Source organism: Azospirillum brasilense, assembly GCF_001315015.1.
Classification (GTDB): Bacteria; Pseudomonadota; Alphaproteobacteria; order Azospirillales; family Azospirillaceae; genus Azospirillum; species Azospirillum brasilense.
In genome coordinates this window covers 115,344-156,480 of sequence record NZ_CP012919.1, presented here as the reverse complement: position 1 = coordinate 156,480, position 41,137 = coordinate 115,344, and the positions used below count along the sequence as shown (strand labels likewise).

At 69.0% G+C, this 41,137-nt stretch carries 32 protein-coding genes, 1 tRNA gene and 1 pseudogene (1 of these 34 running past the window's edge); 21 read left to right on the top strand and 13 right to left on the bottom strand.

Features of this window, described 5'->3' with window-relative positions; genetic code table 11:
- Window positions 1-57: 57 nt before the first annotated feature.
- Both AMK58_RS29300 and AMK58_RS29295 read left to right on the top strand, forming a co-directional pair.
- The gene (locus AMK58_RS29300) at window positions 58-294 is read left to right on the top strand and encodes a hypothetical protein (protein WP_059399853.1); all 237 of its coding nucleotides are present in this window, start codon (window positions 58-60) and stop codon (window positions 292-294) included.
- Between the two features lie 66 nt (window positions 295-360).
- Window positions 361-2,112, top strand: coding sequence for a glycosyltransferase (locus tag AMK58_RS29295; protein WP_059399852.1), 1,752 nt, complete (start codon window positions 361-363; stop codon window positions 2,110-2,112).
- On the opposite strand, the gene AMK58_RS29290 is transcribed toward AMK58_RS29295, so the two are convergent.
- Window positions 2,032-2,832, bottom strand: coding sequence for a class I SAM-dependent methyltransferase (locus tag AMK58_RS29290; protein WP_059399817.1), 801 nt, complete (start codon window positions 2,830-2,832; stop codon window positions 2,032-2,034). The genes AMK58_RS29295 and AMK58_RS29290 overlap by 81 nt on opposite strands.
- Window positions 2,833-2,929: 97 nt before the next feature.
- Window positions 2,930-4,138, bottom strand: coding sequence for a glycosyltransferase family 4 protein (locus AMK58_RS29285; RefSeq protein ID WP_059399816.1), 1,209 nt, complete (start codon window positions 4,136-4,138; stop codon window positions 2,930-2,932).
- A gap of 597 nt (window positions 4,139-4,735) precedes the next feature.
- Here AMK58_RS29285 and AMK58_RS29280 point away from each other — a divergent pair.
- Window positions 4,736-5,359: an FkbM family methyltransferase gene (locus AMK58_RS29280; protein WP_051141036.1), complete on the top strand. Its 624-nt coding sequence runs from the start codon at window positions 4,736-4,738 to the stop codon at window positions 5,357-5,359.
- Between the two features lie 32 nt (window positions 5,360-5,391).
- Here the strand turns inward: AMK58_RS29280 and AMK58_RS29275 are convergent, their stop codons facing one another.
- The 4 genes from AMK58_RS29275 to asnB all read right to left on the bottom strand — a co-directional run bounded on the left by AMK58_RS29275 (window position 5,392) and on the right by asnB (window position 9,551).
- Window positions 5,392-6,513 (bottom strand): glycosyltransferase, encoded by a 1,122-nt coding sequence (locus AMK58_RS29275; RefSeq protein WP_059399815.1) that lies wholly within the window; start codon window positions 6,511-6,513, stop codon window positions 5,392-5,394.
- The gene (locus AMK58_RS29270; protein WP_035683501.1) at window positions 6,510-6,770 is read right to left on the bottom strand and encodes a hypothetical protein; all 261 of its coding nucleotides are present in this window, start codon (window positions 6,768-6,770) and stop codon (window positions 6,510-6,512) included. The genes AMK58_RS29275 and AMK58_RS29270 overlap by 4 nt, the downstream gene beginning before the upstream one ends.
- Before the next feature lie 36 nt (window positions 6,771-6,806).
- Entirely contained in the window at window positions 6,807-7,553 is a 747-nt protein-coding gene (locus AMK58_RS29265; RefSeq protein ID WP_079285519.1) for a class I SAM-dependent methyltransferase, read from the bottom strand.
- Between the two features lie 219 nt (window positions 7,554-7,772).
- The gene (gene asnB / locus AMK58_RS29260) at window positions 7,773-9,551 is read right to left on the bottom strand and encodes an asparagine synthase (glutamine-hydrolyzing) (protein WP_059399851.1); all 1,779 of its coding nucleotides are present in this window, start codon (window positions 9,549-9,551) and stop codon (window positions 7,773-7,775) included.
- A 114-nt stretch (window positions 9,552-9,665) separates the two neighbouring features.
- Here asnB and AMK58_RS29255 point away from each other — a divergent pair, with 114 nt between their 5' ends.
- The gene (locus AMK58_RS29255) at window positions 9,666-10,442 is read left to right on the top strand and encodes a class I SAM-dependent methyltransferase (protein WP_158283098.1); all 777 of its coding nucleotides are present in this window, start codon (window positions 9,666-9,668) and stop codon (window positions 10,440-10,442) included.
- 151 nt (window positions 10,443-10,593) lie between these two features.
- On the opposite strand, the pseudogene AMK58_RS29250 reads toward AMK58_RS29255, so the two are convergent.
- A pseudogene (locus tag AMK58_RS29250) lies at window positions 10,594-11,016 on the bottom strand (FkbM family methyltransferase); the annotation flags it as partial.
- 97 nt (window positions 11,017-11,113) lie between these two features.
- Between AMK58_RS29250 and AMK58_RS30800 the strand changes: the two are divergent.
- Window positions 11,114-11,278, top strand: coding sequence for a hypothetical protein (locus AMK58_RS30800; RefSeq protein ID WP_155903742.1), 165 nt, complete (start codon window positions 11,114-11,116; stop codon window positions 11,276-11,278).
- Here the strand turns inward: AMK58_RS30800 and AMK58_RS29245 are convergent.
- A complete protein-coding gene (locus AMK58_RS29245; RefSeq protein ID WP_236778394.1) occupies window positions 11,269-13,881 on the bottom strand; it encodes a hypothetical protein in 2,613 nt (870 codons plus the stop codon). The two genes, AMK58_RS30800 and AMK58_RS29245, sit on opposite strands and share 10 nt — an antisense overlap.
- Before the next feature lie 220 nt (window positions 13,882-14,101).
- On the opposite strand from AMK58_RS29245, the gene AMK58_RS29240 reads away from it, so the two are divergent.
- From AMK58_RS29240 to AMK58_RS29225, 4 genes are all read left to right on the top strand, one after another.
- On the top strand, window positions 14,102-16,498 hold the full coding sequence (locus tag AMK58_RS29240) for a glycosyltransferase family protein (RefSeq protein ID WP_236778393.1): 2,397 nt from the start codon (window positions 14,102-14,104) through the stop codon (window positions 16,496-16,498).
- A 100-nt stretch (window positions 16,499-16,598) separates the two neighbouring features.
- A complete protein-coding gene (locus AMK58_RS29235) occupies window positions 16,599-17,678 on the top strand; it encodes an NAD-dependent epimerase/dehydratase family protein (RefSeq protein ID WP_059399848.1) in 1,080 nt (359 codons plus the stop codon).
- Between the two features lie 49 nt (window positions 17,679-17,727).
- Window positions 17,728-18,798 carry an NAD-dependent epimerase/dehydratase family protein gene (locus AMK58_RS29230; RefSeq protein WP_035683210.1) on the top strand — a complete coding sequence of 357 codons (1,071 nt, stop codon included), beginning with the start codon at window positions 17,728-17,730 and terminating at the stop codon, window positions 18,796-18,798.
- Between the two features lie 63 nt (window positions 18,799-18,861).
- Entirely contained in the window at window positions 18,862-20,595 is a 1,734-nt protein-coding gene (locus AMK58_RS29225) for a B12-binding domain-containing radical SAM protein (protein WP_059399847.1), read from the top strand.
- A gap of 19 nt (window positions 20,596-20,614) precedes the next feature.
- On the opposite strand, the gene AMK58_RS29220 is transcribed toward AMK58_RS29225, so the two are convergent.
- Window positions 20,615-23,008 carry a glycosyltransferase gene (locus tag AMK58_RS29220; protein ID WP_059399846.1) on the bottom strand — a complete coding sequence of 798 codons (2,394 nt, stop codon included), beginning with the start codon at window positions 23,006-23,008 and terminating at the stop codon, window positions 20,615-20,617.
- A gap of 223 nt (window positions 23,009-23,231) precedes the next feature.
- Here AMK58_RS29220 and AMK58_RS29215 point away from each other — a divergent pair, with 223 nt between their 5' ends.
- From AMK58_RS29215 to AMK58_RS29205, 3 genes are all read left to right on the top strand, one after another.
- On the top strand, window positions 23,232-26,576 hold the full coding sequence (locus tag AMK58_RS29215; RefSeq protein ID WP_051141001.1) for a carbohydrate-binding domain-containing protein: 3,345 nt from the start codon (window positions 23,232-23,234) through the stop codon (window positions 26,574-26,576).
- A 353-nt stretch (window positions 26,577-26,929) separates the two neighbouring features.
- A complete protein-coding gene (locus AMK58_RS29210; protein WP_035683216.1) occupies window positions 26,930-27,742 on the top strand; it encodes an amino acid kinase family protein in 813 nt (270 codons plus the stop codon).
- Between the two features lie 13 nt (window positions 27,743-27,755).
- Window positions 27,756-28,604: an amino acid kinase family protein gene (locus AMK58_RS29205; protein WP_035683218.1), complete on the top strand. Its 849-nt coding sequence runs from the start codon at window positions 27,756-27,758 to the stop codon at window positions 28,602-28,604.
- A gap of 85 nt (window positions 28,605-28,689) precedes the next feature.
- Here AMK58_RS29205 and AMK58_RS29200 read toward each other — a convergent pair whose 3' ends face one another.
- The 4 genes from AMK58_RS29200 to AMK58_RS29185 all read right to left on the bottom strand — a co-directional run bounded on the left by AMK58_RS29200 (window position 28,690) and on the right by AMK58_RS29185 (window position 32,339).
- Entirely contained in the window at window positions 28,690-28,980 is a 291-nt protein-coding gene (locus AMK58_RS29200; protein WP_035683219.1) for a hypothetical protein, read from the bottom strand.
- A 290-nt stretch (window positions 28,981-29,270) separates the two neighbouring features.
- Window positions 29,271-30,479, bottom strand: a complete 1,209-nt coding sequence (locus AMK58_RS29195) for a glycosyltransferase family 4 protein (RefSeq protein WP_059399845.1) — start codon at window positions 30,477-30,479, stop codon at window positions 29,271-29,273.
- Window positions 30,480-30,544: 65 nt separating this feature from the next.
- A complete protein-coding gene (locus AMK58_RS29190; RefSeq protein WP_035683223.1) occupies window positions 30,545-31,237 on the bottom strand; it encodes a TVP38/TMEM64 family protein in 693 nt (230 codons plus the stop codon).
- 523 nt (window positions 31,238-31,760) lie between these two features.
- On the bottom strand, window positions 31,761-32,339 hold the full coding sequence (locus tag AMK58_RS29185; RefSeq protein ID WP_035683225.1) for an NUDIX hydrolase: 579 nt from the start codon (window positions 32,337-32,339) through the stop codon (window positions 31,761-31,763).
- Window positions 32,340-32,838: 499 nt separating this feature from the next.
- Here AMK58_RS29185 and AMK58_RS29180 point away from each other — a divergent pair, with 499 nt between their 5' ends.
- The 9 genes from AMK58_RS29180 to pgmG form a co-directional block, all read left to right on the top strand.
- A complete protein-coding gene (locus AMK58_RS29180; protein ID WP_035683227.1) occupies window positions 32,839-33,327 on the top strand; it encodes a tripartite tricarboxylate transporter TctB family protein in 489 nt (162 codons plus the stop codon).
- On the top strand, window positions 33,324-34,829 hold the full coding sequence (locus AMK58_RS29175; protein WP_035683241.1) for a tripartite tricarboxylate transporter permease: 1,506 nt from the start codon (window positions 33,324-33,326) through the stop codon (window positions 34,827-34,829). Before AMK58_RS29180 ends, AMK58_RS29175 begins: the two co-directional genes overlap by 4 nt.
- Before the next feature lie 82 nt (window positions 34,830-34,911).
- On the top strand, window positions 34,912-35,580 hold the full coding sequence (locus AMK58_RS29170) for a 4-carboxy-4-hydroxy-2-oxoadipate aldolase/oxaloacetate decarboxylase (RefSeq protein WP_035683229.1): 669 nt from the start codon (window positions 34,912-34,914) through the stop codon (window positions 35,578-35,580).
- Window positions 35,581-35,977: 397 nt separating this feature from the next.
- A tRNA-Gly gene (locus AMK58_RS29165) sits at window positions 35,978-36,052 on the top strand.
- 189 nt (window positions 36,053-36,241) lie between these two features.
- On the top strand, window positions 36,242-37,294 hold the full coding sequence (gene pseB / locus AMK58_RS29160; protein WP_244621375.1) for a UDP-N-acetylglucosamine 4,6-dehydratase (inverting): 1,053 nt from the start codon (window positions 36,242-36,244) through the stop codon (window positions 37,292-37,294).
- Window positions 37,294-38,541: a UDP-4-amino-4,6-dideoxy-N-acetyl-beta-L-altrosamine transaminase gene (gene pseC, locus AMK58_RS29155; RefSeq protein ID WP_035683231.1), complete on the top strand. Its 1,248-nt coding sequence runs from the start codon at window positions 37,294-37,296 to the stop codon at window positions 38,539-38,541. The genes pseB and pseC overlap by 1 nt, the downstream gene beginning before the upstream one ends.
- A gap of 85 nt (window positions 38,542-38,626) precedes the next feature.
- Entirely contained in the window at window positions 38,627-38,923 is a 297-nt protein-coding gene (locus AMK58_RS29150; protein WP_035683232.1) for a hypothetical protein, read from the top strand.
- A 267-nt stretch (window positions 38,924-39,190) separates the two neighbouring features.
- A complete protein-coding gene (locus AMK58_RS29145) occupies window positions 39,191-40,516 on the top strand; it encodes a UDP-glucose dehydrogenase family protein (RefSeq protein ID WP_035683234.1) in 1,326 nt (441 codons plus the stop codon).
- Between the two features lie 32 nt (window positions 40,517-40,548).
- Window positions 40,549-41,137, top strand: partial view of a phosphoglucomutase/phosphomannomutase PgmG gene (pgmG, locus tag AMK58_RS29140; RefSeq protein WP_035683236.1) — the 5' end (the start) only. The gene runs 815 nt beyond the window's last position; 589 of the gene's 1,404 nt are visible here — the first part of the coding sequence; it begins with the start codon at window positions 40,549-40,551; its stop codon lies off the right edge, out of view.

Below are 41,137 nucleotides of genomic sequence, written 5' to 3'. Positions count from 1 at the left end.
CGCTTCGCCCTGGACGATGCGGCCGGCTTCCTCGCCCGGGCCTGCGCCCTGGACCCGGTGGACAGCGCGGCGGCGTTCTCCCTCGTTCTGACGGACATCGTGCGCGGGCGCCCGGACGCCGTCGCCGCCACGCTGGACTCCGTCGCAGAGCGGCAACCCGACGCGCTGCCGGTGGTCTTCCACCGCTGCCTGTTCGACCTCGTGCGGGGCCGGCCGGCGGACGCCCTGGAGCGGGGCGCCGCCAGCCGCATGGCGGGCGCGGTTCGATCCTGGCACTCCAGGGGCTGGCCCTGATCGCCCTCGGCGAGGCGGAGCGGGCCGAGCCCCTGCTGCGCCAAGCCCTCGTCGTCCGATCCCCAGATGCTCCATGGCCTGCTGGACGCCGCCATCGGCCTGCACATGCTCGGCAGGATCGCCGAGGCGGAGGAGGTCCGGCGGCGCGCCACGGCTCACCACCGCGGGGCGATGGTGCCGTTCCTGGCAGCCGTGCGTCGCTGGGTGGGGGAGGAGACGATGCGCTTCCTCGGCGTTCCGGAGGGGGCGCTGCCCGGGCCCCGCCCGACCCGCCTGATGCCCGCCGCCGCACGGGCCGCCGGCCCCCCTGCACACCCTCTCGTCAGCGTTCTCATGAGCGTCCACCGGGACGTGCGGTTCCTGGACGCGGCGGTCGACAGCCTGCTGGGCCAGACTCTGGGCGACTTCGAGCTGCTCCTGGTCGATGACGGCTCGCCTCACGCGGAGCGGCTGCGCGCCCTGGCCGAGCGTGACCGCCGCGTGCGCCTGGTGGTCAACGACCGCAACCTCGGCCTGACCGTCTCGTTGAACCGGGCGGCCGGGCTGGCGCGGGCCCCGGTGATCGCGCGCATGGACGCCGACGACATCAGTCATCCCGACCGCTTGGCGGCGCAATATGAGCGGCTGTCCGCACAGCCCGGCCTGACGGTCGTCGGCAGCAACTATGTCGCGGTGGATACCGGGGGCGCCCCGCTGCGCACCATCCGGCTGCCGGAGGAGGACGCCGCGATCCGCTGGACAGCGCTCTTTGCCAACCCCTTCTGCCACCCCGCCACGCTGTTCCGCGCCGCCGATTTCCACGCCGCCGGCGGCTACGACGAGCGGCTGGCGTGCGCTCAGGACTACGACCTGTGGATGCGCCTGCTGCGGCGCGGCCAGGGGGCCAACCTTCCCGTGCCGCTGCTGCGCTACCGGATCAACGACCAGGGGATATCCGCCACCCGGAAGGTGGAGCAGGAGGCCGTGGCCGGTGCGATCCGGCGGGTGGAGTGGCTGTCCTGCGGCGTCGGCGACCTCGATCCGGAACGGGTCGCGGCGCCCGTCTGGCGCCTCCAGACGGGCGCTCCGGCCTGCGATCCCTCCGATACCCTGGCCCTGACCCTGGCCACGCTGCGCCTGCTGGACGGGCTGGCGGCGCGCGATTCCCGGAACGTCGCCGGCCTGCGGGAAACGCTGGCGGCCGTGGCGCGGCGGGTGCTGTGGACGGCCGTCGCCGCCCTGGGGTGGCGGCTGGCCGGCGGCTGGGACGGGCGCCGCCTGCTGGCGCTCGCGGCCCGTTTCGACGCGCCGGAGGTCGCGGCCTGCCTGGCGCTCGGGCGGTCCCGCGCGGCCCGGCGCTGGGCCGCCCGGCCGCCGGACTTCGACTTCGCGTGCACCGGTCACGCCGTCCCCGGCGCCGGAGTGGTTCCGTGGACGGAACTGTCGGGATTCGCCGGAGTCTGGATCTACGGGGCGGGAGAAGGCGGACGGGCGGTGCTACGCGTCTTGCGCCGGCTGCGCGGGTGCCGCGTGGCTGGCTTCGTGGACAGCGTCCGCCGGGGCGGGTTCGAGGGGCTGCCGCTGCTCAGCCGCGCCGACTTTCTGGCGCGGCCCGCTACCGGACGGGCGGTGGTTATCGCCTCCGGCGCCTGGCGGGAGATCCTGGAGGGGCTCGGCGGGCTTGCCGGCCAAGGTCTCTTCGTCGCCGATGTGGAGGGGGACCTGCGCCTCTACCGCGTGCCGCCCCCGCCGGGCGGCTCAGGGTCGGCGGACCAGGATGGCATAGCCGCTGGTCGGACCGGGAACCAGCGGGTCGAGGCGGACGGCTGCCCTGGCTAGCGCCGCGTAGATGGCCAGGAGCGGGCCGGGGCGGCGCAGCCCGGTCAGCCATGGCCGGCAGGCCAGCCCCCGCAACCGGTCGTCGGGCCCGCCGTCGCGCAGCCGGTCGTGCAGCACCCCCCGTGTCCGGCCGCTTTCCAGGATGCCGATCGCGAGCATGTGCAGCAGGAATGAGACGCCGCCGCCCTGCCGGTGCAAGGCCAGGATCTCGAAGCCGGCGTCCCGGAACAGCGCCGTGAGACCGCCGGCGCCGTAGCGCCGGTAGCCGTGATACCCGAACAGCAGGTGCGACCGCAGCCCCGGCACCAGATGCAGCCTGAGCCCTCCCGGCCGGGTGGCCGCGAAGATGCGCCGCACCGCTTGGCGGTCGTCCTCGACATGCTCCAGGGCGGAGGAGGACAGCACGAGGTCGAAGGCGCCTTCGGGCAGGGGTACGGTCTCGATCGGGCCGCAGCGGTAGGACGCCTCCAGCGGGGAGGGGGTGGCCGCGTACCGCTCCCAGTCCGCGCCGGGCACGACGTCGATCCCGAGATAGCGCCCGGACAAGCCGTGCCGGCGGAAGAACTCCACGTAATGGCCGCGCCCGCAGCCGACGTCGAGGATCGACTGGGGCATGCCGGGCAGCCCGTCCAGCAGCCTGGACAGGGACGCGTCGTTGTAGGTGCGCAGGGGCGAGGCGCCGCGCCGGAGCGGGGCCTCCTCCTCCGCCGTCAGCCGCATCGGCGGGGCGGCGGCTCGCCACGGCCCTCCGCGATCTGCGCGCGGATGAAGGCCAGGTAGGCGCGCCGGCCGGCCCGATCCAGCGGCAGGTCGCCGTTCACCGCGGACATGGCGCCTCCCCGCCGGCCCCGGCCGCCTTCGGCGGGCGCGCCAGGATGTCCCGGTACAGGGCCAGCTCGTTGTGGACCGTCCGCTCCAGCGACAGCGTCGCCAGCACTTCCTCCCGCGCCGCCCGGCCCAGCGCCGCCCGCAGGCCGCAGTCACCGGCCAGTGTCCGCACCGCGTCGCGGATGGCGTCCGCCTCCGGTTCCACCAGCAGGCCGGTCCGGCCGTGCCGGACCACCTCGCAGATGCCCGGCCGGTTGGCGCCGATCACCGGCAGGCCGCAGGCCATGGCCTCCAGCAGTGCCTTGGGATGCCCCTCGTAGCCGGAGGGCAGCAGGAAGCAATCCGCCCGCCGCAGCAGGGCGGGCAACGCCAGGTGCGGCAGGATGCCGTGGAAGGTCACGTCCATGCCCTGGGCGGCGGCGCGCATGGCAGGCAGCAGTTCCCCCTGTCCCACCACGTCGAGCGCCACGTCCAGGCCGCGCAGCCCCTCGATCAGCAGCAGCGGGTTCTTCTGCGGGACCAGCCGGCCGATGAAGGCCACCCGGAACGGCCCAGGCTCCCGCCGGGCGCCGGGATCGGGGGCGAAACGGTCGGTGTCCACGTAGTTGGGGATGACCGTGACGGCGCCCGCGTCGGCGCCGGTCGCCAGGACGCTGCCGCGCATAGCGTCGGCGGTGACGACGCAGCGGTCGGCCGCGGGGAAGACCGCGGCCTCCAGCGCCCGCGCCGACTGGGTCTGCGGGCTGTCCGGGCCGTGCAGGTGGACGCAGGCTTCCGAGAGCATGTAGCCGCAGCGCGCCATGAACCAGGCCCCGGCCGTCCGCGCGGCCGCGAACGCGGTGTCCGCGCCGGCGGTCTGGTTGGTCTTCACCAGCGTCGGACCCCGCCAGAGGCGGGGCAGCCGCCGGGCGATCCAGTCCCGGTAGCGCGCCGGCCCGAGGCCGCGGTCGCAGACGATGCGGATGCCCGGCAGGCGCGACCGGCAGGCGGCGTCCCAGCGGTCGCCGTAGGTGACGATGGTCAGGGCGCGCAGATAGGGCCGCAGCCGCCGGTACAGGGCCACTTCGCGCTCGAACATCCCCGCCTCCTCCCAGATCCGCAGCGAGATGCCGTCGGTCATGAACAGGACGAGGTGAAGATCGGCGAGGGAGGGAGGGGCCGGGACCGGCGGCTGGGGTGGAAGTCCGGAAGGCACCATACGGGAGAGTGTCCGTGTCTCGATTGCGGCCGCTGCGGCCAGGTCCATGGCACGCCCGGAGGAACGGGCGCTGCACGCTGCGGGGGGCACGCGCGGCATTGTGCCAGCCCGTCGGGCAAAGGTCCATCGCCTCCATGATGCGGGGCAGGGTCATTCAAAGAAAGCCGCTCTTGACGGTTGGATGGTTGCACACCGATCCTCGGCACCGGCCATGCGGACAGCCGGGATTGGAGCGTCGAAGGAATTGGCGATGCGCAGCATGGAAATGATCGACACGGATTTCACGGATCGAGATCGGATTTCACGGAATCAGCCAGCGAGGCCCACGTCATCGGCCGACGAACTGCCGAAGCTCTTCAAACGATTGCCCTGCGGCCAAATGCCTTGCGTCCCCGAAAACTTTCACAATAGATAGCCGGACGGTGCGCCCCGCCCGGCGATGACGAACCGACCGGACGGGCCCGCTCCGCACTGATGCAGAAGGATTCGGTGCCGTGCCCAACGCTGCTTCGATCACCGAGGCCGAACGCGTCCGCCGCCGCACCGGGGTGCTGCTGGACGCGCCGATCCCCGTGCTGGCATGAAAGGGTCCACTGCATGACCGGGGACAGGAGCATCGCCGCCGCGCAGCACGCGGTGGAGCATGCCTTCCTAGAGCGGGTGGCCGCTCTGGAGCCCGGCGACATCGCCGTGGACTGCGGGGCCAATGTCGGGCTGTTCACGCTCCCCATGGCACGCCGCGGGGCGCGCGTCTTCGCCTTCGAACCGAACCCGCACGCGTCCGGTGAGCTGGCCCGGCGGCTGACGCCATTCCCGAACGTCACGCTGCGGCAGGCCGCCGTTGCCCTCGACGACGGCCCGGCGTCCCTGCATTTCCACGTCAACGCCCGGCAGGACCCGCTGACTTGGTCGACCGGTTCCTCGCTGTTGCCGTTCAAGGGGAACGTCAGCCGGGAGGACCGAGTGACGGTGGAGGCGGTGGACTTCGCGGCCTTCGTCCGTGCGCTCGACCGCCCGGTGACGCTGCTGAAGATGGACGTGGAGGGGGCGGAGGTGGCGATCTTGCACCGGCTCCTTGATCTCGGCCTCCAGGACCGGATCCGGCACGCCTTCGTCGAGCTGCACGACGCGAAGATCCCCGAGCTCCGCCCGGAGACGGAGAGGCTGCGGAAGCGCATCCGCGACGCCGGTCTGGAGAATATCAACCTCGACTGGATGTGACGGCGGGGCCCCCGCTCGACGGACGGGGGGCGTCAGGCCGCGCAGGCATCCAAAAGCATGGCCGCCCGCCTCGTGAAGGTCCACCGCTCCGCCAGGCGGTGCGCGGCCGCTACCCGCCCGTCGCGCGCCGCGCCCGGCGCGATGGCCTCGTCGATGGCGCGGGCCAGGGCGGCGCCGTCGTCGGGTTCGCAGAACACCGCCTCCCGCCCGCTCAGCCAGTGCCTCAGCGCCGGAATGCCGGTTGCCACCACCGGCACCCGCGCCATCATGTACTCGCCGAGCTTCATCGGGCTGGTCCAGGCGGCGCTGGGGTGGGTGGCCGAGGGCGGCAGCAGCGCCACGTCGGCGCCCCACAGGAAGGGCGGGATCTCGGCGTGGGCGCGCAGCCCGTGCAGCGTTATGTTGGTCAGCCCCGCCGCCTCCACCCGCGCGCGGGTGCGCTCCACATCCTGCGGCCAGCCGCCGACCAGGTGGAAGCGGATGCCGGGGCGCAGGGCCACCGCTTCGAGAATGGCGGGGATGCCCTTGTAGTCGTAGAGATGCCCGGCGTACACCGCGTTCGGCCCCGGCCCCAGCGGGGAGGGAGGCGGTACGGCCGGACGGGCGAACAACCGTTCGTCCACCGCGTCGGGCAGCACGACGATGCGGTCGGCGGCGGCCCCGCGGGCGGCGTACCCCCGCGCCAGGACCGGCGCGATGGTGACCAGCCGGCGCAGGCCGGGCAGGTGGGTGGCGGCCAGCAGGTCGGCGAAGTCCGGCCGGGCGTTGGACGGGTCGGTGTGGGCTTCGACCAGCGTGGGAATCCCCTCCCGCGCCGTCAGCGCCGGCAGCACGTAGCTGCGGGCGTAGACGATACGGGCTTCGCGGGCCCGCGCCAGCTCCAGCGCCGGGACCGCGAAGCCCATGCCGTCGCCGCGCGGGGTGCCGTCCGCATTCGCTGGCAGCATCACCCAGTCCAGCGGCGCGTTCAGGCCGTAGAGCGCGTTCAGCCGCTCCGGCGACACCGGGCCGCCGGCCGGCTCCAGGCAGACGAAGACCACGTTCAGCCCGTTGCGGGCGAAGCCCTCGGCCATCTTGACCGTGTTGACGGCGTGGGCGAACAGCGACCCGGCCTCGATGGCGGCGGCGGCGAGCAGCGTGGGGCGGGCGCTCACAGCCACCCGCCCGCGCGCTCAGACCAGCGACTTGAACGGGTCAAGGCAGCGCTCCCCCATGATCCCGGCGGGTTGCGGCCCACATAGTGGGAGTCGCCGTTGGCCACGAGGATGATGTCGAAATCCTGGTCGTCCCGGACGACCTCCACGTCGGACCGGGTCTTCAGGTGGTCGTGCAGGAGCTGCTGCACCGCCAGCCCGAGGAACTGACCCGTTTCGCTGACGGGGTAGTCGATGAAGATCCTGAGCTTGTCCATTCCAGGGTCCATGGTGGGGGAGCGGCCCGCCCCGCCTCAACCCGCGGCCGGCGAGGTGGCGATGGCACGCAGATCGAAGCCGCGGACCAGGGAGGCGACCGTCCAGCCGCCCGCCTCCAGATGCTCGCGCAGCAGATCCAGCGTGTACTCCCGGCGGTGGTCGGGATCGTCCATCCAGAACAGGCCGATGTCCTTCCGGACCAGCTTGTACCAGGTGCTGTCCACGGCCGGGACCTTGACCACGATCTTCGGGATGTGGCGGGCGAGATTGGTGAGCAGCGGCACCGGGTCGTCGAGATGCTCCAGCACGTGCGAGCAGACGACGACATCGAACCGGCCCTCCGGCAGCTCGCGCGTCGCGTCCATGGTCAGGAAGCGCAGGTTGGGCATGGTGTTGTTGCGGATCGACTGGGCCACCCGGTCCGGGTTGATGTCGACGGCGACGACCTCCGCCGCGGTCTGCGCCATCCATTGCTGGTAGTAGCTGGCCCCGCATCCGATATCGAGGACCCGCTCGCCCGGCCGGATATTCTCCACCAGGAAGGCGGCGTGGCCGGTCCAGAGGTAATGCTTGGGATGCCGGAGGTCGTAATAGTCGTTGCAGGCGAGGTTGAGCATCCGGTCCGCATACTGGATCACCTCGAACCAGTAGGCGATGGCCTCGCGGCCTTCCGGCGAGCCCGGGGCAAATCGGTCGCCGATCGAGCACCCCTTGCGGGCCAGGCTTTCCAGGGTCTTCACATGGGGCGGCGTTTCCGGCCGTTCCCCGTCGGACGCGGACATCGGGATCTCCACGGGCTGGGTCGTGTGGTCGTGCGGGACCGTACCCCATTCGAGCGGTGCAAGCCACCATGCCGAGCACCTCGGTCCGGATACATCGGTCCATGGACCACGCTGGCCGGAGCGTCGCGGATCGCCGCCGAGCTGGGCGTCACGGAAACAGTCCGGCGCTTCTCCCCGGGGCTTCTGGACGCCGCCGGGTGACGGCGGTCCCTCCGGCCGTCATTCCATCCAGCTCCCGGCCCACAGCGACAGGGCGAGCAGAGCCCAGATCCGGGCCTGGCGGTACGGCGACCGCGCCTCCACGATCCGCCGGAAGCCGGGATCGAGCAGGCCGTGGCGGACCAGCGGGCCGGCGGCGACGCGGTCGAGGGCGGCGTTCCAGTCGAAAGGGCCGGTGTCCTTCAGGCTGAAGCCGGTCTTGGGATGGCCGAACACGCGTTCGGGCACCCGCCCGGCCAGATAGCGGCGCAGCACTGGCTTCCCATGCACCGCCTCCTCGGCCGCAGGCGGGCGGGACAGGCCCCATTCGACCAGCCGGTGGTCGAGGAACGGCACCCGCACCTCCAGGCCGTACGCCATGCTGGCGCGATCGACCTTGGCCAGGATGCTGTCGGCGCAGAAGGTGGCGAGGTCCACCCGCTGCAGGGCGCGGCGCAGGGGCAGGCCGGGTTCGAAGGCGGCCTCCAGCGGCGCCAGCATCTCCTCCTCCCCGAAGCGCAGCCCCGCGGGGGCGAACAGCGCCTCGACCTCGTCCGGCAGGAAGCGCGGGAACAGGCGCATGGCGTGGCGGTGCAGCACCGACCGCGCGGCGAAGGCGGCGTGGGCGTCCCCCGCCTCCGCCCCGGGCGGCGGGCCGTCCGGGTCGAGGCCGGCGTACCATGCGTAGCCGCCCAGCACCTCGTCGCCACCGTCCCCCGACAGCACCACCTTGTGCTCCGCTGCCGCGGCGCGGGCGATCCCGGCCATGGTGACCAGGGCGCTGTAGCCCTGGGGCTCGTCGAACAGGGCCGCCACCCCGGCCAGCCGGTCCGCCAGCCCATCCGTGGGGGCGGGAACCAACCGGTGCTCCAGGCCCAGATGCCGTGCCACCGCGGCCGCCACTTCCGCCTCGGCGTCGGGGCGGCCGGGGTAGCACAGGGTGTAGGCGGCCGGGCGCAGCCCGGCCCCGACGGCGGCCGTCGCGACCGCTGCGGAATCGAGCCCGCCAGAGAGGAACAGGCCAGCCGGGACGTCCGACAGCAGGTGGTCGGCCACCGCACGGTCGAACAGGCCGGCCCAGCCCGCATCCCCGTCCCCGGCCGCCGCCAGGCTCCGCGGCGCCTCCCAATAGCGCCGGAGGGCGGCACCCTGCCCCGGCTCCCAGACCAGCAGCCGGCCCGGCTCCAGCTTGTGGATGCCGCGCCAAGCGGACAGGGGTGCCGGCACGTAGCCGAGGGTGAGCGCATGGCCGAGCGCCCGCAGTTCCACCGCCGGCCCGATCCCGGGCAGCGTCGCGAGGGGCCGCGCCTCGGAGGCGAAGGCGATGCCGCCGTCTCCCGGCTCGGCCCAGTAGAGGGGCTTGATGCCGACCCGGTCGCGCGCCGCCAGCAGGCGGCGGCGGCGGTCGTCCCAGAGCACGAAGGCGAACATGCCCGTCAGGCGGTCGACCACCGCGTCCCCCCAGGCGCGGTAGCCGTGCAGGATCACCTCGTTGTCGCTGCGCGAGGCGAAGGCGTGGCCGAGCGCCTCCAGCTCGGTCCGCAGCGTCGGGGCGTTGTAGATCTCGCCGTTGCAGACCAGCGCCAGCACATCGCCGGTCCCGCCGCCCGCGTGCAGCAGCGGCTGGTTCCCCGCCGGCGACAGGTCGTTGATGGACAGGCGCCGGTGCCCCAGCCAAGCCAACCCGGACGGCGCCGCCCAAGCGCCGGCGCCGTCCGGGCCGCGGTGGGCCAGCCGGTCCAGGGCGGCCGTGGCGGGCGTTACGGGTCCGGGACCGGCGACAGCAAGCAGCCCACACATCGATCTGTCCTTCCCCGGCGTCCGCTCCATTCCCGCGACCTTGCCGAGGGCCGCCGGTACCGTCAAGCTCCCGGCACGGGGAAGCCGGTCGTGGCTTTCCACGGACCCTTGCCCGTGATAGAGCACACGGGCGGCGGCCTCGGCACCGCCGCGACGGAGGGAACCCACGGCATGAAGGCAAACAACTACTTCCTCAAGGCGGGCTACGTCTCGCTGACGGCGGTGGAGACCGTCGAGGCCGAGCCGGGGGACTACTGGACGCCGTGGCGCATCGAGATGGCCTCGATCTACCAGTGGCACGTCTACGAGGCGGCCCGGGATGTGGCGCGGGGGATGCCGGAACGGCCGCATGTGCTCGACGTGGGCTGCGGCTATCCCATCAAGCTGCACCGGCTCCTGGCGCCGGCGTCGGCGTCGGCGTCGGTCACCGTCGTCGACCAGCCGACGCTTGCCGGGCGCATCGCCGCCGACTTCCCGGAACTGCGCTTCGTTCCGGTCGATCTGGAACGGCCCGACGCCGACCTCGGCGCGCGCTTCGGGCTGGTGATCTGTTCGGACGTGCTGGAGCACCTGCTCGACCCGGACCCCTGCGTGGCGTTCATCAAGCGTCACCTCGCCCCCGGCGGCGTGGCGGTCTTCTCCACGCCGGAGCGCGACATCCTGCGGGGGCGGGACTGCCTGCGCTCGCCCAAGCCCGAACATGTGCGCGAGTGGAACCGGGAGGAGTTCGTCCGCTACATCGAGAGCCACGGCTTCCGCACGCTGCGCTCGCTGCTGATGCCGCAGGCCCGCTTCACGCCCGAGCAGCTCGCCGCCTGCCGGGAGGCGCCGCCCGACAGCCGCGACTGCTTCGCCTGCCACACCCTGATCGCCGAACCGACGGCGCCGTAGCGGCCATGGCCGGCGGTCGCGGCGTCCCGCACGCGGTACAGGACGCCGCTTGGTCACACGAAACTTGGAAAAACCAAACTTTCCATTCCGCTCAACACGGCTCGCTTCTGCCCAACCACCGGCGTCACGTTTCTGCGCCGTTTGCCTCCGTTCAACGGAACGAGGGGTAGAGGGCTTCCGGACGCTCCTTGCGCACGAAGAAGAAATCGACCTGCCAGAACGCTCGATCATGGTCACGGTACATCGGTTCAGCCATGTCGATGCAATGAAAGCCCAGGCTCTCCACATGCTGGCACATGGCAGGAAAGCGCCGGCTGTCCTCCCCGTAATTGTACATTTCGATCACCAGCAGGTCGCAGTTCTCCAGGACCCGGTGGGCCCCGGCCAGGATTTCGCGTTCTGTGCCATGCGTGTCGAGCTTCACCAGGAAGGGTCCTTCAAAGCTGAGCCGTTCCACCTCACGGTCCAGGGAAACCTGCCGGACGGTCCATTGGGGTGCGCCGGCGTTGGGCATGGCCGTGCCACCGAACGGATCATCGACGGAATTGGTGAACGACGTCTCGCCATCCTCCGCCCCGGCCGCGGCAAGCGTGTAGGTCCGGTACCACGACCGCCAGCTCGGTGCCGGTGACCGTTACATCAATGAGGTGGATGCCTCCTTTACAGAGGCCATGGCCGCCCGTCGGGCGGCGGTCTGGGCCGAATACCGGCTTCTGTCGTCGCCAAAGGACCTGGGCGGCCTGGCCGCCCATGGCTTCACGGGACCGGTCGTGCAATTCGTCGAGAGCCTGGGCGTCTGGAAGCGCCTGCACCGCTTTCCCTTCGCTCAACGCTGAGGATGCCCTTCCTTGCGCAGGAACCAGACCGAACAGGTGCGATGCCCGTGATCGTCGCGCGTCACCAGATGCGGCCGGCGCTCCGAATCCTCTCCCCGCACGGCGATCCGGTCCAGTGTGGCGTCGCTCAGGCTCCAGTCCACTCCCCCGCACGACACCAGCCCGCTCCTGTCCGCAAGGATGCGCATCACCGCGGCGAGCCGGCCCGGAGCGGGACGATCCCTCCGCCCCCGCCGATCGAGAGCGGTCTCGACGGAGCAGGCGATGACTCCGCCTTCGACCAATCTGCGCGCAGCATGGCGCAGAAGAGAGTCGGCCTGCCGCAATCCGGCTGCCAGGAGGGTGTTCTGCGGAATGAAGACGGCATTCCATGACCGGTCCGGCGATAGGGAGGCCGGATCGGGGTGGATGGACATCCGATCCGCCCAGCGCATCCGCCGCCGCGCCAGCCAGCCAGCCTCATGCCCCTGGAGGTCGATGACATCCACTCCGGCGGTCCGGAGGGACAGGAAATGGCCCAGCCCGTCCGGCGCCCGGCTGATGACCGCACAGCGGGCATCATGCCCGATCACACCAAGCCGCCCCATCCCGTACAGCATGTGAGTGCGTTCCCACACCCCGCGGCTGCGCTTGAAATAGGCGTAGGTGGACGCCCGGAAAGGCAGGCCGTCACGCGTGAACTCTTCGGCGACGGTCCGCCAGTGGGCATCCTCCCAATCCTCCGCCGCGCAGAGCTTGTTGAGCAGCGGCGGGCCAGGGGGCCTGGAAGAAGAGACGATGAGAGGATCGATGCGCTCCCGCAATGCACGGCTCGGCCGGTTCTGTTCGATCCAACGTCTCCGCTCCCGCCGCACCGGTTCAGGCACCGCCGCTCCAACAACGTCCAGCAACGCCAGAGCGACCGCCGTGCAGCGGTGCGGCTCGACGATGTCCGGCCCATTGGCGGCAAGGATGAGATCCAGATCGCCGCGCGCGATCTCGACCTCCTGCCGGTCGATGGGAAAGGCCCGGCCCAGGGCCGCTCCGAGCCGCCGCCCGGTCTCATCCCCCGCCCCGTCGGACCGGACGGCGAGCCCCGTGCGGCGGACCTGTCCATGGCGGACGCGCGTGCTGAACATCGTGTGCGTGAACATGACCCGCTCTCCGAAGCGCATGCCGAAGAACGTGTTGACCGCAGGCACGCCAATGAAACGCCTCGGCGTGCCCTTGCCCGCCGCGAGGCGTTGGCGCTCCCGTTCCGTCTGCTGAATGAAGAGGCCGTAGATCAGGCCGAGTTGCCTCAGCCCTTCCTCCGGAATCCCCTCAAAGCAGGGGCAGGGGTCCTGGGCAAGCCAGACGTCATCCAGGGCGAATTCGAACAGAAACAGAGAGGCCCGGCGGTCGAGTTCCAGCGCGTCGACGGCTTCCACGCCGGGGACTTCATCCAGAATCACCCCACCTTCGGGCACCAGAACCGCCTCGCCATGGCCGAGTGCCCGCCAAGCCCGCAGCGTGCGTTCGAACATCCCGCGGTGGCTGCCGACATAGGCCAGCACCGCATCCGGCGGCGCCGTCGCCAGGAGATCCGCGACATAGGGAAGCGCGTGATCCGGATCGAGCCGCAAACGGAAACGGGCACTGAAATTGGTGAAGTCGTTCCATGCCTCGCGCCCGGGATCGTCCTGCGCCGGCAGGCTCTCTTCCAGGGCGGCGGGCAGGAGGCCGGAAGGGGGGGCGTCCGCGTGGAATTCCTCCAGTTCATGGCGCGCCAGCCCCCAACGCTCCGCCTGTTCGGGCAGGTCATCCCGAACGACACGGTCGATGTAGCGCACCGGATCGTTCATGACCGTGTCGTCGCGATGGATCGCGGTGGGAAGACGGGTGTGGCCACAATGATAGGCCAGGACTTGGCCCGATAAGGAATCGACACGCCCATACCGGCGGTGCAGCCGGTGGCACAGGTTCATGTCGACGTTCCACCCCGCCAGCATGTCCTCGTTGAAGCCGTGAATCGCGAACAGATCCGACCGGAGGGCAAGTTGGAAGTCTCCGATGCCGTCAAAGCGCGTGATCGGATCGGTGTGCACCAATTCGTTCAGGTGGAAACGCGCGCCCCACCAGCGGAACCGTTCGATCGCCAAGCGGGGATCGCGGCGGTCCAGGGACTCCCACAACGATTCCGGCACTTCGAAACGCGGCACCTGATAGAAACCGTCGGGTAACCCGTCCACCAGTTCTGACAGGGAACGGCCCCCATCCCGGCGGAGGAAAACCATGTCGGTGTTTGTGGACAATATCCAGCGGTTGCGCGGATTGGAGCGGCGCAAGCCCACGTTCCGGGCGACCGATTCTACGGTCGCATAGCTGGTCCGGTCGGCGAAAAGGGCATGCAGCGTCGGACGAACGCGAACGACACGCAACATCCCCCGGCAGCGCCCGGTCAACGTATCGAGAATCGCTTCGACGAAGGTCGGCAAATCGTCAGGCGTGTTGTAATCGACAAAGATGATTTCATCGCCGGGAGCGGTCATAACCTCTGCGATGCTGTTGAGGCTAAGAGCGGCGCGTTTGTGCAGATTATAGCCGTGCGAGTCGTTCCTACCGTAGACAATGACGGAAATCATGAAATATCACCGGCTCTACAAAACAAGACGGCAGGCTTTCTGTAAGAAAGGCCACAGCCAACCCGCCACACCTACCAACTTCTGAAACAAAATCCCGAGCTACGCAACCCATCTTTGAAAAGACGCAAGAAGCGGTTGTCCTTAATATTTTTGCCTTGACCTCCAGCAAAACCAGTCGGAGGGTGGCCGAACTTTCCCCTGCGCCCTTCCCGGATTCTCGATGCCGATCCCTTCACCGCTGGGTCCGGATGACATGGCCCGCTATGCCCAGGCCGCCGTCATCTTCGTCGCGCAGGACGGGTTCAAACTGGCGCCGGCCCGCGTGCGCGCCTACAGCTTCGCAAAGCTGGTCAACCAACGCGGCATCCGCGCGGAAGTGCTGTCCTTCTTCGATCATCTGGGCGCGGCGGAACAGGGCGGACCGGTGGCCGGTCTGGCGGAGGAGGAAAAGCTCCGCCTGAATCTGGCGGCCTTCGAGGTGTTGTCCCAGAATCCGCGGGCGCTGCTCTACGTGCAGAAGGCTGGCTACCACGCCATCGCCTGCCTGATGGCGGCAGCCCGCAACGGCAACCGGATCGTGCTCGACTACGACGACTACGATCTGGGCAACCAGCCGTTCCGCCGGATCGAACCCTGGCTGCCGTCGTTGAAGCCAGAGGAGTTTCTCGGTCGCTTCGCCGCTCGGGCGCAGGCCTGCGTGGCGTCGAGCCGGCGCATCCTCGACCTTCTCGCACCATTCAACCCAAACACCCACCTCGTCCACACGGTGGCGGACCGGGACGTCTTCAATCCGAGCCGCCGCGGCGAGCCGCGCCGGCGTTTCGGCGATTCCGTGAACATCTTGTGGTGCGGGGACGTGTGGGGCGACATCCCCATGAGGGACATCGTCTTCGGCGTCGACGCCTTCGCCCTGGTACCAAGCCGCATCCGCGGCAAGGCCCGTTTCCACATCATAGGCTTCGGCCGCGCCTGGGAGGAGTTGAAGCGGCGCCTGCGGCAACGCCACCCGGAGATGGACAATTTGGTCTTCCACGAGCACATCCCCCCGGGCGAGTTTGGTGCGGTGCTCAACGAGATGGACATCGGCGTGCTGCCCTACGCCGACAACGCGTTCAACGCGTCGAAAAGCCCGACCAAGATGTTCGAGTACATGCTGGCCAAGGTGGCGATCTGCGCCACGCCGGTCGGCGAGGCCGTCCACTGCCTGGAGGACGGCACTTCGATCCTTCTCGGCAAGGAGTTGGAAGATTTCTCCGCCCGGCTGGCGACGCTGATCGGCGACGACGGCAAGCGCCGGAGCGTGGCCGAGGCCGCCTATGAACGGGCGCTCGCCGACTACACGCTGGAGGCCGTCGGCGACCGGCTGACGGACATCATCCGGCAGGCCATGGCGCCGGACGCATCGGCCAGCCCGGCGGGGGTGCCGCTCGAAGCCTTCATGCGGCAGGCCCTTGGCCGCCGGCTGGCGATGCCCTCGCGCGAGGTGGCGCTCGCCCGCGCGGACCTGAAGGCGGCTACGGCGGCCTCCGACCTCGCCGCCGTCGATCCACGCCGCTGGTCGGCCCCGCTGCTGGCCCTGTTGGATTGGCCGGGCGCCGCGCGGAGCGAAGGCGTGTCCGAAGAGGCGCTGACCCGCGTCCGGGACGCGGCGCTCCGCCACCGCAACGCCCGCCGTCTGCGCCCGCGTCTGCGCATCGCCACGACGGAACGGCCGGCCGGGCCGCCGCTCCTCGGCAAGCTGGCCGCGTCGGAGGACTGGGAGGACCCGGCTTGGTTCGCCTGGGCGCAACGCTTCAAGACGAACTGCGGAACCTTTCACGTCAGCGCGGCCGACAACATCGCCGACTTCGAGGCGGTGCGGGACGACGAACTGCTCAACCACGTCTACAGCTACTTCAAGCGCAGCCGGGGAACCTGGGAGCGCGTGCATCTCCTGTACGGGCTCGACCGGCTGGGGCTGCTCGACGGGACGGCCCGGATGCTGGCCGTCAGCACCGCGGTCGACGGCTTTTATCTCACCCTGACGGAATGGGTCTCCTGCGTGGATGTGCTGGACATCGGTGCCGATGCCACGGCGCGGGCGGAGCGCGCGGCGGCGGGCGAGATGGACACTTGGCTGCTGAAGCCCCGTCTGTTCCACCGCGACCGGATCGCCATCCACCACGGCCTGTCCGGGCCCCGTCCCGAAGCCGCCGGGGAACGGCCCTGGAACGCGGTCCTCCTGCTCCAGGATGCGATCTTCGATCCGGCGGCCGGCGATGTGCTTGCCTGGGCGGACGAGCGGCTGGCGGACGGCGGCGTTCTGGCCATCATGGGCCGGCTGCGCCTCGACGGCGGCACGGATGTGGTCGGCCTCGGCCCCGAACTGGCCGGAGACGGGCTCGCAGCCCTGTTCGCACGGCACACGGGTTTCGAACTGCTGGGCGGCTTCGATGCGTCGCTGAGCGACGCGACTCTGGACCGGATCGTGAGGACCGGCACGCCCGGCGCGGAGAACCCGCATCTGGTGGCGCTGACCGGCGACACCCTGCACGCCTCCGTGGTCTGGTTCTGCCGCAAGGCGAGTCCCACGGCACCCGGCGGCTGGGCACGGCTGGCCGCGGCGCTGCGCGCCTGACGCGAAAGCCTCGGCGGCATGCAGGATTTGAGGCTTTGTTAACCGCCCCCCTTCGATCATCGACCCATTCCGCCGCAAGATATCTGGACAACACCCCATCATGAACGCCACACGCCCTTGCAGGATCGTCGTCACGGGCGGGGCGGGATTCGTCGGCTCCAATCTTGCCCTTCTGTTCAAGCGCGACCGGCCCGAAGCCGAGGTCGTCGCCTTCGACAACCTGCGCCGGCGCGGCTCCGAACTGTCCTTGGAGCGCCTGCGCGCGGGCGGCGTGCGCTTCGCCCATGGCGACGTTCGCAACCCGGAGGATCTGGAGGAACTCGGCGTCTTCGACCTGCTGCTGGAATGCTCCGCCGAGCCGTCGGTGCACGCCGGCTACGACGGCAGCCCGGCCTACGTCATCAACACCAACCTCGTCGGCACGGTGAACTGCCTGGAGGCGGCGCGGCGCCACGGCGCCGACATGGTGTTCCTGTCCACCAGCCGCGTCTATCCCATCGACCCGCTGCGCCGGCTGCCGCTAGAGCGCGCCGCCACGCGGCTGGTGCTGCCGGGCGGCGCCGCCGGGCCGGGCTGGTCGGCGGCGGGCATCGCGACGGGCTTTCCGATGCCGGGCAGCCGCTCCATCTACGGCGCCACCAAGCTGGCGTCGGAGCTGATGATCGAGGAATACGGCGCCATGTACGGCCTGCGCGCCGTGATCAACCGGTGCGGCGTGCTGACCGGACCCTGGCAGATGGGCAAGGTCGACCAAGGCGTCGTCGTGCTGTGGGCGGCCCGGCACCTGTATGGCGGGACCCTGTCCTACAGCGGCTTTGGCGGCGAGGGGCTTCAGGTGCGCGACATGCTGCACGTCGCCGACCTGTACGACCTGCTGAGGGTGCAGGTGGCCGGCATGGACCGGTTCAAGGGCCGCGTCTTCAACGTGGGTGGCGGGCCGGAGGTGAGCGTGTCGCTGGCCGAGCTGACCGCGCTCTGCGCGGAACGCGCGGGCCGGACCATCCCCATCGCCGCCAGTCCGGAAACCCGCGCCGCCGACATTCCCTGGTACGTGACCGACAACGCGGACGTCACGCAAGCGACCGGCTGGCGCCCACGACGGACGCCTGGCGCCATCATGGACGAGCTTTTCGGCTGGCTGGACGCCAACCGGCGCATCCTGGAACCGATTCTGTTATAGACGACGCTCGGTGGTCACACCGCCCCATTCTTCCGAGGAGACTTCCCTCATGTCCGTCGTCATCGTCACTGGGTCCGCCGGCCTGATCGGCGCCGAAGCCGTCGGCTTCTTCGCGGAAAAGGGCTTCGACGTCGTCGGTGTGGACAACGACATGCGCCGCTACTTCTTCGGCGACGAGGCGAGCACGGCCTGGAGCCGGGAACGGCTGGAGAAACGGCACCCGTCCTACACGCACGTTACCGCGGACATCCGCGACCAGGACGCCATCGACGCGCTGTTCGCGCGCTACGGTGCCTCCATCGCGCTGGTGATCCACACGGCGGCCCAGCCCTCGCACGATTGGGCGGCGCGGGAGCCCTTCACCGACTTCTCGGTCAACGCCAACGGCACGCTGAACATTCTGGAGGCCGCTCGGCGCCATTGCCCGGACGCGCCCTTCATCTTCACTTCCACCAACAAGGTCTACGGCGACACGCCCAACGCCCTGCCGCTGGTGGAACTGGAAACCCGTTGGGAACTGGACCCGTCCCACCCCTGGGCCGCCCACGGCATCCCGGAGGCGATGAGCATCGACCAGACCAAGCACAGCCTGTTCGGCGCCTCCAAGGTCGCCGCGGACGTGATGGTGCAGGAATACGGGCGCTATTTCGGCATGAAGACCGCCTGCTTCCGCGGCGGCTGCCTGACCGGGCCGGGCCATTCCGGCGCCCAGCTCCACGGTTTCCTGGCCTACCTGATGAAATGCGCGGTCACCGGCACGCCCTACCGGGTGTTCGGCTACAAGGGCAAGCAGGTGCGCGACAACATCCATTCCTTCGATCTGGTGAACGCCTTCTGGCATGTCTTCCAGAAGCCGCGCAGCGCCGAGGTCTACAACATCGGCGGCGGGCGCCATTCCAACTGCTCGATGGCGGAGGCCATCACGAAGGCCGAGCAGTTGACCGGCCGCCCGATGGCCTGGAGCTACGACGAAACCAACCGGATCGGCGATCACATCTGGTGGATCAGCGACATCCGGCGTTTCCAGGAGCATTATCCGGACTGGTCGCTGACCCGCGACATCGATGGCATCCTGGCCGAGATTCACGCCGAAATGACCGACCGGTTCGCCCGCCAGTGATTGCCCACCCGTGACGGTTGGCCCGAGAATGACGATCCGCGGGGAGCGGTGGAAGGAAGCGCGATGAAGGTCCTGTTCAGCAATCCGCCCTGGTGGATCAAGCGGTTCGAGTTCGCGGGCGACGACGCCCCGGCCTCGGCCTGGTTCAGCGGCGTGCGCGCCGGCTCGCGGTGGCCGCACACCAACCAAGCCCACTCCGCGCCCGGCAACTTCGTGTTCGGGGAGTATCTGCCCTATCCCTTCTTCATGGGCTACGCCGCGACCTACGCCGCCAAGGCCACGGGCGCCAAGGTGACGTTCCGCGACTCCATCGCGCTGCGGGAGTCCTACGACAGCTATTTCCAGCATCTGCGGGAGGAGCGGTACGAGTACATCTTCATCGAGACGGCGACGCCCTGCTGGGATCACGACCAGACCATCGTGCGGCGCGTCAAGGAGATCCTGCCCGACACCAAGATCGTGCTGACCGGCGCCATGTCCGCCAAGGGCGAGGCGGTGATGGAGCAGTTCCCCATCCACGCCGTCATTCAGGGCGAGTACGAGAAGGGCAGTGTGCGCGTGCTGAACGGCGCGTCGGGTGTGCTGCCCCACGAATTGCTGACGGTGGCGGAGATGAACGCCGCGCCCTACCCCTACTTCGACGACGTCATCGCCCACCGCTATTGGGACGTGAACCCCGCCGGGCAGAAGGCGCCGCAGCTCCAGGTCTGGGCCAGTCGCGGCTGCCCCTACAAGTGCATCTTCTGCGTCTGGCCGGCAACCATGACCGGCAACGACCCGGACGGCACCGGCAAGCGCTCGGTCCGCTTCTACGAGCCGGACTATGTGGAAGGGATGCTGCGCGAGCTGGTCGAGCGCTACGGCTACCGGTCCATCTACTTCGATGACGACACCTTCAACCTCGGCGACAGGCACGTGCTGGGGATCTGCGAGGTGATGACCCGCATCGGCCTGCCCTGGTCGGCCATGTGCCGCGCCGACACCATCAAGCTGGAGACGTGGCGGGCCATGCGCGACAGCGGCTGCTTTGGCGTCAAGCTGGGCTTCGAGAGCGGCAACCAGTGGGTCAACGACAACATCGTCAACAAGCGCCTGAACCTGGAGACCGCGCGCACTGCGGTGCATGAGATCAAGCGGCTGGGCATGACGGTCCACGGCACCTTCACCTATGGCCTGCCGGGCGAGACGCGCGAGCAGATGCAGGACACCAAGTCCTACATCGCCAGCCTGCCGCTCGACACCTTCCAGGAGACGGGCTGCGGCGAGATCGAGGGCACGCCCATGTCCACCCTGCGGGAGAAGGGCCACCTTGACCGCTACGCGGGGGCGGCGCTCGACGAGCAGTATCTCTACGTGCCCGACGGCGGCGAGAAGATGCGCCGCCTGTCCGAGGGCGACCTCGCCATCGGGGCCGACAAGGCCAAGAGCAGCTCCGACTACCTGATCCGCCAATGGCGCGCGCTGGGTGCCGCGGTGACCGGGGCGGCGGCGGACGGCCCGGTGGCCCTGTGGGGCGTCGGCACCGACTTCTTCGAAACGTTGGGGCAGGTGCCGGCGCTGAAGCCGCTCATCACGGAGGGCCGCGTGCGGCTGTTCGACGGCAAGCTGGCCGGCCAGTCGCTGGACGGCGCCCCGGTGGAAGCCCCCGCCGCCCTGCCCGGCTTCGCGGGGCCGGTCTTCCTGACGCCGCGCATCGTCTCCTCCCGCACGGCGATGCGGCAGGACGCGGCGCGGCTGGGAATTCCCGCCGCCGCCCTGCGCGATCTCTACGACGACGCGCCCGTTCTGGCGGAGTGAAACCGGACGGAGAGGCTGGTCAGGCCAGGAACCGGGCCAGCCTCTCCCACCCGCCGTCCGGGGTATCGGCCCGCTTGCGGGCGAACCAGACGGCGGGGGCGTGCAGGGCCTCGCCGGTGCGGGCGGCGAAGTTCGGGTTTCCCGAACCCGGCGCGCCGGTCGTCACGAAGCGGTCGAGCGTGGCGTCGCTGAGCGACAGGTCCACCGGCCCTGTCAGTTCCAGCCCGATGTCCGACAAGGCGTCTCCCAGGCCCTCAGCCTGACGCGGGGTGAGCCCCGGCACGCCCGGGCGGCCATTCAGCCGGATCTCCGCCGAGAAGGCCATCACCCCGCCCGGCGCCAGACGCCGGTCGATCCAGGCCAGCAACTCCGCCGTCCGCCCCTCCGCCGCCAGGCGCGGCAGCGTGTTCTGCGGCAGGACGGCGGCGTCCCACGGCGCGTCGGCGAACAGATCCCGCCCCGGCATCCCGTGATGGATCGCGATGCGGTCGCGGTGGAAACGGCGCGGCTTGGCGAGCCAGGGGTCACGGTCGCCGCGCGCCACCCGCTCCGCGTGGGCCGCCGCCCCGGGCCCGACATCGACCACCCCGACGCACCGCGCCAGCTCGGTCAGCATGAGGTAGAAGCCGTCCACCTCGGCGCTCAACACCAGGGCGCGGGACGGTCGCTCCAGCAGACCCAGCCGGTCGAGGCCGTAGAGGAACTGCGCGCGCTCCCAGGTGCCGCGGCTGCGCTTGAAGAAATTGTCGATGTTGTTGCGCGCGTCCTCGTCGCGGCGGCGCTCCGCGTCGGCGTCGTCGATATAGGGGGCCTGGAAGGTCGAGACGTTGGTCCGCACCCGCACCGCCCAGGGCCGCCAGAACGGATCGTCCCAATCCTCCGCCGCGGCGAGCTTGCTGAGAGCCGGAGGGCCGGAAGGCCGTTCCTGCGCCGGCAGGAGGATCTCCGGGCGCAGCCGGGCGGCGTTGCGGTGGCGCGCCGCGGCGGCCTTCAGGGCGGCCACGCGATCCGGCGCCACCCGCTCCACGCTGGTCAGGCCGGGCCAGTCAAGGGCGGCGACCAGCGGTCCGCTCCAGCGGCGCGGGTCGGCGGCCTCAAGGTCCTCGGTGGCCAGCAGGGCTTCCAGGTCGCGGCGCATCAGATGCACCTCGCGCGGGGCCGGCGGGGCGGGCCGGGCGAGGCGGGCGGCCAGGAAATCCTCCAGCGTCGTCACGGCGGGAGCCTCCGACCGATCCCCCGGCTCCAGAAGGCCGCGGACGACGGCCGCCAGCCGCGGGGCGATGCCCTGCAGGGAGAAACGCTCCATCGCCACCCGGTGGGCGGCCTCGGCGACATCCCGGCGGAAGGCGTCGTCGCCGATCAGTCGGGCGAGCGCCGCGGAATAACCTTCCATCCCCTCGGCCAGAAGGCCGGACACGCCGTTCTCCAGGCAGTGCGTCACCTCGCCCACCGGCGTGGCGCAGACCGCCACCTTGGCCAGCAGGAACTCGAACATCTTGGTCGGGCTCTTGGCCACGTTGAACTCGTTGGCCGAGTAGGGCAGCACGCCGATATCCATCTCCCGCAGCACGGCGGGGATCTCGGCCGGCGGGATGAACTCGTGCAGTTCGAGGTTGTGCAGATCCGGAAACCGCTCCCTCAGGCGCCGCTTCAATTCCTCCCAGGCCCGCCCGAAGCCAATGATATGGAAACAGGCGCGGTCGCGCACGGCGCGGGGGACCAGCGCGAAGGCGTCCACCGCGAACAGCACGTCCTTCATGGGGATGTCGCCCCAGAAGTCGCCGGAATACAGAATGTTCACCCGGCTGCCGAAACGGCGGCGCGGCGCGTCCCGCCCGTCCGCGGTGAACAGATCCTGGTCGGCCACCGTGTGGATCAGGTGCGTGTTCGGGTTCAACGGAGCCAGCAGCGTTTCCAGCCGATGGCTGGCCGCCACGCAGGCCCCGGCCCGGTTGGCCACCGTGTGGAAGAGCTGGTCGGGCCGCAGGCTGGGGAACCAGGGCTCCAGCCGGCGGAAGGGCTGCATGTCCAGTTCGTAGTCATCGTAGTCGAGCACGATCCGGTTGCCGCCGCGCTCCGCCGCCAAGGCCGCCGCGAGCGTGTGATAGCCGACCTTCTGCACATAGAGGACCGCCCGCGGGTTGGTCGCCAGCACCCGGTGGGCCTCCAGGTTCAGGCGGATCTTCTCTTCCTCGGGGATGGTGGACAGGGCGCCGGCCTGATCGGTGGCGCCCAGATGGTCGAAGAAGGACAGCACCTCCGCCCGCAGCCCCTGCCGGCGCAGCGCCTTGGCAAAGTTGTAGCAGCGCACCCGCGCGGAGGGCTGCCGATACCCGTCCTGGGCCAGGAAGATGACGTCCGCCGCCGCGTAACGGGCGAGGGCATCCGCGTCGAAGGTCGGCGGCAGGGTCATGGGGACTCGGTGTAGGAGGCGGGAGGGGCACCGCTATCTACCGCCGCTCCGCGAGCCCCGGCAAGCCCTCCCGCATGGGCTGTGACCAGTGTCTTGGCTGTGGCCATTCTGGGACCAATGTCACACACCCAATCGATAGTGGTATGCCAGTTTTGGAGCGCGAGGGAGCATTCCGCAACCCTCGGGACGGGCGGTTTCCCGCCCGCAGGCTCCAGGATCCCGCATGTCCACGTCCCCGCAACGGACCATCGACATCCCGGTCGTCGTGAACGCCTGGGGCGTGTCCGCCGGCCAAGCGCCGCATTTCCGGCTGCTGGTCGATGGCGTGATGATCGGCGAGGCGTGGGTCGCCGCCACCTCCAGCACGCCCTACCGTTTCACCGCCACGCTCGATCCCGATCAGGCCCACCGGATTTCGATCTGGTACGACAACGACGGGGTGGTGAACGGGGTGGACCGCAACCTGTTTGTCGGCTCCATCACCGTCGACGGGCAGGAGGTCAAGTCCACCGACGCGCGCGCCACCTACGACAAGGGCGCGGTGGACGGCAAGGACGTGGTCGCCGGCCAGGTGGGACTCTATTGGGGCGGCCTGCTGTCCTTCGGGCTGGGGGAGGAGATGTTCGGCGGCCCGCTGGTCCGTCCCCCGCCCAAGCCGGAGGAGGTCATCACCCGGCCCATTCCCATCACCGTCGAAGCGGCGCGTGGCGCGTCCGCCACGGGGCCGGTGCGCTTCAAGGTCCTGGTGGATGGCAAGCCGGTGGGGGAGGCGGAGGCCGCATCCGGCACCGCCGAACGCTTCACCTTCGGCGTCACCCTGGACCCGTCCATCGCTCACACGGTGCGGATCCTGCCGGTGGACGGGACACCGGCCGGCGCCCTGGCGCTCGGCGCCGTGACGGTGAACGGCAAGACCCAGGCCCCCCCAGCGCCGTCCAACGACGGCTCCGTCACCCTGGCGGTCGCCGCCCCCGTGTTCCAGGGCAGCGCGTCGGACGCAGCGGCTCCGCAGGGTGACGCCTTCTACGTGGCGAAAAACGGCAACGACGGCTGGTCCGGGCGGCTGGCCAACCCCAACGCCGAGGGCACCGACGGCCCCTTCGCCAGCCTGGAACGGGCGCAGGCGGCCATGCGCGCCGGCACCGTCAAGACCACCTACGTTCGCGAGGGCTCCTACAATCTGACGAACACGCTCACCCTCGGCGCGCCGGACAGCGGCGTCCGCATCCTCGGCTATCCGGGCGAGCAGGCGGTCCTCAGCGGCGGCGAGCGGGTCACCGGCTTCACCTATGAGGGCAACGGCGTCTGGTCGGCCCCCCTGTCCGCGGCACCGGGGCTGGACGTCACCGTCGACGGCGTGCGCTACCGGCTGGCCTCCAAGGGGGCCTACGACCCTCAGGACCCGACCACCGGCTGGTTCGTCGCCGACGCGAGCGCCTATGGCGCCAGCAAGAACGCCCTGCGCTACCACGCGGGCGATGTCACCGCCGCCGATCTGGTGCCCGGCAGCCGGGTCCAGGTCTTCGACACCGAGCGGCTTCAGGACGCGATCCTGACCATCGCCGGCATCGACACGGTGACGCGCACCCTGACCTTCACCGCCGACGCGCCCTTCACCATGCGCGACGGCTCCACCTTCAAGCTGCTGGGCAACAGCGCTCACGTCGATCAGGTTGGGGAGTTCGCCTACCGCGCCTCGGACGGGCGGCTGGTCATCAAGGCGGGGGAGGATTTCACCGGGACCGGGGTGGAGGTCGCCCGGCTTGGCACGCTGCTGCGGCTGAACGGCGCCAACGGGGTGACGGTCCAGGGGCTGACCTTCACCAACACGACGACGGACGGCAACGCGCTGGACGTCCTCAACGGCGACGTCAACACCATCGCCGGCAACGGCTTCGTGAACGTCGGCACCGGCATCCGGCTGACCCAAGGATCGGACCGCAATCTGGTCAGCGACAACTATCTGGACCATCTGGGCATCAACGGCATCGCGCTGACCGGCCAGTCGATCGGCAACACCGTCACCGGCAACCGCATCCAACACATCGGCGAGGTGCGCAAATACGCCGGCGGCATCATGGCGTCGGGGATCAGCGACACGGTGATCTCCCACAACGACATCGACCACAGCTCGCGCTACGGCATCTCGGTCAAGAACTGGGACACCGCGACGATCAGCCTGAACAACGCCATCCTTTACAACCGCGTCCGCAACACGGGGCTGGAGACGGCGGATTCCGGCGGCATCGAGCTGCTCGGGCGGTCGAACCTGAACACCGGCACGCGGATCGAAGGCAACCGGGTCGAGCACACCGGCGGCATCGCCACCACCAGCACCGGCCAGTGGCTGCGCGACTACAAGGGCTACGGCATCTATCTGGACGACCTGACCAGCGGCGTGACCGTCCGGAACAACTTCCTGCGCGACACCGCCTGGGCCGCCGTCATGATCCATGGCGGCCACGACAACACCGTCACCAACAACATCGGCGTGCTGGGCGCCAACGGCGAGAGCTTCATCCGCATCGAGTGGGTGCCCCTGGCCGGAGCGGCGGGGATCCCGGCGAACAACACGGTCACCGGCAACCTCGTGTCGGGGGCGGTGCCGCTCGGCGGCTACGTGACGATCCTGTCGGCGGGGCAGAACGCCATCGACGCCAACTTCCTGCATCAGGTCGGCGCCTACGGGGCGAACGACCGGACCGGCGACCCGCTGTTCGCCGATGCCTACAACCAAGATTACAGCCTGCTGCCGCTGTCCCCGGCTCTGACGGCCGGCCTCCAGGATCTCGCCTGGACGCTGATGGGCATCGTCTCCAGCGGCGGCACGGCGCCCCCGCAGAACGGCGGCGGGACCACTCCCCTGCCCCCTTCCGATCCCCAGGCCAACGAACCCCCCGCCCCGGTGCCGGTGCCGGTGCCCCAGCCCGACAACAGCACACCCGCCGCCCCGCCCGCCCCCTCTCCGACGCCGTCGCCGGCCGCCCCGTCGGTCTCGACGCCGCTCCCCGACCCGGCTCCGGCGCGGCCCTCCGTACCTTTCAGCCGGATCGTGGACGGGGTGCAGACGACGGTGGCGGCCTACGCCTACGAAGGGCCGGTCACCACCCTGCAATGGAGCTTCCTGGGAACCACCGAGGACGAGGTGGTTGGCGGCTCGGACGGCAACGACTTCATCAACCTGATGGGTGGTGACGACGCCGCGTCAGGGGGGGCCGGGGACGACGTTCTGGACGGCGGCTCGGGCTCCAACTGGCTGATCGGCGGGCCGGGCCACGACACCTTCTTCGTGGATGGGCGCGGAGGCGAGGTCACCTGGTCCACGATTGTCGATCTGGAGCGCGGCGAGTGGGCGACCCTCTGGGGGTTCGTGCCCGGCCAGTCCCGGCTGACCTGGGAGGAGATGGGCGGCGCCGAAGGCTACAAGGGCGCCACCGTCCGCTGCGACATCGACGGCAACGGCACCATCGACGCCAGCATGACCTTCACCGGTATGGCGGTGGGCGCCATGACCGTCACCACCGGCATGGCCGGCAGCGAGCCCTACATCGCCTTCATCACCCTGTAGCCGGCTCCCCTCCTTTCCCCATCCTGGCCCAGCATGGGCCGCCGGACCCACTGGCACGCCCCGGCGGATTGAACGGGAGACATGGGAACCAATTCATCGGCGTTATCACCACCCCCTTCATAACGCCATGAAAAACAACATTATTTTTATTTTCCAGGTTGACGTGGAAACGGGAAGGGATCACGGTTCCGTCAACGCTTAATACAAAAGTCAGACTTCCATACGCCGTTCCACGGGATCCACGGAGCGGGATTGCACCCGCTTGCCGCCGATTCCGACGGATGCCCATTTTCTTGGACCGGAAGGACACGGCCCCTTACACACGCCTTCGAACCGAAAGGGAACAGCCCCTCATGACAAGCACGACAGCGGAGCTTGAAGCGCTCCTCATGCAGCGGTCGCTGACCGACGTGCAGCTTCTGGCGGCGGCGGACGCCGCGGCGGACTTCCGCATCCTGCCCAACGCGACGGTGCTCAAGATCGGCGGACAGAGTGTCATCGACCGCGGACGCGCCGCCGTCTACCCGCTGGTCGACGAGATCGTCGCCGCCCGCAAAGAGCACAAGCTGCTGATCGGGACCGGCGCCGGCACCCGCGCCCGCCACATCTACTCGATCGCGGCGGGGCTGAACCTGCCGGCGGGTCTGCTCTCGCAGCTCGGCGGCTCGGTCGCCGATCAGAACGCCGCCATGCTCGGCCAGCTCCTCGCCAAGCACGGCATCTCCGCAGTGGATGGCGCCGGTCTGTCGTCGGTACCGTTATTCCTGGCCGAAGTGAACGCCGTCGTCTTCAGCGGCATGCCGCCCTACAAGCTGTGGATGCGCCCCGCCGCCGAGGGCGTCATTCCGCCCTACCGCACCGACGCCGGCTGCTTCCTGGTGGCCGAGCAGTTCGGCTGCCGGGCGATGATCTACGTGAAGGACGAGAACGGGCTCTACACAGAGAACCCAAAGACCTCCAAGAACGCCACCTTCATCCCGAGGATCTCGGTGGACGAGATGAAGGCGAAGGGGCTGCAGGACTCGATCCTGGAATTCCCGGTGCTCGACCTCCTGAAGAACGCCCGCCACGTCCGCGAGGTGCAGGTCGTCAACGGCCTCGTCCCCGGCAACTTGACCCGCGCGCTCGCCGGCGAGCATGTCGGCACCATCATCACCGCGCGCTGAAGGACCACACGCCATGTCCGACACCCAGCAAAAGAAGCATGCCAACAGCATCAAGCATGTGGCCTCGCCGCTCGCGCGCCAGACCCTTCTCGACGGCAGCCTGACCGCCCCGGTCGCCGGCGTTCGCCCGATCCGCCTGCTGCCCTGGCTCCAGGTCGTGAAGATCGGCGGACGGTCGATCATGGACCGCGGCCACGAGGCGATCCTGCCGATCGTCGAGGAGATCCGAAGCGTCCTTCCCGAACACCGGCTGCTGATCCTGACCGGCGCCGGCATCCGCGCCCGCCATCTCTACAGCGTCGGGCTGGATCTTGGCCTTCCGGTCGGCTCGCTCGCCCCGCTCGCCGCGACCGAGGCCGGGCAGAACGGCCACATTCTGGCCGCGCTGCTCTCGCCCGACGGCGTGTCCTACGTCGAGCACGGCACCATCGCGAACCAGCTCGCGGTCCATTTGTCGGCCGCCCGCGCGGTGGTGGGCAGCGCCTTCCCGCCCTACCACCACCACGAGTTCCCCGGCTCGCGCATCCCGCAGCACCGGGCCGACACCGGCGCATTCCTGCTGGCCGACACGCTGGGTGCTGCCGGGCTCACCATCGTGGAGGATGTGGACGGCATCTATACCGCCGACCCGAACGGCCCCGAAGGCGGCACGGCGGAACTGCTGCGCGAGACCACCGCCGCCGAACTGGCCAAGCGGGACGGCACGCTGCCGCTGGACGGCGCGCTGCTGGAGGTGATGGCGAACGCCCGCCACCTGGAGCGCGTGCAGGTCGTGAACGGGCTGGTGCCGGGCCGTCTGACCGCGGCGCTGCGCGGCGGGCACGTCGGCACCATCATCCGCACCGGCGCCCGGCCGCTCTGAGCGGTTTCAGCCTGGCAGGCAGGAACGGCAAAGGCGTCCGGCGGCGACACCGGACGCCTTTCGTGCAGCGGGCGCCGTCAGGAACTCAGTTGCTCGCCATCGGCTTGCGGGCAGCCTTCTGGACGTCGGCCTTTGCCACGGCCTTCACGGCAGGCGGCGCCATGTCTTCCGAAAACGCCTGCTGAAGCCGGCCCTGCGGGCTCGCCTTCGACGGAAAGGCCACGGGCAGCAGCAGCGCGGCGAAGACGGCGACGGCGATCAGGGTCTTCACGGCTTCCCAGGCGAAACCGCCGCGGCGCGGGGTGTTGGAAACGTCGTCCGCCTCCAGGGCGGTCGCCGAGGCAGCCGGCATCGGCTGGACTGCGGTCATGGACATGGCAGGCACTCATGTTCGGGTTCGCCGGATTGGTACCCACACCATCGCAAGGGTCATGCCATGCCCCGCGCCTCGAACCGACGATTCCCGGACCTTCGTTTGGAAATTATCTCAAAATCAAAACAGTGCCGGGAGTTTCGCCCCGCCGCTGCCCTCGGGGCGGGTGTCACGTTTCGCAAGCGCAAAAACCCCTTTCCGGCCTCTACGCCCGGCAAAAACCTCCCCATGGGCGGCCGCTTCTGCCCACCCGCCAGGAAAATATTGCCGTATGGAGCGGGGTCTTTTCAGCCTCAGGCCATCGCGCGGATCAGCGCGATCTGGCGTTCCAGGCAGTGGGACAGCTCGAACCGCTCCACCGCCGTCTCCCGCGCAGCGCGGGCCAGCGGGGCGAAGGCGCCGGGGTCCTCCAGCACCGCGACGGCCTTGGCGGCGATGTCGTCGGGGGAGAAGAAATCGGCCAGCAGCCCATTCTCGCCGTGCCGGATGACCTCCCGCACCGGGGCGGTGTCGGAGCCGATCACCACGCAGCCGAGCGCCATGGATTCCACCATCGACCAGGACAGGACGAAGGGATAGGTCAGGTAGACGTGCGCCCGCGACAGCCGCAGGACCGACAGATACTGGTCGTAGGGAAGGTGCCCCAGGAAATGGACGCGCGCCGGGTCCAGCGGCACCTCGGCCAACATGGTTTCCCGCCAGCTCTTCCCACCTCCAGGCGGCGCCGAGCCGTAGCTGACCTCGTCGCCGCCGGCGATCAGCACATGGGCCTTGGGCCGCGCCTCCAGGATGCGCGGCAGGGCGCGCATGAAGCTGGGAAAACCGCGGTAGGGTTCCAGGTTGCGCACGGCGTAGGTCAGCACCTCGTCCTGGCGCGTCAGCACCGTGCCGTTGGCCAGGGTGACGCGGATGTCCGGGTCGGGCAGGAGCTGCGCGGTGTCCACCCCGTCGTGGATAACCTCGATCTTCGGGTGGAACGGCGCCGGATGGGAGTTGCGCTGCCACTCGGTCGGGGCGATGCCGCGGTCGCAGGCCTCCAGGGCCAGCAGCAGCGGCGTGCTGCGCATGCGCAGCCGCAGCACCGTGTCCACATTGACCGGGACCGACGGATCGAAGCCGACATCCAGCCCCTGGGCGCGGTAGAAAAACTCGCAGTAGTTCAGGTAGGGGATGTTGGGGAAGACGTCCTTGACGAACAGCGTCTCGCCCCAGCCCGGATGGCCGACGATGACGTCGGGGCGGAAGCCCTCCTCGCGCAGGCCCATCAGCAGCCGGGCGACGGCCTGCCCGTGCAGCACCGCGTTTTCGGTGGATACCAGATAGGGGTGCGCGTTCTCCCGCACCTTGCGGCTGGGCTGGTAGGAAAGGCGGCGGACGTTCGGGATCTCGCGGTCGGTGCGCTTGGTGATGAAGACGACGCGGTTCGCCGGATCGGCGGCCAGACGGGCGGCCAGATGCTTGTACTGGCCCGGCATGTTCTGATGAATGAAGACGATGTTCATGATGCCTCCGCAAGGGCCGCCGGCCGGACCGTCTTGATGAAACTGGGCCGTATGAAACTGGGCCGTCAGGCGCGTCCGGCGCCGAACTTCTCGCGCAGCTTCGGCCCGACCTTCGGCAGCAGAACCGACAGGATCAGCAGGCTGAGCCCGATGACGGTCGGCGCGATCCAGTCCGGTTTGCCGGCCAGGGCGTGGTCGCCCGCGGCGCCAAACTGCACGAAGGCGACGGTCATCGGCAACTGCCCGACCAGCGACCCGAAGGCGTAGGCGCCGAGCCGCACCCGCGTCAGGCCGAGCGCGTAGTTCACCCCGCTGTGCGGCAGCACGGGAACCAGCCGCAGCATGGCGACGGCGCGCCAGCCGCCGGTCTCCAGCCGGCGCAGGACGTCGCCCCAGCGCGCCCGGTCCAGAGCAGGAACCAGCCCGTCGCAGACGTAGCGGGTCAGCAGGAAGCCGGTGGAGGCGCCGATGACGCTGCCCGCTGCCGCCAGCACCCCACCCCACCAGACGCCGAAGACCAGCCCGGCGACCATCGCCATGACGGAGCGCGGGAAGAACAGCAGGCTGGCCAGGATATGCAGGAACAGGAACAGGACCGGTGCCGCGGGGTGATGACGCAGGATGTCCTGGAGCGCGTCCATCCCGAAGGCGCCATGCCATGCCCACCAGGCCCCGGCCCCGCCGAGCAGGAGCAGGACGAGCAGCCCCCGCCCGAGGTTGCGGAGGGTGGACAGGGAGGGCATGCGGCGCTCGGCCATGGTGCGGGCCTTCGGTTCAACGAACGGGGCTTCTATGGTCCGGCTTGCATATCACGGGCGCTACCGTGCCGCGAGAGACGATCGCGCAGGCGCCGGGGCGACGCCCCCGCAAGCCGGAGTCAAGAAAAAGGCCGCAGCCAGGACGGCGCGGCCTTCAAGTCTAGGGAGGAAACGCCCAAAGGGCATCCGGGATTCAATTTATGCTGCAACGCAGCAAAGGTCAAGCCCCTGCTGATCAGTCTTCGCGGAAAAGACGCCGGCCTCTGCCACCCCCTACCCAACCCCTTCGAATGACAGTGTCCGGAAAAAGAAAAGGCTGCAGCCGGTAAGGCGCAGCCTAGTTCTGGGAGGGAGGAAACCAAGAGAACTTGGTGAGGCCATTTATGGGCCAATTTGATTAACAGCGCGTAAACAGGCTATGTATTCCGAAGACATACTCATTTTTTGACAAAGATCAATAAGGTCAAGCTTCCGCTTGGCCGGGGAAAAGCCGGCTTGCTGCACAGTGGCAAGCGAAGCCGCGTCACCGATGCCGGTGGCTGAGCGCTGTCCGGATGTCGTTCTGCCACACCATGCTGACCAGGGCGATCTGGGTGAGCAGGGCGATGTCGCCCTGTCCGACGGCGGTCAGCAGTTCCTCCCGCGTCATGAACAGGATCTCCGTCTCCTCCAGATCGTCGGACACTGCGTCGGCGATCCTGCGGCAACCGGTGGCGTGGAACATGTGGGACACCGCACCGCCCTGATTGGCGTTGACCGTGTAGCCACCAAGCGCCGTCCAATGGTCGGAGACGAAACCGGTTTCCTCCAGAAGTTCCCGCCGGGCTGCTTCCAGCGGGTCTTCATCCGGCGACAGATGGCCGCCAGGAAAGGTCAGATTCACGCGCCGCGGCCCGTGCCGGTACTGACGATAAACGATGGCGCGCCCATCCTCCGTCTCGGCGAAGATGCAGGCAAAGGACGGCATGTCGAACTGGTAGTAGTCCGGGATGACCCGCCCATCGGGCAGTTCCACCGTCTCGACATGGACTTTCAAGAACGGATCGGCGTCGAGCAGTTCACGGCTTTCGAGCACGGTCCACGGGCGCAGGCGGCGCGTCATCCCCGGATCTCCTTCGTCCTGTCCTTGTTTCCGACGCGCTCTGGGTAACGGGCAGGCACCGCTGGGGCAAGAAACATGAAAGGGCGGTCTTCGGATTTCGCAGCGGTGCGTGCATTCGAAAAATCTTATCAATCTTTCGGTATCATGATTTTCAATAAAGCAATCTTTCATCGCGCAACGCCGACGAGTGAGCATCACAAACCTGCGATGATTCGATGCACTTGCCCTTCCTGGTAATCTGATTAGGATGCATAAACAACGGGTGATAAAGATTACCTGTTGAATTTTATCCTTATGCTTGTGAAAGGCGATGGATCGGCGACCGCAGCCGCACTCCCTCCCCCGAAAGCCGCCCATTGAAAGCCGTGGAAGTCCCATGCCGAGCCTGCCCATCCCAGACCTCCGCCCCCCTTCTTCCGCGACCGCTCCCCCCCGCGGCCCGTCCACAGCCACCCGCAGCACCGCGCGAGGCGCGCTCGAAAACACCCTCCCGACCATCATGGGCGGCGAAGTGGCGACCTCGCAGGTTCCGGTCCGGGCTCCGCAGGTTCCGGTCCGGGCTCCGCAGGATCTGGCCGCCGGCCCGCTGATCGCGGCTTTCGGTTTGGCCGCCCTGTGGCTGGGGCGCGATTGGCCCACCGGAACGCTGGCCTACGTGCAGTCCGGTTTCTTTCCGCGGATGATCGGGCTGCTGATGGTGCTGGCCGGCGCCGTGGTGACCGGGCGAAGCCTGCTGGCCCATGGCGCCGAACTGCCGGCCTGGGGCTGGCGCCCTCTGCTTGGAGTGACGGCGGCGGTGCTGGCCTTCGCCGGAACGGTGGAACTCCTGGGGCTGGTGCCCGCGGTGCTGATTCTGGTGGGACTGGGCAATCTGGCCGGCCAGCCGTTGCGCCCGGTTCCTCTGGCCTTTCTGGGCGGCACCCTGGCGGCGGGCTGCGTCGCGCTGTTTGTCTGGGGGCTGGGCCTGCCCCTGCGGGTGTGGCCATGACGGAGTTGCTCGGCAACCTGCTGCTCGGCCTGTCGGTCTCGCTGTCCCCGGACAATCTGCTGCTCTGCTTCGGCGGGGCGTTGATCGGCACGCTGATCGGCGTCCTGCCCGGTCTGGGCCCCACCGCGACGGTGGCGATGCTCCTGCCCCTGACCTTCCACCTGCCACCGGTCGGCGCGCTCATCATGCTGGCGGGCATCTTCTACGGCTCGCAATATGGCGGGTCGGCGACGGCGATCCTGGTGAATTTGCCCGGTGAATCCTCGTCCGTCGTCACCTGCCTGGACGGCCATGCCATGGCGCGGCAGGGCCGGGCCGGAGTGGCGCTCGCCACGGCGGCCCTCGCCTCGCTGTTCGCCGGCATCGTCACGACCTTCCTGATCGCCGTGGCGGGCCCGCCGCTGGCCGGGGTGGCGCTCGCCTTCGGGCCGGCGGAGTATGTGTCGCTGATGCTGCTGGGCCTGATCGGGGCGGTGACGTTGGCCCACGGATCGGTGGTGAAGGCCATCGCGATGATCCTGCTGGGCCTGCTGCTGAGCATGGTCGGCACCGACGTGAATTCCGGCGACACGCGCTTCACCTTCGGCCTGCCGCAGCTTTACGACGGCATCGACTTCGTTCCGCTCGCCATGGGCCTGTTCGGGCTGGCTGAGATCATCACCAGTCTGGAGCAGACCGGCGGCGTCGGGCGGACCACCGCCCCCATCGCCAGCCTGTGGCCGAAGCGCGAAGACATCCGCCAGGCTTGGCCGGCGACGGTGCGCGGCACCGTGATGGGGGCGCTGCTGGGCATCCTGCCCGGCGGCGGCGCCACGCTGGGCTCCTTTGCCGCCTATTCGCTGGAGAAGAAAGTGTCCCGCCGGCCTGAGCGATTCGGCCAGGGCGCCATCGAGGGGGTGGCCGCACCGGAGGCCGCCAACAACGCCGCCTCGCAGGCCTGCTTCATCCCGATGCTCAGCCTGGGCATCCCACCCAACGCCATCATGGCCCTGATGATCGGCGCCATGACCATCCACGGCATCACGCCGGGGCCGCAGATCATGGCGAAGCAGCCGGAGCTGTTCTGGGGCATGATCGCCAGCATGCTGATCGGCAACGTGATCCTGGTGATCCTGAACCTGCCAATGATCGGGCTGTGGGTGCGGTTGCTGCGGGTGCCCTACGGTTATCTGTTCCCGGCCATCCTGGTCTTTTGCTGCATCGGCACCTACACGCTGAACAACAGCGCCTTCAACGTTCTGCTGATGGCCATGTTCGGCGTCCTGGGCTACGTCCTGCGCAAGCTGGACTGCGAACCGGCGCCGCTGATGCTGGGCTTCGTGCTGGGTCCCATGCTGGAGGAGAATCTGGGGCGCGCTCTGCTGCTGTCGGGCGGCGATCCCACCGTCTTCGCCACCCGCCCGATCAGCGGCAGCCTGCTGGCCGCCGCTGCTTTCCTGCTGATCCTGATGGTGCTGCCGTCGGTGCGCCGCCGCCGCGACGACGCCTTCAAGGACGAATGATCCCCGAACCTCCTTCCTTGTCCCCGCCCGCCCGCATTTCCAGAGGGCGGGCGGATTTCACGCCGTGAAAGGTGCCCACCCGATGACCGTCGTCAAAGAGTTCGCCCGTCCCTCCCCCGAGATGGTCGCCGCCTTCCGCGGCCAGTCCCCGGCCACGCTGCACGAAGCGATGGGCAAGAAGGGCGCGATGTCTTTTCCGATCAAGCCGCTCTACCAAGGCATGACGCTGTTCGGCACCGCGGTGACCGTGTCCGGCGGCCCTGCCGACAATCTGATGATCCACGCCGCCATGGCGCTGACCCGTCCAGGCGACGTGCTGGTGGTCGATTTCAAGGGCATGACCGAGGCCGGCCCCTGGGGCGACGTGCTGACGGAAGCGGCGATCCAACGGGGCTTGACCGGGCTGGTGATCGACGGCTGCGTGCGCGACGCCGCGGCCATCCGCAGCATGGGCTTTCCGGTCTTCTGCCGGGGGACCAGCATGAAGGGCACCACCAAGACCCAGCCCACGGGCGACGTGAACACCCCCATCGTCTGCGGCGGCGTGCTGGTCATGCCGGGCGACATCGTGGTCGGCGATGACGACGGGGTGGTCGTGGTGCCCCAGGCCGAGGCCGCCGCCACGCTCGCCAAGGCGGCGGAACGCGAACGGATGGAGGAGGGCCTGCGCGAACAGCTCCGCGCCGGGCGGACGACGGTCCAGGTGCTGACCCTGGAACCCTACCTGGAGGCCGGCGGCATCACGCTGTGACGCGGACCGCCGCGGAAAAGCGGGCGGGGCCAAATCCCGCCTGCCATCGCCTGGAGTGGTATTACCGGACTTCGGTAAAGGAACGGCGATGGGCAAAAAAAAGCCGCGTCCGGACACGAGGTCGGCGCGGCAGACGAATGCTCTTGGAGCATCATGATGTTTTTGGTTTCCTCCCCAGACCTCAAGGCCTTTGTTTTGTGAGAGGAAATTTCCACAGTCGATGCAGGGAAGTCAACAGCATTGAGTGGGTTATAACTTTAAGCCTAACGTCTCCTTCCGATGCGCCAAGAAGGCGGATGGGGACGTCCGAAGAGAAAAATCTCAGCGCAAGCCAAACAGGGGGCTTGCGTTCCGCCGGGCGCGTGGGGTATCTCCCTGCCTCCTTCGTTGGAGCGGCGCGGGCGTAGCTCAGGGGTAGAGCACAACCTTGCCAAGGTTGGGGTCGAGGGTTCGAATCCCTTCGCCCGCTCCAGTATCACGAAGCTTTTCCCACATCATCGCTGGTTGGATGGAAAACGGGCCGCGGCACGGTGCCGACACACCATCCTTGCGCGCGGAAGCCGCGGATTCCTTGCTGGAATGTTAACCCACTGCTAGGGGTCTCGGGCTAAGGTCGATCGAACCGGCCTGAATGAACCACGAAGCGCGGACGTCCTTGACCATGCAGCAGCTTGACCGTCCGAACGAATCGCCGCCCGAGGCGCTGCTCCCCGGCTTCGGCATGCTGAACGGCCAGTCGATCCTGGTAACCGGGGGAAGCGGGTCCTTCGGAAAGCGTTTCGTGGAAACGGTGCTGCGCCACGCCAGCCCGCGCCGAGTCATCGTCTTCTCCCGCGATGAGTTCAAGCAGTACGAGATGCAGCAGCAGCTCGGCCCCGAATGGGCCTCCACGTTGCGCTTCTTCATCGGCGACGTGCGTGACCGCGAGCGGCTGGAACTGGCCATGCGCGAAGTGGACGTGTGCGTCCACGCCGCCGCGCTGAAGCATGTGCCCGCCGCCGAATACAACCCCATGGAATGCATCCACACCAACGTCTATGGGGCGGAAAACGTGGTGCGGGCCGCGCTGAACACCGGCGTGAAGCGGGTGATCGCCCTGTCCACCGACAAGGCGGCCAACCCGGTCAACCTCTACGGCGCCAGCAAGCTGGCTTCGGACAAGATCTTCATCGCCGCCAACAACCTGTCCGGCTCGCTGGGCACGCGCTTCTCGGTGGTGCGCTACGGCAACGTGGTGGGGTCCCGCGGGTCGGTGATCCCGCTGTTCCGCCGGATGATCGCGGAAGGGGCGGAAGCCCTGCCGGTCACCGACGACCGGATGACCCGCTTCTGGATCACGCTGCAGCACGGGGTGGACTTCGTTGTTTCCTGCATCGCGATGATGCAGGGCGGCGAGATCTTCGTGCCCAAGATCCCCAGCATGCGCATCGCCGATCTGGCCCGCGCGATGGCTCCGGATCTGCCGCACAAGCTCGTCGGCATCCGCCCCGGCGAGAAGCTGCACGAGGTGATGATCACCGAGGACGATTCCCGCCAGACCTTCGAACTGCCGGACCGCTTCGTCATCGAACCAGCCTTCGCCTTCTGGACGCACGAGCCCTATCAGCGGTTGGGCGCCAAGCCGGTGGCCGACGGCTTCCGCTACGCCAGCGACACCAACGGCGACTGGCTGGACGGCGCCCGGCTGATGCGGCTGCTCGCGGAAGCGCCGTGATGGGCGGACCGGCGTTCCCACCGCCGCTGCCCTTCCTGCCTTATGGGCGCCAGGACGTCGATCAGGCCGACATCGATGCGGTGACCACGGTCCTGCGCGGCGACTGGCTGACCCAGGGGCCGGCGGTGGAGGCGTTCGAGCGGGCGCTGTGCGAGCGCACCGGGGCGGCTCATGCGGTGTCCTGTGCCAACGGGACCGCCGCCCTGCATCTGGCCGCCCTCGCGCTGGGGCTCGGCCCCGGCGACGCGGTGGTGGTGCCCTCCGTCACCTTCCTCGCCACCGCCAACGCCGCCCGCTATGCGGGGGCGGAGGTCGCCTTCGCCGATGTCGATCCCGAAACCGGCCTAATGGGGCCGGAGCAGGCGGAAGCGGCGATGGAGCGGGCCGCCCGCGCCGGCTGGCGGGTACGCGCCCTGGTGCCCGTGCACTTTGCCGGCCAGACCGCGGACAGGACCGGGCTCGGCGCGCTCGCCGCTCGCCACGGACTGGCGGTCATCGAGGACGCCTGCCACGCCATCGGCAGCGTAGACGTGATGCCGGATGGGCGCGCCCTGCCGGTCGGTTCCGGCGCCTTCGGCACGCTCACCGCCTTTTCCTTCCACCCCGTGAAGACCATCGCGGCGGGCGAGGGAGGGGCCGTGACCACCAACGATGCGGATCTCGCCGCCCGGCTGCGCCGCTTCCGCAACCATGGCATGGAGCGTGAGCCGGCGGGATTCGAGGACCACGAGGCCGCCTTCGCCGCCGAGGGGATCGCTAATCCCTGGTATTACGAGATGGCGGAGCCAGGCTTCAATTACCGTCTGACCGACATCCACTCCGCACTCGCCCTCAGCCAACTCGGACGACTGGACGCCTTCGTGGAGCGGCGACGTCACCTGATGGACCTTTATGCTGAGCGGCTGTCCCAACTCGCCCCCCTGGTCCTGCCCGCCGCCTGCGTTCCCTGGTGCCGTCCGGCCTGGCATCTCTGCGCCGTCCGCATCGATTTTGCCGCCAGCGGGCGGACACGGGCGCAGGTTATGGCCGATCTGCGGACACGCGGCATCGGCAGCCAGGTCCACTACATTCCGGTTCACCGCCAGCCTTACTGGCGCAGGCGCTACGGCGACCTCGCCCTGCCCGGCGCCGAGGCCCATTACGCCCGGACGCTGTCGCTGCCCCTGTTCCCGGCCATGACGGATGCCGACGTGGAGCGGGTCGCCGTAGCCCTGGCCGGAACGCTGGGGCTTCGCGCTCCGGCGTGACAACCCGGCGTCGTTGCTGGACAGTTTTCTCCCTTCCAAAAATGCGCTATGCCAAGCGTCATCTGGAACGCTTCGGAGCAGGGTCATGGCCGAGGGTACTGTGGACTATTACGCGATGGTCGAAGAGGCCTGGCAACTGAGCGACGCCGCGCGCGACTATGTGAAGAACGCCGGCCGCGACGTGGACAACGCCGAGCTGTGGGAAAAGGTGTTCGCCCCCTCATCCCTGATCGACCTGGAGCGCACCCGCACCGAGGGCGGGCAGCCGTTGCAGAAGATTTTCTTCAAAAACCCCTACGGCCTGCAGTACCGGGCCGACCACAAGGACTGGATCCCCTTCCGCCACGGCGCCCTGGACCCCGCCTATCTCCAGGCAATCTGAGGCGTCTGGATTTTCCAGGTGGTTCCGCTGAGGCCACGCGCGCCGGCACGGCAAACCCGGCGCGTCCGCCATCGGCCCCATGAAGGTCCTATGAATCGGCTTTCAGCAAAGGCGCGCCGCCCCGCGGCAGCCTGCCGCAGGTGATGTCCGCATCACGGCTATCCTGATAAGACAAGGCAACCATCGAAGGCGGTCACCGTTCTGCTCCATGCTGAAGGCGGGGCCGGACACAGGCGGCCTAAAGGGTGTTGACAACAAGGGTTCCCCATGCGCATCGCGATGATCGGTACGGGCTATGTCGGGCTGGTGTCCGGCGCCTGCTTTTCGGAATTTGGCGTCCACGTCACCTGCGTCGACAAGGATGCCAGCAAGATCGAGCGCCTGAAGCGCGGCGAAATCCCGATCTATGAACCCGGCCTGGACGAGCTGGTCGCGCGCAACGTCGCCGCCGGACGGCTGTCCTTCACGCTGGACCTGAAGGAGGCGATGGCCGGGGCGGATGCCGTCTTCATCGCCGTGGGAACCCCGACCCGCCGCGGCGACGGCCATGCGGATCTCTCCTACGTCTACGCCGCCGCCGAGGAGATCGCCGCCAACCTCGACCACTACACCGTCGTCGTCAACAAATCGACCGTCCCGGTCGGCACCGGACGCGAGGTGAAGGCGATCATCAGCCGCACCAACCCCAACGCCGACTTCGACGTGGCGAGCAACCCGGAATTCCTGCGCGAAGGCTCGGCCATCGGCGATTTCATGCGCCCCGACCGGGTGGTCATCGGCACCAGCTCGGAGCGTGCGGCCGAGGTCATGCGCCGGCTCTACCGCCCGCTCTATCTGATCGAGACGCCGATCGTCCTGACGTCGCTGGAGACCGCGGAGCTGACCAAATACGCCGCCAACACCTTCCTGGCCGCCAAGATCACCTTCATCAACGAGATCGCCGACCTGTGCGAGAAGGTGGGCGCCAACGTCCATGACGTCGCGCGTGGCATCGGGCTGGACGGGCGCATCGGCAAGAAGTTCCTGCACCCCGGTCCGGGCTACGGCGGCTCCTGCTTCCCCAAGGACACGCTGGCCCTGGTGCGCACCGCCCAGCAGGTTGGCAGCCCGCTGCGCATCATCGAGACGGTGGTCGACATCAACGACAAGCGCAAGAAGCAGATGGCGGAGCGCATCGTCGCCGCCTGCGGCGGATCGGTGTCCGGCAAGACCGTCGGCGTCCTGGGCGTCACCTTCAAACCCAACACCGACGACATGCGCGACGCCCCGTCTCTCGACATCGTCCCGGCGCTCCAGGCCGCCGGCGCCACCGTGCGGGCCTTCGACCCCGCCGGCATGCACGAGGCCGAGAAGCTGCTGCCCGGCGTGGTCTGGGCGAAGGACGCCTACGGCGCCCTGGACGGAGCCGACTGCGTCGCCATCCTGACGGAATGGAACGAGTTCCGCGCACTGGACCTGAAGCGGGTCAAGACCCTGCTGAAGGAACCGGTCATGATCGATCTGCGCAACGTCTACAATCCAGGGGACATGGCCGCCGCCGGCTTCGCCTACTCCTCCATCGGACGGCCCACCGCACCGTCCCAGAACGTCTGAAGCGATCCAGTCCAAGGAGAACTGTCGAGACCATGAGCGAAGCCCACACTTTCCACCCGACCGTGCTGCGCGAATACGACATCCGCGGCATCGTCGGCAGCACCCTGACCGCGGCGGATGCCCGCGCGGTCGGACGGGCCTTCGGCACCGTGGTCGCCCGCGGCGGTGGGAAGACCGTGTGCGTCGGTTACGACGGCCGGCTCTCCTCGCCGGAGCTGGAAGCCGCCATGGTGGACGGTCTGGTCGCCTGCGGCCTTCATGTGCTGCGCATCGGGCTCGGCCCCACCCCGATGCTGTATTTCGCCACCCGCGACCGCGAGGCGGCGGCCGGCATCATGATCACCGGCTCGCACAACCCGCCGGACTACAACGGCATCAAGATGATGCTGGGCAAGGGTCCGGTCTACGGCCGGCAGATCCTCGATATCGGCGCCATCGCGTCGAAGGCCGACTATGTCTCCGGTGAAGGGTCGTCGGAACAGCTCGACATCAAGGACGCCTATGTGGAGCGCCTGCTGCGCGACTATGACGGCACCCGCGACCTGACCATCGCCTGGGACGCCGGCAACGGCGCCTCCGGCGAGATCCTGCGCCGCCTGACCGCGAAGCTGCCGGGCAAGC

Bases quoted from the DNA above. Each gene is read 5' to 3' on its own strand.
- AMK58_RS29195 (WP_059399845.1), bottom strand. From the start codon at position 30,479: ATGAACATCGTCTTCATTCATCAGAACATGCCGGGCCAGTACAAGCAT.
- AMK58_RS29265 (WP_079285519.1), bottom strand. From the start codon at position 7,553: ATGTCCGCGTCCGACGGGGAACGGCCGGAAACGCCGCCCCATGTGAAG.
- AMK58_RS29145 (WP_035683234.1), top strand. From the start codon at position 39,191: ATGCGCATCGCGATGATCGGTACGGGCTATGTCGGGCTGGTGTCCGGC.
- AMK58_RS30800 (WP_155903742.1), top strand. From the start codon at position 11,114: ATGGCCGCCCGTCGGGCGGCGGTCTGGGCCGAATACCGGCTTCTGTCG.
- AMK58_RS29285 (WP_059399816.1), bottom strand. From the start codon at position 4,138: ATGGTGCCTTCCGGACTTCCACCCCAGCCGCCGGTCCCGGCCCCTCCC.
- AMK58_RS29170 (WP_035683229.1), top strand. From the start codon at position 34,912: ATGACCGTCGTCAAAGAGTTCGCCCGTCCCTCCCCCGAGATGGTCGCC.
- AMK58_RS29210 (WP_035683216.1), top strand. From the start codon at position 26,930: ATGACAAGCACGACAGCGGAGCTTGAAGCGCTCCTCATGCAGCGGTCG.
- AMK58_RS29150 (WP_035683232.1), top strand. From the start codon at position 38,627: ATGGCCGAGGGTACTGTGGACTATTACGCGATGGTCGAAGAGGCCTGG.
- AMK58_RS29270 (WP_035683501.1), bottom strand. From the start codon at position 6,770: ATGGACAAGCTCAGGATCTTCATCGACTACCCCGTCAGCGAAACGGGT.
- AMK58_RS29230 (WP_035683210.1), top strand. From the start codon at position 17,728: ATGTCCGTCGTCATCGTCACTGGGTCCGCCGGCCTGATCGGCGCCGAA.
- AMK58_RS29190 (WP_035683223.1), bottom strand. From the start codon at position 31,237: ATGGCCGAGCGCCGCATGCCCTCCCTGTCCACCCTCCGCAACCTCGGG.
- AMK58_RS29175 (WP_035683241.1), top strand. From the start codon at position 33,324: ATGACGGAGTTGCTCGGCAACCTGCTGCTCGGCCTGTCGGTCTCGCTG.
- asnB (WP_059399851.1), bottom strand. From the start codon at position 9,551: ATGTGTGGGCTGCTTGCTGTCGCCGGTCCCGGACCCGTAACGCCCGCC.
- AMK58_RS29220 (WP_059399846.1), bottom strand. From the start codon at position 23,008: ATGACCCTGCCGCCGACCTTCGACGCGGATGCCCTCGCCCGTTACGCG.
- AMK58_RS29205 (WP_035683218.1), top strand. From the start codon at position 27,756: ATGTCCGACACCCAGCAAAAGAAGCATGCCAACAGCATCAAGCATGTG.
- AMK58_RS29225 (WP_059399847.1), top strand. From the start codon at position 18,862: ATGAAGGTCCTGTTCAGCAATCCGCCCTGGTGGATCAAGCGGTTCGAG.
- AMK58_RS29290 (WP_059399817.1), bottom strand. From the start codon at position 2,832: ATGCGGCTGACGGCGGAGGAGGAGGCCCCGCTCCGGCGCGGCGCCTCG.
- AMK58_RS29200 (WP_035683219.1), bottom strand. From the start codon at position 28,980: ATGTCCATGACCGCAGTCCAGCCGATGCCGGCTGCCTCGGCGACCGCC.
- AMK58_RS29235 (WP_059399848.1), top strand. From the start codon at position 16,599: ATGAACGCCACACGCCCTTGCAGGATCGTCGTCACGGGCGGGGCGGGA.
- AMK58_RS29180 (WP_035683227.1), top strand. From the start codon at position 32,839: ATGGGCGGCGAAGTGGCGACCTCGCAGGTTCCGGTCCGGGCTCCGCAG.
- AMK58_RS29215 (WP_051141001.1), top strand. From the start codon at position 23,232: ATGTCCACGTCCCCGCAACGGACCATCGACATCCCGGTCGTCGTGAAC.
- AMK58_RS29245 (WP_236778394.1), bottom strand. From the start codon at position 13,881: ATGATTTCCGTCATTGTCTACGGTAGGAACGACTCGCACGGCTATAAT.
- AMK58_RS29185 (WP_035683225.1), bottom strand. From the start codon at position 32,339: ATGACGCGCCGCCTGCGCCCGTGGACCGTGCTCGAAAGCCGTGAACTG.
- AMK58_RS29240 (WP_236778393.1), top strand. From the start codon at position 14,102: ATGCCGATCCCTTCACCGCTGGGTCCGGATGACATGGCCCGCTATGCC.
- pseB (WP_244621375.1), top strand. From the start codon at position 36,242: ATGCAGCAGCTTGACCGTCCGAACGAATCGCCGCCCGAGGCGCTGCTC.
- pseC (WP_035683231.1), top strand. From the start codon at position 37,294: ATGGGCGGACCGGCGTTCCCACCGCCGCTGCCCTTCCTGCCTTATGGG.
- AMK58_RS29295 (WP_059399852.1), top strand. From the start codon at position 361: ATGCTCCATGGCCTGCTGGACGCCGCCATCGGCCTGCACATGCTCGGC.
- AMK58_RS29280 (WP_051141036.1), top strand. From the start codon at position 4,736: ATGACCGGGGACAGGAGCATCGCCGCCGCGCAGCACGCGGTGGAGCAT.